This is a genomic window from Natrinema sp. LJW11 (assembly GCF_056135975.1).
Genome location: NZ_JBWBDM010000003.1, coordinates 1 through 56,768 on the forward strand (window position 1 = coordinate 1; position 56,768 = coordinate 56,768).

The 56,768-nt window shown below is 64.8% G+C and carries 51 protein-coding genes and 2 pseudogenes (1 of these 53 running past the window's edge); 31 read left to right on the forward strand and 22 right to left on the reverse strand.

Annotation, left to right across the window (positions count from 1 at the left end; translation table 11 throughout):
• Window positions 1-863: surface glycoprotein (locus AC0QDI_RS08930; RefSeq protein ID WP_474667336.1), on the reverse strand; the 863-nt coding region annotated here is incomplete at its 3' end.
• A gap of 487 nt (window positions 864-1,350) precedes the next feature.
• Between AC0QDI_RS08930 and AC0QDI_RS08935 the strand changes: the two genes are divergently transcribed.
• Window positions 1,351-2,031 (forward strand): carbonic anhydrase, encoded by a 681-nt coding sequence (locus AC0QDI_RS08935; protein WP_474667338.1) that lies wholly within the window; start codon window positions 1,351-1,353, stop codon window positions 2,029-2,031.
• A gap of 235 nt (window positions 2,032-2,266) precedes the next feature.
• Here the strand turns inward: AC0QDI_RS08935 and AC0QDI_RS08940 are convergent.
• Window positions 2,267-2,681 (reverse strand): annotated as a pseudogene (locus AC0QDI_RS08940) (PIN domain-containing protein).
• Window positions 2,682-2,690: 9 nt separating this feature from the next.
• Entirely contained in the window at window positions 2,691-2,921 is a 231-nt protein-coding gene (locus tag AC0QDI_RS08945) for a hypothetical protein (protein WP_474667340.1), read from the reverse strand.
• Between the two features lie 417 nt (window positions 2,922-3,338).
• Here AC0QDI_RS08945 and AC0QDI_RS08950 point away from each other — a divergent pair, with 417 nt between their 5' ends.
• Both AC0QDI_RS08950 and AC0QDI_RS08955 read left to right on the forward strand, forming a co-directional pair.
• Complete coding sequence (locus tag AC0QDI_RS08950) at window positions 3,339-3,599, forward strand: antitoxin VapB family protein (protein WP_474667342.1); 261 nt, start codon at window positions 3,339-3,341, stop codon at window positions 3,597-3,599.
• A complete protein-coding gene (locus AC0QDI_RS08955; protein WP_474667344.1) occupies window positions 3,596-3,988 on the forward strand; it encodes a PIN domain-containing protein in 393 nt (130 codons plus the stop codon). Before AC0QDI_RS08950 ends, AC0QDI_RS08955 begins: the two co-directional genes overlap by 4 nt.
• A 16-nt stretch (window positions 3,989-4,004) precedes the next feature.
• Here AC0QDI_RS08955 and AC0QDI_RS08960 read toward each other — a convergent pair whose 3' ends face one another.
• Entirely contained in the window at window positions 4,005-4,340 is a 336-nt protein-coding gene (locus tag AC0QDI_RS08960) for a chorismate mutase (protein WP_474667346.1), read from the reverse strand.
• 80 nt (window positions 4,341-4,420) lie between these two features.
• Window positions 4,421-4,591: pseudogene (locus tag AC0QDI_RS08965) on the reverse strand (shikimate kinase); the annotation flags it as partial.
• A 200-nt stretch (window positions 4,592-4,791) separates the two neighbouring features.
• Between AC0QDI_RS08965 and AC0QDI_RS08970 the strand changes: the two are divergent.
• Both AC0QDI_RS08970 and AC0QDI_RS08975 read left to right on the forward strand, forming a co-directional pair.
• On the forward strand, window positions 4,792-5,250 hold the full coding sequence (locus AC0QDI_RS08970; protein ID WP_474667348.1) for a DUF5796 family protein: 459 nt from the start codon (window positions 4,792-4,794) through the stop codon (window positions 5,248-5,250).
• Window positions 5,250-5,495 (forward strand): DUF7508 domain-containing protein, encoded by a 246-nt coding sequence (locus AC0QDI_RS08975; protein ID WP_474667350.1) that lies wholly within the window; start codon window positions 5,250-5,252, stop codon window positions 5,493-5,495. Before AC0QDI_RS08970 ends, AC0QDI_RS08975 begins: the two co-directional genes overlap by 1 nt.
• A gap of 21 nt (window positions 5,496-5,516) precedes the next feature.
• Here the strand turns inward: AC0QDI_RS08975 and AC0QDI_RS08980 are convergent, their stop codons facing one another.
• Both AC0QDI_RS08980 and AC0QDI_RS08985 read right to left on the reverse strand, forming a co-directional pair.
• On the reverse strand, window positions 5,517-5,651 hold the full coding sequence (locus AC0QDI_RS08980; protein WP_474667352.1) for a DUF7128 family protein: 135 nt from the start codon (window positions 5,649-5,651) through the stop codon (window positions 5,517-5,519).
• Between the two features lie 90 nt (window positions 5,652-5,741).
• On the reverse strand, window positions 5,742-6,641 hold the full coding sequence (locus tag AC0QDI_RS08985; RefSeq protein ID WP_474667354.1) for a ribonucleotide-diphosphate reductase subunit beta: 900 nt from the start codon (window positions 6,639-6,641) through the stop codon (window positions 5,742-5,744).
• Window positions 6,642-6,728: 87 nt separating this feature from the next.
• Here AC0QDI_RS08985 and AC0QDI_RS08990 point away from each other — a divergent pair, with 87 nt between their 5' ends.
• Both AC0QDI_RS08990 and AC0QDI_RS08995 read left to right on the forward strand, forming a co-directional pair.
• Window positions 6,729-7,364: a helix-turn-helix domain-containing protein gene (locus AC0QDI_RS08990; RefSeq protein WP_474667356.1), complete on the forward strand. Its 636-nt coding sequence runs from the start codon at window positions 6,729-6,731 to the stop codon at window positions 7,362-7,364.
• Between the two features lie 93 nt (window positions 7,365-7,457).
• Complete coding sequence (locus AC0QDI_RS08995) at window positions 7,458-9,692, forward strand: AAA family ATPase (RefSeq protein ID WP_474667358.1); 2,235 nt, start codon at window positions 7,458-7,460, stop codon at window positions 9,690-9,692.
• 42 nt (window positions 9,693-9,734) lie between these two features.
• Here the strand turns inward: AC0QDI_RS08995 and AC0QDI_RS09000 are convergent, their stop codons facing one another.
• From AC0QDI_RS09000 to AC0QDI_RS09010, 3 genes are read right to left on the reverse strand one after another with little or no spacing between them, the layout of a single operon-like run.
• A complete protein-coding gene (locus AC0QDI_RS09000) occupies window positions 9,735-10,895 on the reverse strand; it encodes a TrkA C-terminal domain-containing protein (protein WP_474667360.1) in 1,161 nt (386 codons plus the stop codon).
• Complete coding sequence (locus tag AC0QDI_RS09005; protein WP_474667362.1) at window positions 10,892-12,280, reverse strand: DUF8167 domain-containing protein; 1,389 nt, start codon at window positions 12,278-12,280, stop codon at window positions 10,892-10,894. The genes AC0QDI_RS09000 and AC0QDI_RS09005 overlap by 4 nt, the downstream gene beginning before the upstream one ends.
• 34 nt (window positions 12,281-12,314) lie before the next feature.
• Window positions 12,315-12,830: a DUF7382 domain-containing protein gene (locus tag AC0QDI_RS09010; protein ID WP_474667364.1), complete on the reverse strand. Its 516-nt coding sequence runs from the start codon at window positions 12,828-12,830 to the stop codon at window positions 12,315-12,317.
• Between the two features lie 74 nt (window positions 12,831-12,904).
• Between AC0QDI_RS09010 and AC0QDI_RS09015 the strand changes: the two genes are divergently transcribed.
• A complete protein-coding gene (locus AC0QDI_RS09015; protein WP_474667366.1) occupies window positions 12,905-13,981 on the forward strand; it encodes an ATP-binding protein in 1,077 nt (358 codons plus the stop codon).
• Between the two features lie 64 nt (window positions 13,982-14,045).
• Here AC0QDI_RS09015 and AC0QDI_RS09020 read toward each other — a convergent pair whose 3' ends face one another.
• Window positions 14,046-16,274: a CDC48 family AAA ATPase gene (locus AC0QDI_RS09020; protein WP_474667368.1), complete on the reverse strand. Its 2,229-nt coding sequence runs from the start codon at window positions 16,272-16,274 to the stop codon at window positions 14,046-14,048.
• Between the two features lie 209 nt (window positions 16,275-16,483).
• Between AC0QDI_RS09020 and larC the strand changes: the two genes are divergently transcribed.
• On the forward strand, window positions 16,484-17,785 hold the full coding sequence (gene larC, locus AC0QDI_RS09025) for a nickel pincer cofactor biosynthesis protein LarC (RefSeq protein WP_474667370.1): 1,302 nt from the start codon (window positions 16,484-16,486) through the stop codon (window positions 17,783-17,785).
• 166 nt (window positions 17,786-17,951) lie between these two features.
• Here the strand turns inward: larC and AC0QDI_RS09030 are convergent, their stop codons facing one another.
• Window positions 17,952-18,392: a hypothetical protein gene (locus AC0QDI_RS09030; RefSeq protein WP_474667372.1), complete on the reverse strand. Its 441-nt coding sequence runs from the start codon at window positions 18,390-18,392 to the stop codon at window positions 17,952-17,954.
• 744 nt (window positions 18,393-19,136) lie between these two features.
• On the opposite strand from AC0QDI_RS09030, the gene AC0QDI_RS09035 reads away from it, so the two are divergent.
• From AC0QDI_RS09035 to AC0QDI_RS09080, 10 genes are all read left to right on the forward strand, one after another.
• Window positions 19,137-20,639 carry a hypothetical protein gene (locus tag AC0QDI_RS09035; protein WP_474667374.1) on the forward strand — a complete coding sequence of 501 codons (1,503 nt, stop codon included), beginning with the start codon at window positions 19,137-19,139 and terminating at the stop codon, window positions 20,637-20,639.
• A 552-nt stretch (window positions 20,640-21,191) separates the two neighbouring features.
• Window positions 21,192-21,767 (forward strand): acyltransferase, encoded by a 576-nt coding sequence (locus tag AC0QDI_RS09040; protein WP_474667376.1) that lies wholly within the window; start codon window positions 21,192-21,194, stop codon window positions 21,765-21,767.
• Window positions 21,764-22,837 carry a DegT/DnrJ/EryC1/StrS family aminotransferase gene (locus AC0QDI_RS09045; RefSeq protein WP_474667378.1) on the forward strand — a complete coding sequence of 358 codons (1,074 nt, stop codon included), beginning with the start codon at window positions 21,764-21,766 and terminating at the stop codon, window positions 22,835-22,837. The genes AC0QDI_RS09040 and AC0QDI_RS09045 overlap by 4 nt, the downstream gene beginning before the upstream one ends.
• The gene (locus AC0QDI_RS09050; protein ID WP_474667380.1) at window positions 22,827-23,816 is read left to right on the forward strand and encodes a Gfo/Idh/MocA family oxidoreductase; all 990 of its coding nucleotides are present in this window, start codon (window positions 22,827-22,829) and stop codon (window positions 23,814-23,816) included. Before AC0QDI_RS09045 ends, AC0QDI_RS09050 begins: the two co-directional genes overlap by 11 nt.
• Entirely contained in the window at window positions 23,809-25,221 is a 1,413-nt protein-coding gene (locus tag AC0QDI_RS09055) for a nucleotide sugar dehydrogenase (protein WP_474667382.1), read from the forward strand. Before AC0QDI_RS09050 ends, AC0QDI_RS09055 begins: the two co-directional genes overlap by 8 nt.
• Window positions 25,214-26,533 (forward strand): nucleotide sugar dehydrogenase, encoded by a 1,320-nt coding sequence (locus AC0QDI_RS09060; protein ID WP_474667384.1) that lies wholly within the window; start codon window positions 25,214-25,216, stop codon window positions 26,531-26,533. Before AC0QDI_RS09055 ends, AC0QDI_RS09060 begins: the two co-directional genes overlap by 8 nt.
• Window positions 26,533-27,645, forward strand: a complete 1,113-nt coding sequence (locus AC0QDI_RS09065) for a glycosyltransferase family 2 protein (protein WP_474667386.1) — start codon at window positions 26,533-26,535, stop codon at window positions 27,643-27,645. Before AC0QDI_RS09060 ends, AC0QDI_RS09065 begins: the two co-directional genes overlap by 1 nt.
• A complete protein-coding gene (locus AC0QDI_RS09070) occupies window positions 27,638-28,681 on the forward strand; it encodes a DUF354 domain-containing protein (RefSeq protein WP_474667388.1) in 1,044 nt (347 codons plus the stop codon). The genes AC0QDI_RS09065 and AC0QDI_RS09070 overlap by 8 nt, the downstream gene beginning before the upstream one ends.
• Complete coding sequence (locus AC0QDI_RS09075; RefSeq protein WP_474667390.1) at window positions 28,678-29,562, forward strand: polysaccharide deacetylase family protein; 885 nt, start codon at window positions 28,678-28,680, stop codon at window positions 29,560-29,562. The genes AC0QDI_RS09070 and AC0QDI_RS09075 overlap by 4 nt, the downstream gene beginning before the upstream one ends.
• Window positions 29,559-30,569 (forward strand): GNAT family N-acetyltransferase, encoded by a 1,011-nt coding sequence (locus tag AC0QDI_RS09080; protein ID WP_474667392.1) that lies wholly within the window; start codon window positions 29,559-29,561, stop codon window positions 30,567-30,569. Before AC0QDI_RS09075 ends, AC0QDI_RS09080 begins: the two co-directional genes overlap by 4 nt.
• Window positions 30,570-30,765: 196 nt before the next feature.
• Here AC0QDI_RS09080 and AC0QDI_RS09085 read toward each other — a convergent pair whose 3' ends face one another.
• The gene (locus AC0QDI_RS09085; protein ID WP_474667394.1) at window positions 30,766-32,613 is read right to left on the reverse strand and encodes a hypothetical protein; all 1,848 of its coding nucleotides are present in this window, start codon (window positions 32,611-32,613) and stop codon (window positions 30,766-30,768) included.
• 386 nt (window positions 32,614-32,999) lie between these two features.
• Window positions 33,000-33,965: a hypothetical protein gene (locus AC0QDI_RS09090; protein ID WP_474667396.1), complete on the reverse strand. Its 966-nt coding sequence runs from the start codon at window positions 33,963-33,965 to the stop codon at window positions 33,000-33,002.
• Window positions 33,966-34,428: 463 nt separating this feature from the next.
• On the opposite strand from AC0QDI_RS09090, the gene AC0QDI_RS09095 reads away from it, so the two are divergent.
• Complete coding sequence (locus AC0QDI_RS09095; RefSeq protein WP_474667398.1) at window positions 34,429-35,598, forward strand: GNAT family N-acetyltransferase; 1,170 nt, start codon at window positions 34,429-34,431, stop codon at window positions 35,596-35,598.
• Between the two features lie 37 nt (window positions 35,599-35,635).
• Here the strand turns inward: AC0QDI_RS09095 and AC0QDI_RS09100 are convergent, their stop codons facing one another.
• On the reverse strand, window positions 35,636-36,913 hold the full coding sequence (locus tag AC0QDI_RS09100; protein ID WP_474667400.1) for a heparin lyase I family protein: 1,278 nt from the start codon (window positions 36,911-36,913) through the stop codon (window positions 35,636-35,638).
• A gap of 93 nt (window positions 36,914-37,006) precedes the next feature.
• On the opposite strand from AC0QDI_RS09100, the gene AC0QDI_RS09105 reads away from it, so the two are divergent.
• Both AC0QDI_RS09105 and AC0QDI_RS09110 read left to right on the forward strand, forming a co-directional pair.
• A complete protein-coding gene (locus AC0QDI_RS09105) occupies window positions 37,007-37,228 on the forward strand; it encodes a hypothetical protein (RefSeq protein WP_474667402.1) in 222 nt (73 codons plus the stop codon).
• A gap of 131 nt (window positions 37,229-37,359) precedes the next feature.
• Complete coding sequence (locus AC0QDI_RS09110) at window positions 37,360-39,180, forward strand: hypothetical protein (RefSeq protein WP_474667404.1); 1,821 nt, start codon at window positions 37,360-37,362, stop codon at window positions 39,178-39,180.
• Between the two features lie 15 nt (window positions 39,181-39,195).
• Here the strand turns inward: AC0QDI_RS09110 and AC0QDI_RS09115 are convergent, their stop codons facing one another.
• Window positions 39,196-40,656 carry a lipopolysaccharide biosynthesis protein gene (locus AC0QDI_RS09115; protein WP_474667406.1) on the reverse strand — a complete coding sequence of 487 codons (1,461 nt, stop codon included), beginning with the start codon at window positions 40,654-40,656 and terminating at the stop codon, window positions 39,196-39,198.
• A gap of 542 nt (window positions 40,657-41,198) precedes the next feature.
• On the opposite strand from AC0QDI_RS09115, the gene AC0QDI_RS09120 reads away from it, so the two are divergent.
• Complete coding sequence (locus AC0QDI_RS09120) at window positions 41,199-41,477, forward strand: DUF8044 family membrane protein (protein ID WP_474667408.1); 279 nt, start codon at window positions 41,199-41,201, stop codon at window positions 41,475-41,477.
• An 18-nt stretch (window positions 41,478-41,495) separates the two neighbouring features.
• On the opposite strand, the gene AC0QDI_RS09125 is transcribed toward AC0QDI_RS09120, so the two are convergent.
• Window positions 41,496-42,341, reverse strand: coding sequence for a DUF7982 domain-containing protein (locus tag AC0QDI_RS09125; RefSeq protein ID WP_474667410.1), 846 nt, complete (start codon window positions 42,339-42,341; stop codon window positions 41,496-41,498).
• 301 nt (window positions 42,342-42,642) lie between these two features.
• The gene (locus AC0QDI_RS09130) at window positions 42,643-43,656 is read right to left on the reverse strand and encodes a lipid II:glycine glycyltransferase FemX (protein WP_474667412.1); all 1,014 of its coding nucleotides are present in this window, start codon (window positions 43,654-43,656) and stop codon (window positions 42,643-42,645) included.
• A 417-nt stretch (window positions 43,657-44,073) separates the two neighbouring features.
• On the opposite strand from AC0QDI_RS09130, the gene AC0QDI_RS09135 reads away from it, so the two are divergent.
• The 3 genes from AC0QDI_RS09135 to glmS all read left to right on the forward strand — a co-directional run bounded on the left by AC0QDI_RS09135 (window position 44,074) and on the right by glmS (window position 48,273).
• A complete protein-coding gene (locus AC0QDI_RS09135) occupies window positions 44,074-45,177 on the forward strand; it encodes a DUF1616 domain-containing protein (RefSeq protein WP_474667414.1) in 1,104 nt (367 codons plus the stop codon).
• A gap of 115 nt (window positions 45,178-45,292) precedes the next feature.
• Window positions 45,293-46,477, forward strand: coding sequence for a sugar phosphate nucleotidyltransferase (locus AC0QDI_RS09140; protein WP_474667416.1), 1,185 nt, complete (start codon window positions 45,293-45,295; stop codon window positions 46,475-46,477).
• Window positions 46,477-48,273: a glutamine--fructose-6-phosphate transaminase (isomerizing) gene (gene glmS / locus AC0QDI_RS09145; protein WP_474667418.1), complete on the forward strand. Its 1,797-nt coding sequence runs from the start codon at window positions 46,477-46,479 to the stop codon at window positions 48,271-48,273. The genes AC0QDI_RS09140 and glmS overlap by 1 nt, the downstream gene beginning before the upstream one ends.
• Before the next feature lie 15 nt (window positions 48,274-48,288).
• Here glmS and AC0QDI_RS09150 read toward each other — a convergent pair whose 3' ends face one another.
• Entirely contained in the window at window positions 48,289-49,047 is a 759-nt protein-coding gene (locus tag AC0QDI_RS09150) for a hypothetical protein (protein ID WP_474667420.1), read from the reverse strand.
• 180 nt (window positions 49,048-49,227) lie between these two features.
• Window positions 49,228-50,862: a sensor histidine kinase gene (locus tag AC0QDI_RS09155; RefSeq protein WP_474667422.1), complete on the reverse strand. Its 1,635-nt coding sequence runs from the start codon at window positions 50,860-50,862 to the stop codon at window positions 49,228-49,230.
• Between the two features lie 115 nt (window positions 50,863-50,977).
• Between AC0QDI_RS09155 and radB the strand changes: the two genes are divergently transcribed.
• Window positions 50,978-51,733, forward strand: coding sequence for a DNA repair and recombination protein RadB (gene radB / locus AC0QDI_RS09160; RefSeq protein WP_474668333.1), 756 nt, complete (start codon window positions 50,978-50,980; stop codon window positions 51,731-51,733).
• Window positions 51,734-51,863: 130 nt separating this feature from the next.
• Here radB and AC0QDI_RS09165 read toward each other — a convergent pair whose 3' ends face one another.
• Window positions 51,864-53,021, reverse strand: a complete 1,158-nt coding sequence (locus tag AC0QDI_RS09165) for a CBS domain-containing protein (RefSeq protein WP_474667424.1) — start codon at window positions 53,019-53,021, stop codon at window positions 51,864-51,866.
• Between the two features lie 107 nt (window positions 53,022-53,128).
• On the opposite strand from AC0QDI_RS09165, the gene AC0QDI_RS09170 reads away from it, so the two are divergent.
• From AC0QDI_RS09170 to AC0QDI_RS09185, 4 genes are all read left to right on the forward strand, one after another.
• Window positions 53,129-53,470 (forward strand): lycopene cyclase domain-containing protein, encoded by a 342-nt coding sequence (locus tag AC0QDI_RS09170; RefSeq protein WP_474667426.1) that lies wholly within the window; start codon window positions 53,129-53,131, stop codon window positions 53,468-53,470.
• A 63-nt stretch (window positions 53,471-53,533) separates the two neighbouring features.
• Entirely contained in the window at window positions 53,534-54,286 is a 753-nt protein-coding gene (locus tag AC0QDI_RS09175) for a CAP domain-containing protein (protein WP_474667428.1), read from the forward strand.
• Between the two features lie 152 nt (window positions 54,287-54,438).
• On the forward strand, window positions 54,439-55,221 hold the full coding sequence (locus tag AC0QDI_RS09180) for a YihY/virulence factor BrkB family protein (protein ID WP_474668335.1): 783 nt from the start codon (window positions 54,439-54,441) through the stop codon (window positions 55,219-55,221).
• A gap of 86 nt (window positions 55,222-55,307) precedes the next feature.
• Window positions 55,308-56,036, forward strand: a complete 729-nt coding sequence (locus AC0QDI_RS09185; RefSeq protein ID WP_474667430.1) for a hypothetical protein — start codon at window positions 55,308-55,310, stop codon at window positions 56,034-56,036.
• Window positions 56,037-56,109: 73 nt separating this feature from the next.
• Here the strand turns inward: AC0QDI_RS09185 and AC0QDI_RS09190 are convergent, their stop codons facing one another.
• A protein-coding gene (locus AC0QDI_RS09190) for an AEC family transporter (protein WP_474667432.1) crosses the window boundary here: on the reverse strand, window positions 56,110-56,768 show its 3' portion. It continues 250 nt past the right edge of the window; the window shows 659 of its 909 coding nt (coding positions 251-909); its start codon lies beyond the right edge, outside the window; it ends in the stop codon at window positions 56,110-56,112.

A 56,768-nucleotide genomic window follows, 5' to 3' on the forward strand; every position in this document is an offset into this window, starting at 1 on the left:
CCTGTGAGCGTAATGTTACCGACGTCGGTACCCTCGTGCGAGAGCTCGAGGTACGCACTAGAGGTCGAGGAGAGTTCGAGATCGATCTCAACCTCGTCACCGGTGACGCCTTGGTAGGTCGTGTCAGCGAAATTGACACTTTTATCTCCAGGCTGTTGGACGGTGATACTGGCAGTGTCCTCGGCCGTCGTGTCAGTCACGTCGAACGTGAAGCTGTAGTTACCGAGGCTTTGGTCGCTACTGAAGGTAGCGTTTGTATCCGTGTCAAGCTCGGTGAGCAGAACAGCGCCGTCGTCGGTCTCTTCACCGCTCCCAGCGGTAGTGAAGATCTCACTGATTTCGCTCTCAGTGAGCGCTTCACCGTCGTATTCGCCAGTCACGGAGATGTTGACGTTACTGTCCGTACGAGCAATATCGCTCACGTCTTCGTACGTGAGTGTAGCGTTGTTTCCTTGGGCCACAGAAGCACTGGAGAACTCAGTGCTGATTTGGTGCTCGTTCACCCAGAAGGTTCCCGTGTCAGTGTTATTGGAACCGTGCTGAATGTAGTACCGACCTTCGCTAAGGTCGCTCGTGTCTAATACAGCAGTATTATTGTTTGTATCGACACGAAGGTTCTCAACAACGTCACCGTCCTGCATCAGGTCCGCAGGGGAGTTGACATTATTGATCTTTACCTGCTGTCCGATCCAGGTGTTATTTCCGTCGATACTGCCAACGGTAAGTTCTGCGTCTACCTCGTCATTTGTTGCTGCCGCTGCCGCTCCGGTAAAGGAAACGGTCATGGCAACAACAGACAGGACCATAAGCGCAGCCAGGACGACTGCACGTCCCTTTTTGCGATAGTCTGTTTCGCTTGTCATTTATTATGTTGTTATCGTGTTTGCGTTAGTTAGCGCGCGATTCACCTGGAGAGCGAGTCTACCCCAGCACCGTCGGACCGGGCTGTTTGGTCGACTCACACCGGGTAGGGGTAATCAGTTCTTTAGACAACTCCGTAATAAGCTTTCTGTCTCACATATTACGAGGTCGACATGTGTAAAAGAGGTATTACCGCCCGACGGCGACGGGACAGTATCGAAATAATAAGAACGCTTTGGCCGATCGAAAGAGTTCATCTCCGGTGAAAGTCGCTCGAGCGATGCGCTCTACCGAGACGGTAATTCGATACTACCCCGGTAGTCACGTCTCCCAGCTGGGGCGCGGGCCGACTCGCGTGCGGTGCAATATAAGGGATCGTGTTTGTCAGGTCTGCGAGACACGAGCAGTGACCACGAGTAGGATATCGGAGACCCCGCCAGTATCACAGGAAAACTAGGAATTATAGTCCGGACCGCCCTTCGTCTACGCATGCACCGCGAATTCATCGAGTTGCTCGAGGCGAACGCCGAGCACGCCGAAACGCACAACTCGCAGTTCGACGACATCCAGGACTCTCAGGAACCGGACGTCGTCACCGTCTGTTGTTCCGACTCGAGGGTCCTCCAGGACCACATGTGGGGCAACGACGAACCGGGACGGATCTTCACGTGTGGCAACATCGGCAACCGCGTCGTCCAACGCACGGACGCGGGCGAGGTCGTCTCCGGCGACGTCCTCTATCCGGTCGCACACACCGGCACGGAGACCGTCGTCGTCGTGGGGCACACGGGCTGCGGTGCCGTGACGGCGACGTACGACGAGCTGACCGACGGCGTGGACGAACCCGACGGAATCACGCACTGCCTCGAACTTCTGAAGCCCCACCTCGAGCCGGGCGTCGAACTCCTCCCCGACGATGTCGACCGAACGGCTGCCATCAATCGGCTCGTCGAGTACAACGTCGACCGACAAGTCGAGTTCCTCACGGAAAGCGACGACATCCCGGCGACCGTCGACGTCGTCGGCGTCGTCTACGACTTTCAGGACGTCTACTCCGGTAATCGCGGCGAGGTTCACGTCATCAACGTCGGCGGCGAAACCGACATCGACGCGCTCCGGGAGGAGTATCCGGACCTCGAGTCGCGGATCGAACGCCGCTGGGACTACTGAGACGGCCTCCTATCAGTGCGGTCGCCGATGCGAATCGAACTCGACGAAAACGGATTACCTCGACGAGACTCCGTTTCTTATCCTTGTTCAGGTGGCTGAAATCCATGACGGAATCTCGTGGAAATCGGCACTTGACTCGCTCCCAGAACAGCGAATACGGGCGTAACAGGCTCCCTATTGCTTCCGCATATAAAAGAAAGTGCTCCCGAATTCTACAGGCCACTGTTTAGAACGGCTAGTGCGTGTCGAACGAGTTGATCACGTTGCTCGTCGTGTAGGCCTCAACGACATCCTGTTCCTCGAAATCGGAGTCATCGCTCCAAATATCGGCGTCGCTGGCGAGAGCACACGCGACGTACAACATGTCGTCCGGGTCGGTGTTGCCGATCGCCGCATCGGCCTGCTCGATATACGGATAGAACTCGCTGGCGGGAACGGCTTCGATTACTGGAAGAGGAGATCAATAGACTGTGCGACTCGATCCGGAGTCATCCCTGACTTCTCGACGATCAACCCGTATAGTTCTCGAGTTCGTCGTGGACGAACTCGGGTGTCACGAGATCCGGTTCGAGCGTGACGATGAGTTCGCGGGTTTTTGAGTCGGCGATGAGCGCAGAGATGACGACATTGGCGTCGATAACCAGCCTCATTCGTTGGGACTACTCCGACTCTTCTTCGACGCGGTCGCGTGCGCTCTCGTTGATCTTGTCGGCTATTTCCGCGACGTCGCTCTCTGTGAGTTGGCTTCCGGACGTGAGTTCGGCCATCACGTCGAGCGTCTCGATCTTTTCTTGGATAGCCTGGCGGGTGACCTCGCTCCAGTTGATCTCCGGATGTTGCTCCATTCTGTCTTTGAGGTCGTCGTCGACATTGACGGTGATACTGGGCATACAGAAGACTATGCAGACACAGAATATTGTGCCTTTGGGTGGGAACACAGCAGCAAGAGCTGACCGCTACCTTCGTGATATTCTTTTTATCGAGACTGAGCGCGGTACTCGTGTGGTGGTGTTGGAACGTATTTGACGCGGACAAATATCCGGTCTTCCGGCTGCTCACCGGCTCCGACTGAACGCGAACGGTCGCTCAGGGATGAATTTTAAATTACTACTTGGGAGATAGAGTGCCTAAGATGTGATTTTTGAGGGTTACCGACTCTCCCGTTGCTCCACCTTGTTCAGGTCTATAACTCACGTGACACTGTTTCGTGTACTTTCCGGTTTCTCGGTACGTGAACCCATCTTTCCACCGATCGAATAGGCTTCCCGCTAGCATTTTTAAGTGTGCATGTAGTACTGTGTACTACGATGGCGACGAAAACGATTTCACTCGACGAGGAAGCCTATGAGCGGCTGAAAGCCCGAAAAAAGGAGGGAGAAAGCTTCAGTGAAACCGTCAAGCGCCTTGCAGGAGAACGGTCGTGGAACGAGGTCACAGGAATTCTCTCCGAGGACGAGGCGGCAGACCTTGAGGCCGCTATCGAGGAAGGACGAACGAAGTCCAGAGAACGGAGTGATCGCCTCACAGCAGCGTTAAACGAAGCCGTAGACGACGAGACGAGGGAATGATTCAGGACACATCGTTCATTATCGACTTACTTCGGGGCGACGAAAACGCAAAACGACTGCTCGATATCGTCGAAAAAGAAGCGCGACCACAAAAAATGTCCTCGGTGACGGTTTTGGAACTCTACGAGGGCGTTGCTCGGTCTCAAACACCGGAGTCGAAGCGAGAGCGAATTCTCGAGATACTGGAAACAAAGCACGTCGTGAGTGCCGACCATACCGTGATGCGAAAAGCCGGAAAACTCTCCGGTGAGCTAATTAATGACGGCGAACGGATTGACCGAGAAGACTGCATTATCGCTGCGACTGCGCTTCTCACCGACGAACCGGTCATCACGAGAAACACGAAGCACTTCGGACGTATCGACGGCCTCGAAGTACGGTCTTACTAAATCCTCGAGTGAAGTGCTACCGACTCTCCCGCTGTTCGACCTTGTTCAGTTCGATCAGTAGCCGGAAGATAGCCTTCACCAGGTTCGCATCGACGTCGAACTGCTCGGCGTTGTCACCCGCCCGCTCCATGACCTGCTGTTCCTGTTTCTCGTCGGTCGTCGGTAATCCCTGTTCGTCCTTGACCGCAGCGATCGTGTCCGCGACGTAGGTTCGCTGAGCGATCAGTTCGACGATCTCCTGATCGATCATCTGGATCTCCTCGCGCAGTTCGTCGAGGTCCATCTCTTCTGGCGTGCGGTCCTCCTCGTCGATTCCGCCGTCCGTCACCGTGTCAGTGTGCTCTCGAGTCATGTCGTTCGTATTCCGTCCGTTCGCGTCCGCAGTAATCGTGTCGTTCCGTCCCGCTCGGCCCACTCCTCTCGGAGCGCCTCGAGCGTCCTGTCGCCTTCGGGTCGCCCGTCGACCGTCCCGACGATGTCGCTGTCACTGGCGAGTTCGACGGTCGCCGTCGTCTCGAGGTCGATGGCGAACGCCGAGCTGGTTCCCGTCGCGAGCGCGTTGAGCACCGTTCCGGCTGCCGGAGCGACGGCGCGGCCGTCCATACCTGCACAGTCTCAGCAGGTGTACTTACGGCTGACGATCCGTTGGAGGCGAAAGCCGACGCTCGCCGTCTCGAGGGCGTCGCCGGGACTATACCGCGTCGAGAAAGCCGAGCGTCTCGCTGTCGAGAAGACGAGCGTGATCCGATCGGACGGACGAGAGAGCGCACTCTTTTTCCCCGATCCGGCCGAAACTCGAGAATATGAGCGCACGGAACAACGTCGCCCCCAGTACGATCGGCGTCGATCTCGTCGACGGTGGCGTCGTCGTCGAGTACCACGACGGTCGAGAGGTGTTCTACCACGGCCCGCCGAAACCCGTCGACGGATCGCTGACGACGCCGCCGGGGAAGGAGGTCCACGTTCTCGTCACCGACCCCGACGGAGTCGAGGGCGTCATGACGTACGTCAACGACCGCAACACGCACGACGACATCCTCGAGACGACCGGCGTCGGCCGCGTGATGCTCGAGCGCGACGACGAGGAGGCACTGTTCCCGGGCGTCACCGTCGCGACGGAGGCCTACTCGGTGCGCGTCGAAGCCGACCTCTCGGTCGTCGACGGTCGCGTCTTCGTCTTCGCCGAGGACGAGATGAGCGAACACGCCTACGAACTCGTCGAGGGGGACGGAAACGACGCCGACGGGGGCGACGAGGACTGATGCCGCTGCAGAAATCCTGGCGCGACCTCGAGCGGGAGACGGTCGCCGCCGCGCCGGACCGGCCCGGCGTCTACGAACTCGGCGACGACTCGGGAACGGTGCTCGCGGTCGACCACGGCGTCCTCCGGGACGAACTCAAGAGCGTGCTGGCCTACGGCGACGGCGAGCGCGTCCGGTGGACCGAAACCCATACGCTCGAGCAGGCCCGCGAACTCGCCGACGAGCACCGCGAACGCCTCGAGTGAACGAGTCAGATCGCAACCGGATCACTGGATGTAGGACGGGTCGCTGTCCTCACATCGCGACTCGTGTTCCGTCGCGTCCGACTTGTCGTCGAAGAGGAGTCCGCAGGTCTCGCACTCGTACCAGGTAGTGTCGTCGCGTTCGGTCTGGACTACCATGCTAGACGATGGACCACGAACGGCAAAAGGCGTTTCTCCGGTGATTGCAGCGAGACCGAACGGTGGCAGCCCCCTCCCGAACCGCCGTCGTCAGGCGTCGAGTTCGGTCAGTTCCTCGACGTCCGGGATCTGCTCGCTCGCGGTGGTGATCTGGCGCATTCGCTGTTCGTGTTTCGTGTACGCGTAGTCGGCGAGGTCGGAGGGGCTCGGGCCGGGACCTCCCTCGGAGCTGGCCCCGTCGTCGCTCGTCAGGCTCTCCTGGACGAGCGGCACCAGTTCGTCGACCGTCTCGCGGAGGAGGTCGGGATCGACGTCCCCCTCGCTCACGAGCTCCTTGAGTTTCGCCATCCCGAAGCCCACGTGGCGTCCCTCGTCGCTGCGAACCAGTTTGAGTCCCTCGACCAGTCCCGGCAGATCGGGGAGTTCGGGTTCGTTCTCGCCGTACGCGAGGGTGAGTCCGTAGTAGCCGGTCTGGGCCAGTATTCCCTCGATCGTCAGGTGGTAGTGGCAGTGAGCCTTCGCGCGATTTTCCGGCGTGTCCTCCTCGAGGAGGAGCGCCATCGCCCGCTCGTTGCGTTCGAACAGTTCGTCGTAGGGCTCGTTGAACCACTTCTCGTCGGTCGGCGACGAGAGCTCCTGTCCGCGGCGTTCCTCTTCGGTGTGAATCACTTCGCGCCAGTAGCGATCGAAGAAGTCGGTGTGTTTGGACTCCTCGTAGAGCTGCGTCGTGATGAACATCTGGTCGTTGATATCCTCCAGGACGACCGCCAGCGGCCCGAGATCCTCCGTCACCGATTCCTCTCCCGCGCCGAACAGCGCGAGCGACTGCTTGAGCCCCGTAAAGGCCGGCTCGGGGAGCTCGGCCACTCCCTCCACGTCCGCCGCGAGGTCGATATCGTGGGGGTCCCAGTGTTTCTCGACCGCGTTTCGGTAGTAGTTGTGCGATCGGGTTCCCGTCTCGAGTTGCATCGCCGGCTCGTTAGTGGCCATTCTCACTCGAACAGATGCACTGGCGACCGATGGGCTTGTATCTCATCAGTTAGGGTGTTTAAATAGAACGGGGGTCGAAGGGGACGTATGGGACTCATCGTCGAGTATCAGCTCAAATCCCCCGACCTGCCGCTGACGGATGCGGTGGCGGCCGTCCCGGAGATCACGGTCTACATCGATCGCATTCTAGTCGACGACCCCGATCGACCGGTCGTGCTCTGCCGGGCGGTCGGCGACGCCGACCGCGAGTTCGGGGCCGCGCTCGAGGACGACCCGACCGTCGAGACGCAGACACCGATCGACGGTGCGGACGGCGGGTCGACGTACCGAATCAGATTGCGCGACCCGCCGCTACCGATCTACCGGAAGTTCGTCGAACTCGGAACGACGCCGTTGGGTGGAATCGTGACCGTGGACGGCTGGTGGGGGCGGGCCCGGTTTCCCGACCGAGAGGCGCTCGCGGAGTATCGGTCGTTCGTTACCGACCGGGGCGGCACGTTCAAACTCGAGCGGCTCACTCGAGAATCGTCGAGCGACGATCCGCCGTTCGGACTCACCGCCGAACAGTACGAGGCCCTCGTCGCGGCCCGCGATGCGGGCTATTTCGACGTCCCGCGAGAGGCGTCGACGGAGGAGATCGGCGATCGACTGGGGATTTCGGCACCGTCGGCCTCCGAGCGGCTCCGTCGCGGAATCGACCGGTTGCTGGAAAACGCGCTGTAGCCGCGAACCACCGATGACATCACCTCATTCCGCGCGTATGCAGCGGCGTCCGATGGGACAATTCTCAAGGCGACCGGCCCGAAAGGAACGAGTATGAGTTCGTCGGAATCGGACGGCGTCACGCTGTCGGTTCGCGCTGCCGAAAAGGGAGACGCCGGCCGGGGCGTCGCGCGAATTCCCGAACCGGTGCGGCGACAGCTCGGCATTCTCAGCGGCGACGCCGTCGTGATCGACGGCGACGAGTCGACGGTTGCCAAGATGTGGCCCGCGGATCCGTCGGTCCCCGACGACGCCATCCAGATCGACGGCGATACCCGCGCGAACGCCGGCGTTCACGTCGGTGACACGGTCACCGTCCGGGCGAAAGACAAGTCGACCATCGCCGACGCCGATCGGGTGACGCTCGTCGCGCCGCCGGGACTCGCCGAGAGTCAGCGACGGGCCGCCGAGAACGGCGCGGCGGAGAAACTCCGCAATCGACCGGTCCGTGCCGGGGAACAGGTCCGGATCGAGGGAATCGATCAGCAGCCGTTCCGGGTCACCGACACGGATCCAGACGGTGACGTTCGAATCACGAGCGCGACGACGGTTCGGCTCGCCGATCTCGAGTCGGGACCGGACGCCGCTCCGAATTCGAGCACGACGGGATCCACCGACCGCGGCCGACAGTCGGACGGCTCCGCCGGAGCGACGGCCGGGACCGACCACAGTCTCGAGGCCGAAACGGCCGAACTCGAGGCGGGCTCCGGCGTCACCTACGAGGACATCGGCGGCCTGGACGAGGAGCTCGAGCAGGTCCGCGAGATGATCGAGCTCCCGCTGTCGGAGCCGGAACTGTTCAGACGCCTCGGCGTCGAACCGCCGTCCGGCGTCTTGCTGTACGGCCCGCCGGGCACCGGGAAGACGCTGATCGCACGCGCCGTCGCCAACGAGGTCGACGCCGCGTTCGAGACGATCTCGGGGCCCGAGATCATGTCGAAGTACAAAGGGGAGTCGGAAGAACAGCTCCGGGAGACGTTCGAGAAAGCGCGCGAGGAAGCACCCACGATCATCTTCTTCGACGAGATCGATTCGATCGCCGGGACGCGCGACGACGACGGGGACGCCGAAAACCGGATCGTCGGCCAGCTACTGACGCTGATGGACGGCCTCGACGGCCGCGGCGAGGTGATCGTCATCGGCGCGACCAACCGCGTCGACGCGATCGATCCGGCGCTCCGACGCGGCGGCCGCTTCGACCGTGAGATTCAGATCGGCGTCCCCGACGAGACGGGTCGCCGAGAAATCCTCGAGGTCCACACCCGCGGGATGCCCCTGGCCGACGACGTGGATATCGACGCGATCGCACGCCGGACCCACGGCTTCGTCGGCGCGGATCTCGACGCCGTGGCGAGCGAAGCGGCGATGGCAGCCATCCGCGATCGGCCGACCGAGACCGACGAGCGCCGCGAGTGGAACCGAGATCCGACCGTCCGAAAGCGCCACTTCGACGCCGCGCTCGCCGCTGTCGAACCGTCGGCGATGCGCGAGTACGTCGCCGAGTCACCGACGACCGACTTCTCGGACGTCGGCGGCCTCGACGAGGCGAAGCAAACGCTCCGGGAGTCGGTCGAGTGGCCGCTGACCTACGACCGACTGTTCGAGGAGACCAACACCGATCCGCCCTCCGGCGTTCTGCTGTACGGTCCGCCCGGCACCGGGAAGACGCTGCTCGCGCGCGCACTGGCGGGCGAAACCGACGTCAACTTCGTCCGGGTCGACGGCCCCGAGATCATCGATCGCTACGTCGGCGAGTCTGAGAAAGCGATCCGCGAGGTGTTCGAACGCGCCCGCCAGTCCGCCCCGTCGATCGTCTTCTTCGACGAACTCGACGCCATCGCGGCCGCTCGAGGCGACGGCCACGAGGTCACCGAACGCGTCGTCTCGCAGCTCCTGACCGAACTCGACGGGATGCGCGAGAACCCCAATCTCGTCGTCCTGGCCGCGACCAACCGCAAGGACCAGATCGATCCGGCGCTGCTCCGGCCCGGTCGGCTCGACACCCACGTCTTCGTCGGCGAGCCCGATCTGGACGCCCGCGAGAAGATCCTCGAGGTTCACACGCAGGGGAAACCCCTCGGCGCCGACGTCGATATCGTCGAACTCGCGGCCGAACTCGAGGGAGACACCGGCGCGGATCTCGAGGCGCTGGTCAGAGACGCCTCGATGCGGGCGATTCGAGAGGTGGCCGCGGAGTCAGACCCCGAAGCGGCCAACGAGCGGGCCGACGAGGTCCGAATCGAACGACGACACTTCGAGGCCGCGCGGGAGTCTACCGACCGAACGTGACCCGAATCGAACGCTATCGGGCCGCTACTCACGGCCGGACTGTCAGTGCGTTCTACTCGCTTCGTTCGGCGGAAGGGAGGCCAGTTCACCGGCCGTCCCGAGCACGGAGAGCTCGTCGCCGTCCCGTAGCGTCTCGTTGTCGGCCGGGAACGGAATCACCTCGTCGTCGCGGACGACGACGAGAACGGTCCCCGAAAGCCAGCCGACGAACACGTTGTCGAGGGTACCGCCGTCTTCGACGGTAACGGATCGCACCGTCTCGTCGGCGGCTCGGAGCGCGGAACACAGCGCGTCGCCGTCGTTCGGCGGTGCCGATCGCGTCGTCAGTCGATAGCTCGAGCCGGGATCGAACGCGAGCCGATCGGCAGCGTCGGCGTCCACGGCGATCGTCGCCAGATCCCCAGCAGTGGCGCGTACCGTTCCGGTCGCCGCGAGTCGGCTCGAGTCCCCCTCGGTCGCCCAGACCTCGATCGGATCGCCGACGCTCGCGGCCGGTGGCGGATCGGTGCGGATCGGCATCGCGACGGTTCCCGTCGGCAGGCTTGCCCCGATTCGAGAGCGAGTGCCGCCGACCGCGAGTCGCTCGATCGTCCCGTCGGCTCCCATCGTGATCGACGCGTGACCGAGACCGTAATCGCGCTCGAGGCGGGTCGCGAGCCGAGAGCGAAGTGTCGATTCGTCGCTGATCTGTGGGAGCGACACCGTTCTGCCGGCGAGGTCGCGTTTAACCGACGAGTCGATCGGCGGATAGCCCGCTGCATCGTCTATCCGTTCCGGTAACTGGACCGCTATCGAGCGCCGCGCCGATCGGACGAGCGAGGCGATCTCGCCGGTGGCCGCCAGCCGGTCGATATCGAAGACGTCACGCGCGATCCCGTCACCGATTCGCCGGCCGATCTCGGCGGCGACCGCACTGACGACGACCGCGCCGAGGACGTACGTCGCGGTCGCGTGGTGGACGAGCGCCGTTTCGTCGATGATCGTCGCCCGCTCGAGACCGGCGGCGTTCAGCCACCCCGCGACGACGGCGAGTCCGGCGAACGCGCCGACGCCGACCGGAGCCGCTCGCGTACTCGCGGCCCGATACCCGAACGAAACTGCGGTCGCGACGATGCCGGCAATCAGCGCGAACCCGAGTATATTGAGCAGTGCCGTCTCGGTCCACTCGGTGACGGCCGTCTGCAAGACGATGACTCCGGTCACGAGTCACCCTCCGAGGCCGGGATCACGGATGAACGCGGCGTCGGTTCGCGATCACCGTCGATCCGCCGCTGTAACGCGATTCGGTCCCCGACGACGAACACGTCGTCCCGGTCGTCGAGCGTCGCCACGTCGGGATCGAGACACCACGTCTCCCGGTCGGCGACCGGATCGACGCTCGTCGGCCCCGTGGCGTCGACGCCGGCGTTGGGGCGGCTCGCCGCGAGGACGCGGATCGTATTGTCAGTCGCTTCGCCACCCGTATCGACGGATTCCCTCACCGCACCGAACGACACGCGCCGAACCGAGTAGTCCGCTCGCTCGAGCCGGAACAGGGCCTGACGGTCGGCGTCCGGTCCGCTAGCGGGGACGGCGATTCGGGCGCGATCAGCAGTGAGTAGCGGGTCGGCGTCAGCGGACGGAACGGCGACGGTAACGCGACCCTCGCCACCGACGGTTTCGGCGGTCGGGCGCGAGATCGCGTTCGTCGCCCCGACGGGTGGACGACACCCGTTCTCGATTGGATCTCCCTCGCCGAACCGGACTCTGGAATCGGTGGCAGACCCCGATATCGGGGGAGCGTCCGAGAGCGAAGCGCCGGCTCGTACGTGCCCGGACTCATCGCGTCGACTGGCGCTCAGAACGGTCGCCGTCACCGACTCACCTCGAACGTAGACGGCGACGTCGTCACCCGGTCGCAGTCCGGTCGGGAGGAGCGCCGAAATCGCAACGGCGCGCCAACCGTCGGGCACTGCCGTCGCGATATCGCCGGATTCCGGTGCGGCGGCGACGGTGGCCCGACCGCGCCCGTCGATCGACGCGTCGACGGCGGCCAGTTCGTACTCGGTTCGGAGTCGCGCCTCGAGCCGCGTCTCGAGCGCGGACAACGGGAGATCCGCGGGGAATCGCCACGCGTCCGCCTCGAGTACCCGCCGAACGTCGGGCGACAGCGACGGATAGCCGTCGATCTCACCAATTCGACCGGTCGTGCGGATCGTTACCTGTCCCATCGCGTCGACCGAGTCGATAGCCGCGGCGGCGAGCGATCGGTTCCGCTGAGTCGGTCGCCCCGCTCCGAACGGGAGTTCCGACGCGACGCGCTCGCCCTGACTGGTCGCGTACACCGCCAGGATGGCGACGACGAGCGTTCCGGTCGCGAGGCGGGGAAGCTGCGTTCGAACGACGCGTGGCTCGAACTCGAGCACGCCGACGAAATAGCCGTTGAGAGCGGCGAGTGCCACGCCGAGCGCGACGCTCGCTGGCAACGGCAGCCTCGAGCCGCGGTCGCTGAAGACGGCACCGATGGATCCGACGGCGATCGCGGGGCCGATCCCGACGACCAGCCCGAACGCGATACCGATGATGAGCTCGGTCGTCGTTTCGATCATCGGTCGTCTCGGTCAGCGTTCGCCTCGATCATCGCTATCGAGAGACGACCCGGATGCTCGGGTTCGGCTGTTCGTCGATGTAGTTACTGTCGGACGGCGGGATCACCTCGAGCTGGATCGTTCCCATGTCCTGATCCGCTCGAAGGCTCTGTGAGCCGTCGAAATCTAACTCCGCGTGGTTATCGCCGCCGGTCGATTTGTCGAGCACGCCGTCGAGCTGTGCGGAGTCGGCGGTCGCGACGATGGTCGCGTCCGAGACGTTGTTCCCGTTTTCGTCCATCGCGTAGACGTCCACTTTCGCATCGTTTCCGGTCGCATCCGCGTCGATCACCTGATCGTCGTCGGCGATTTTCACGGTCACCTCCGTATCGCCCACGCTGCCGATTCCGCCGAGCATGTTGAGCATGATCGCCAGTGCCGCGACGCCGACGACCAGCGCGATCACCAGCCGAATCGGGAGCCCCTCGATCGCGCGATCGTCTCGAGCGAACGACGAGCGCGGTCGGTTCGTCCCATCCGTCGAATCCGAGTCGGTCCGTTTCGAAGTCACGCCTCGCTTGGCCGCGGCATCGCACTTAAACGGTGGCTCGAGGGTTCAAATACGATGCCGCGGCAGTTCCTCCCGTGAGTTTCGTACTGGGTCGCGACGGCGATCGCGAGGCTGGCCCCGTCGGTCGCCTCGGCTCCTACCGCGCGCTCGACGGCAGCGACGGCGCACCCCTCCACCTCGATCTCGACGGACCGCATGCGATGTTGCTCGTCGGCAAGCGCGGCTACGGAAAGTCCTACACGATGGGCGTCATCGCGGAAAACCTGGCGCGGTCACGCGGCGTCGCGCCCGTTCTCGTCGATCCGATGGGCGCGTTCGACACGCTGGCGGAACCGGTCGACGGCGAGGCGGTGCCGGCCAGCGTCGTCGACGAGCCGACCGTCACGGCCGCCTCCCTCGATCCCAGATCGTGGTGTGAACTGCTCGGCCTCTCGCCGGAACGCGGCGCTGGCAGCCTGCTCTGGCGGGCCGCCCAAGACGAGTCGACGATCGAGGACATGCGGGCGCACGTCGCGTCCGCCGACGCCTCGAGGGTTGCAGTGCGCGCCGCGACCAACCACTTGCGCCTCGCCGACTCGTGGGGCGTCTTCGACCCCGAGGGACTCGATGCGACCGCCCTCGGCGGACCGGAGATATCGGTCGTCGACGTCTCGGGGCTCGCGGCCGCACCGATGAACGCCGTCTGCCGCGGCGTCGCGGAGGCGCTGTACCGAGCGCGGGTCCGCGAATCGATCGATCGGCTCCCCTGGCTCTTGCTCGACGAGGCCCACGCGTTCTTCGACGGCGTGGCCGAGCCCGCTCTCGAGACGATCCTCACGCGCGGCCGTGCGCCCGGCGTCAGTCTGGTCGCCGCGACCCAGCGACCGAGCGCCGTCCCCGAGGTCGGCATCTCTCAGTCGGATATCCTCTGTGCACACCGGCTGACCGCCCGAGACGATCTGTCGGCGCTCGAGCACGCACAACCGACGTACGTGAGCGACTCGCTGGCCGATGCGGAGCGGTTACCGGACGCGCCCGGGGAGGTCGTCGTCATCGACGACGCGACGGAGACGGTTCACGCTGCGCGAGTTCGTTCTCGAGACACCCCCCACGGGGGAACGAGTCCGACTGCGAGCGACGTGATAACCGACGGAGTCACGCGAATCGAGTAGCACTGGTCCTCGAATACGACGCGGAGAACGAAATCCGATCGATGGAAAAACGGGAAGAACGTGACTACTGGAAGCCGATGCGGCTGCCGCGGCGACCCGTCGGATCGGGACCGCTCGTGCCGCCCTGGAACTCCTCTTCGATCTGCTCGTAGTAGTCGAGGATGTCGTCGGTGATCGTCGGCCGGACGTTCTCCATGGCCTGTCGGAAGTGGCGCATCTCGACGATGTCGGCCTCCTCGTCCTCGCGGAGGGCCTCGATGGCCGCCTCGCGGGCGATCGACTCGAGGTCGCTGCCGACGTAGCCGTCCGTGATCTCGGCGATCTCGCGCAGCGTGACGTCGGCGGCGAGCGGCGTGTCTTCGGTGTGGATCTCGAGGATCCGTTCGCGGCCGTCGACGTCGGGTTCGCCGATCATGACGAGCCGGTCGAACCGACCCGAGCGCAGGAGTGCGGGGTCGATCATGTCCGGCCGGTTGGTCGCGCCGATGACCATCACGTTCTCCATCTCCTCGAGCCCGTCGAGTTCGGTCAGGAGCTGGTTGACGACCCGCTCGGAGACGTTCGAGCCGACCTCACCGCCCCGGCCCGGCGCGAGCGCGTCGAGCTCGTCGAAGAAGATGACCGTCGGGGAGACCTGCCGCGCCTTGCGGAAGGTCTGTCGGATGGCCTTCTCCGACTCGCCGACCCACTTCGAGAGGAGCTGCGGGCCGCGCACGGAGATGAAGTTCGCGTTGGTCTCGTTGGCGACGGCCTTCGCCATCAGCGTCTTCCCGGTGCCCGGCGGGCCGTACAGCAAGACGCCGGCGGGCGGGTCGACGCCCAGCCGATCGAACCGCTCGGGGTTGGAGAGCGGCCACTCGACGGACTCCTGAACCTGGTCTTTGGCGTTTTGCAGGCCGCCGACGTCGTCCCAGGAAATTTTCGGCAGTTCCACGAGGACCTCCCGCATCGCCGAGGGTTCGACCTCGTTGAGCGCCCCGCGGAAGTCCGTCCGCTTGACGATCATCCGATCGATCAGGCTCGGCGGGATGTCCTCCTCGTCGAGATCGATCTCGGGGAGGTAGCGCCGGAGCGCCTTCATCGCGGCTTCCTTGGTCAGGCTCTCGATGTCGGCGCCGACGAAGCCGTGGGTCTCGTCGGCGAGGTGGCCGAGGCTGACGTCGTCGGAAAGCGGCATCCCGCGGGTGTGGATCTGCAGGATCTCCTCGCGGCCCGTCTCGTCGGGAACGCCGATCTCGATCTCGCGGTCGAACCGGCCCGGACGCCGAAGCGCGGGATCGACCGAGTCGACGCGGTTGGTCGCCGCGATGACGATGACCTGGCCTCGCGACTCGAGGCCGTCCATCATCGTCAGCAGCTGGGCGACGACGCGGCGTTCGACCTCGCCCGTGACGTCCTCGCGCTTGGGTGCGATGGAGTCGAGTTCGTCGATGAAGATGATCGACGGCGACTCCTCGGTGGCGTCCTCGAAGATCTCCCTGAGTTGCTGTTCGGACTCGCCGTAGTACTTCGAGATGATCTCCGGGCCGGCGATAGAGAAGAAACTGGCGGAGGTCTCGTTGGCGACGGCCTTGGCGAGCAGGGTCTTCCCGGTGCCCGGCGGACCGTGCAGGAGCACGCCCTGTGGCGGCTCGATACCGAGTTTCTTGAAGATCTGCGGATGCTTCATCGGGAGTTCCACCATTTCCCTGACCCGCTGGATCTCGTTTTGGAGGCCGCCGATGTCCTCGTAAGTGATCCCGCCTCCGGTCTTCTCGAAGCCCGAAATCGGCTCCTCGCGGAGTTCGACGTCGGTGTCCTCGGTGATGAGGACCACGCCCTCCGGTTCGGTCTCGACGGCTATGAGTGGGATCGCCTGGCCCGGCGACCGCATGAACGGATGATTCGTCGAGCTCATCACGGGGACGATATCGCGGCCGACGACCGGACGCTTGAGGATCTGCCGTTTCACCATGCCGGCGGCGTCGGAGCCGAACTGGACCGACGCCTCCTCCGGCGGCGCGAGGGTGAGCTTGTCGGCTTTCGTCGCTTCGGCCTTTCGGATCGTCACCCGTTCGCCGATTCCCACGTCGGCGTTCTGACGGGTGAAGCCGTCGATGCGGACGGTGTCCGTGTTCCAGTCCTGCCGGTCCGCACGCCAGACCTTCGCGGCAGTCGTGTCTGCACCCTCGATTTCGATGATGTCGCCCGGACTCAGCTTCAGATGCAACAGCGTGTCCGGGTCGAGTCGGGCGATACCACGACCCGAATCGTTCGGGTACGCTTTCGCGACCTCCAGTTGGACTTCGTTCATAGTTTAGGGATGGACGGCGTTGTCTTTCACTCCGGTTCGTGAGCGGATAGGTTTTGTGTTAGCCCACATCTCTATGCTAGTCACTATCATAGAAAGATGCGACCGGACGCTACAAAGATGTACCGGACCCGGTCGGTTTTGGCCGTATCGACAGCCCGTCGAAAACCGGGACAGGTGGCTTTTTGCGTCTCCCCCTCCGGAACGTAGGCATGCGAATTCTCGCCTTCGACGGTCGCATGGGCGCGAGCGGCGACATGATCCTCGCCGCGCTCCTCGGCGCCGGTGCCGACCCCGCCGTCCTCGAGCCCGTGACCGACGCCCTCGAGGTGGAGTATCGGATCGACGAGACGACGAAGCGCGGTATCGCCGCGACGACGGTCGACGTGTTTCTGACGGATGAGGAGAACGACGGAAACGGTCACGATCACGACACCGATCCTCACCACGGTCAGGACGATTCGAACCACGAGCACGACCACGACGGCACTCGCGCCGAGGGTCACGGACCTCGCCGCAGTTATCTCGAGGTCCGCGAGATCGTCGCCGACATGGGCCTCGAGCCGGCGGTCGAACGCGACGCGCTCGCGATCTTCGAACTGCTCGGCGAGGCGGAGGCGAGCGTCCACGGCGAGGATCTCGAGGAGATCCACTTCCACGAGGTCGGGGCCGACGACGCGATCGCGGACGTGGTCGGGGCCGCGGCCTTACTTCGCGACCTCGAGCCCGAGCGGGTCGTCACCACCCCGCTCGCGACCGGCGGCGGGACGGTTTCGATGAGTCACGGCGAGTACCCCGTGCCGACGCCGGCGGTGGTCGAGATCGCCGAGCGGGCCGACTGGTCGCTGCGCGGCGGGCCGGTCGACGCCGAGTTGCTCACGCCCACCGGCGCGGCGATCCTCGGCCACGTCGCCGACGGGATCGACGCGCTGCCCGCGCTCTCGCTCGAGGCGTCGGGCTACGGCGCGGGCGGCTACGACCTCGATCCGCATCCGAACGTCCTCCGGGTGCTGGTCGGCTCCGGCGAGGGGCGGGGCGAACTCACCAAGGACGATATCGCGGTCCTCGAGACCAATCTCGACGACGCGACGCCCGAAGTGCTGGGCGGGCTGCAGGAGACCCTCGCGGACGCGGGCGCGAGAGACGTCTCGATCCTCCCCGCGACGATGAAGAAATCCCGTCCCGGCCACCTCGTGAAGGTCATCTGCAAGCCCGCGGATCGGGAACGCGTCGCTCGAGCGCTGGCCGAAGAGACGGGAACGCTCGGCGTCCGTGACGCGGGCGTCACGCATCGGTGGATCGCGAACCGAGAGTTCGAGACGGCGACGCTCGAGATCGACGGCGACGAGTACGACGTTACCGTGAAAATCGCGAGCGATGCCGATGGTGAGGTCTACGACGTGAGTGCTGAGTACGACGATGCGATGGCGATTGCTCGAGAGACGGGAGTATCGGTCCAAAACGTGCTCCACAGGGCCGAACGAGCAGCCGATTCGTCAGTCGACAGGACCTGATTCCGAATCGCGGTCGATCTCGTTTGACACGGCCAATAGTGGGCTGGTTCCTTTTACGGACAGTATCGGCTACTTTGCCCGATGGCTCGGAGTGGCGGTTTTTTCAACTCTCTCGGTGGTCAACTGGGCGCGACGCAAAAAAAGAAAAGCGTCGTAATCAAACGGATTACGCGGCGAAGAGGTTTCCGAAGAGGCTGTCGATGATATTACTGATATCATCGCCGAGGAGACCTTCGTCGTCGTCACTGGCCTCGGCTTCGGATTCGGCTTCGGACTCGGCGTCGATTTCGTTCGAGGAGATCGTGGTGGTGTCCTCGACGTTGGCGTTGTTAGTCTGGTCGACGTCTTGCTGCTGGGCCGCGTTCGTTTCAGCGTAGCTCTTGTCCGAGCTGCTGTACGAGGACGCGACCTGCGTCTGCTCGTTCTCGTTCTCTTGGTCGACGTCGATGTTAGTCTCCGCGGACGATGTCTGGTTCACGTCTTCGACTTCAACCTCGGATTCAGCTTCGGAGTCGGCCTCCTGTGCCGCTGCTGTTCCCGCGGCCGCTGTAAACATTAGTCCGCCGATCAGTGCTACCGTTAGTGCGAGTGTGATTGCGCGTTTCATTGATTCGGTCACCGTATTCGTCATCGGGCAGCACGCGTGTGGACCACAACGGAGGCAGCTATCACGTGTGACGGCGCTGTCGCTCGCCTCGCGTAGCGCCGACACCTCCCGGTTCTCCCGCTGTGGCGCGTTGCCCAGTCGCTACTGTTTACAGACACCCATTTGAACCCGGCAAACGGTTTCGCAGCGAATCCGCGCGTTGGGACCTGTGTTGTCTTTCCCTATTACAGTGTGATGGTTTTTATCCGAGTTTTGGAGGAATTTGACCTCGTTACAACGACACTACACTTCCGGTTTCCGGCCGTTTCAGGGACGGTCTGTGAGACCACCGTCCCCGAAATGTCGATCGAATCAGAGGTGCGTCTGGGAATGTCAGTCGGTAATAGAATCATGTCCTCGGAGAAACGGTTCACGGCGGCGGGACGAGTCGCCCAGTGTTGACCGCCCGAATCACCGTCCGGTCTCCCGATCGAACCCTGGAACCGAACCGCGACCGCGTCGAGCCCGCTTCGGTACACCGTTGCTCGGTCGAAGTCACTGATTACCGGTTGTAAGGTATCATCTTCCCAATTATATCCCGACGCAACCGAGCTCCAACCTATCGATAACAAAGGTGGTCATCACGGAATGGTGGTTTGCGTCGTAGAGACTCAGAAACGAAAGACACTCACGAAGCAAATCAAACGATCAATGACAAACGACACGACGAGACGATCACAAGCTACGACATTCCTTCTGGCCTGTATGGTCGCACTGTCCATGATAGCGGCCGGCGTTCCGGCGGCCACGGCGGGCGGTGACGGCGACCTCGAGAATGGAACCGTCCACGCGCTCGAGGACGGGGAGGAGCTCTACCTGGTCTTCGGTGCCGACCTCGGCGAGCAGTCGCTCGAGGAGTACGTCGACCAGCACGCGAGCGGCTCGGCCGACACCGCGGCCGAGGTCATCCAGTATCAGGACGTCGATCAGGTCAACATCAACGAGCAAGGCTCCGCGGTGTCGATCGCGATCGACGGCGGCGAAGCGACCGCCGTCCAGGAAGCGAACCAGTACAACGACAACGAACAGCGCGGGTCCGCGACCGCCGAGGACCGCCTCCAGAGCGCGGAAACGCAGTTCGAGAACGTCGGTGATGTCAACATCATCATCGGTGACGGTGGCGACCAGCAGTTCGACGGTTGGGGCGTCAAAGACAAGAAAGGTGACGACGAGACGATCACCCAGGAGGCCCTCGCCGCTGTGACGCAGTCACAGGAGGTCGGACAGGTTAACTACAACAACCAGAGCACCGCGTTCGCGCTGGCGGTTAACGACAGCGACGCGACCGCGCTCCAGCAGTCCTACCAGCGCAACGAGAACCTGCAGGAAGGCGTCGCTAACGCGTCGAACGTCTACCTCGGTGACGGTGACTTCGGTCACAAGAAGGACAAGAGCGGCGATCACGGTCCGAGCGCCGACCAGAGCGCCGACGCGCTGCTCACGCAACAACAGGACGTCGAACAGGCGAACGTGAACGAACAGCGCGGTGCCGTCGCCATCGCCGTCGGCGAGGGCAGTACCGCGACTGCGATCCAGTTCACCGATCAGAGCAACCTCAACACCCAACTCGGCAGCGCCGACGCCTCGAACCTGTTGGCGTCGTCAGTCGGGATGAACGTCGCGACCGCCGGCGACGTCGGCAGCGACATCCTCTCGACCGAAACCGACGCGAAAAAGCCCGATAAGAAAGGCAGCGACGACGGTGCCGAGCAGACGGCGACCGCCGGCGTGGCCCAGGAGCAGGGCGTCGAACAGCGTAACATCAACCTGCAGAACAGCGCCATGGCCATCGCGCAGAACGGCAGCGAGGCCGTTGCCATCCAGATGGCGTACCAGCAGAACTACAACGCGCAGATCGGCTACGCCGATGCGCTCAACGTCTACGCGAGTCCGGGCTACGTCTCCGACGAGGTCGCCCGCACCTCGAGTACGACGGTCACCGTCGACGGCAACTCCGGCTCCGCCAACCCCGGCATGTCGTACGATTACGCCGCCAACGCGACGCAGACGAACGACGTCGATCAAACGGCGAGCGCGGCGATCGAACAGCACCAGTTCGTCACGCAGGAGAACCTGAACGAGCAACACACCTCCGTCGCACTCGCCGAAGACGGTGGCAGTGCCGGCAGCTCGCAGATCACCATGCAGGAGAACGAAAACATCCAGCTCACGTCCGTCGCGGCGACGAACACGTGGGTCGAAGCGTAACTGGCGTCCGTCACACGGTCGGTTTTCGACCGACGTGACCGCAGTTCCCGTTTCTTTTGCGTTTCCGATTGCGATACCACACGGCGCCGTGATGGGCGCTCCGATGGCCGATGGCTCGTCGGTCGATGCTATAACTGGACTCGTTCGCTTCTCCCGTCCGTCGGCTCCGGCTGCAAAGAGAGACGGTCGCCAGTCGCCGGAAGGAGTCTCGAAGCGCAGTGGTACACTCATTTACCCGTTGCGGAGACAACGTAATATCGACTAGACATCATACAAGTAGATCTTTCGGCGGTGAGCGACGGTTGTGAGAGAGATGCGCCCGCCACCGCGGCGTCCGCACGAACGCGTTGCGCCACCGATCTGCGTTTCGTCCCGGAAACACGAGATTGCATCCAGTAGTCTCCTTGTTTTCTGATAGTAATAGCTAACGGATGCTTCCAATACTCCGTCTGTGAGCGATTCGTCCGACGTGGCGGCTCGTGGGTTCTATATCTGTTTACCACTGAAACGATCTCTCTTCCTTTTGAAATCGGCCATGCCACGACCGAGAGCATGAGCACAGGGGACCCGGACATGACTGTAGCAGGGTCGAAAGCCATCGGATACGAATACGACGAGGAGAGTCGAGACCCCGTTATCGGGGAGGATCCGACGATTAGACCGGGAACGATTATCTACAACGACGTGGTCATCGGTGACCGATTTACGACCGGCCACTTCGGGCTCGTACGCGAGCGAACCGAGATCGGTGACGACGTCGTCGTCGGAACGAACGTGACCATCGACGGGACCACGACCGTCGGCTCGAACGCGAGTTTCCAGACGGGCGCGTACGTTCCCGCGAAGAGTACGATCGGCGATCACGTCTTTCTCGGACCGCAGGCCGTCCTGACGAACGATCCGTATCCGCTCCGCCGGGACGTCGAACTCGAGGGGCCGGTCCTCGAGGATCACGTTTCGGTCGGCGCGAACGCGACGATCCTCCCGGGGGTGACCGTCGGGCGGGGATCGTTCGTCGCCGCCGGCGCCGTGGTGACGAGAGACGTTCCGGAACGGACCTTGGCGGTGGGGTCGCCGGCGAGCCACGAGCCGCTTCCGGAGTCGCTTCGCGGGGGGAACGGCGAGTGATCCCGATCGCGAACCCCGAACTCGGCGAGCCGGAGACCGAACGGCTCTCGGCCGTCATCGAGAGCGGGATGCTCGCCGACGGGGACGAGGTCCGCGAGTTCGAGCGGGAGTTCGCCGAGTACTGCGGCGTCGAGTACGGCGTCGCCACGTCGAACGGAACGACGGCGCTCCACGCCGCGCTCGAAGCGCTCGAGGTCGGCGACGGCGACCGCGTTCTCACGACGCCGTTCTCGTTCGTCGCGACGGCGAACGCGATCAGACACGCCGGTGCGGAGCCGGTGTTCGGCGACGTCGACCCGGCCACGTACAATCTCGATCCGGCCGTCGCCCGCGAGACCGCGCGGACCGAAGGCGTCGACGCGATACTCGTCGTCCACCTGTACGGCTGTCCGGCCGAGATGGACGCCTTCGCCGATCTGGCGTCCGACCTCGGAGTTCCGCTCGTCGAAGACTGCGCGCAGGCCCACGGGGCGGCCTACCGCGGCGATCGCGTCGGCTCGTTCGGCGACGCCGCCTGCTTCTCGTTCTACCCGACGAAGAACATGACGACCGGCGAAGGCGGCATCGTCCTGACCGATCGCCGCGACGTCGCAGCGGGCGTCGAGCAGTTCGCCGATCACGGCCGAACGGACGACGGCACCCACGCGATCGTCGGCCACAACTTCCGGATGACGAACCTCGCGGCCGCGATCGGCCGCGCCCAACTCGAGCGCCTGCCGGCCTTTCTCGAGCGGCGCCGAGAGAACGCGGCTCGACTGACCGACGGGCTCTCCGGAACGGAGCCGTCGCTGCCGACCGAGCCGGCGCACGCGCGCCACGCGTTTCACCAGTATACCGTTCGAACCGCCGATCGCCGAGGGCTGCGGGACCACCTCGCGGCCCACGACATCGGGACGGGCGTCTACTACCCCGACTGTATCCACGAGGAACCGGCGTACGACGACGTCGCCCACGACGCGCCCGAAGCCGAGCGAGCGGCCGCCGAGGTGCTGTCGCTCCCGGTCCACCCGAACGTCTCCACCGACGATATCGACCGCATCACGGAGGTGATCGTCGACTATGCAGCCTGAACGGCGACTCGACGTGGGCGTCGTCGGCGTCGGATCGATGGGGAAGAACCACGCCCGCGTCTACGGCGGACTCCCCGCCGCGAACCTCGCGGGCGTCTTCGACGTCGACGAGGACCGGGCGACGGACGTCGCGAACGAGTACGGCGCGTCCCCGATGGGGCTCGAGGACCTGCTCGCGTCGGTCGACGCCGTCTCGGTCGCCGTCCCCACCGCTCACCATTACGACGTGGCGACGACGTGTCTCGAGGCCGGAGTCGCGACGCTCATCGAGAAGCCCGTCGTCGACGATCTCGAGACGGGGCGGAAACTCCAGTCGGCGGCGAAGGCGGCGGACGTTCCCGTACAGGTCGGCCACATCGAACGGTTCAATCCCGCCGTGGAGACGCTCGCCGAACTGATCGGCGACCTGTCGGTCATCGGTATCGCGACCGAACGGGTCGGGCCACCGGTGGGTCGCGCGATCGAGGACAGCGCCGTGCTCGATCTGATGATCCACGACATCGACGTCGTGCTCTCGCTCCTGGGGGACGCGCCGACCGCGATACAGAGCACCGGCGTCGACGACAACCGGCACGCGACGGCGCTGCTCGAGTTCGATTCCGGGACGATGGCCTCGCTGACGGCGAGTCGGTTGACCCAGCGGAAAGTCCGGACCCTCCGGGTGACCGCCGAGGAGTGTCTCGTCGAACTCGATTACATCGACCAGTCGATCGAAATTCACCGCCGTTCGGTCCCCGAGTACGTCGAAGAGAACGGCGACGTCCGGTTCAGACACGAGAGTCTCGTCGAGCGCCCGCGCGTCGCGAACGAGGAACCGCTGCGCAACGAACTCGCGACGTTCCTCGAGGCGGTCGCGTCGAACGAACCGCCGCGCGTGACGATCGACGACGGGCTCGCCGCGCTCGAGATCGCAAAGCGGATCGAAGCGCAGGGGACGCGCGATCGAACCGCCGTGGACCCGGAGACTGCACATGACTGAACAGCGACACCGGCCCGATCACGACGGCGACGGTCCGTACGGCGCCGAGGAATCGACGGCCCGGCAGCGAGACGCGTTCGCGAGCGGCTCGGTCCCGGTCGCCGTCTACGGGCTCGGAAAGATGGGGTTACCCCTGGCGGCGGTATTCGCTGAGACGACGGGGAACGTCATCGGTGCCGACGTCGATCCCGACGTCGTCGCGGCGATCAACGACGGGGGCTGTCACGTGAAACGGGAACCGGGCCTCCCGTCGCTCGTCGCGGAGACCGTCGCGGACGACGCGCTGGCCGCGACGACGAACCCGCGCGACGCGGCCGAGCGCGCATCGGTGCACGTCGTCATCGTCCCGACGCCGATCACGGCCGAGAACGAACCCGACCTCGCGATACTCGACGCCGTCGTCGAGGAGATCGGGGCCGGACTGGACGCGGGGGACCTCGTCCTCGTCGAGTCCACCGTCCCGCCGCGGACGACGGCCGAGCGAGTGCTGCCCGCGCTCGAGGACGCGTCGGGGCGCTCCCGCGGCGAGTTCGGAGTGGCGTTCTGTCCGGAGCGGACCTCGAGCGGCCGCGCGCTCGAGGACATCCGCGGTGCCTACCCCAAAGTCGTCGGCGGCGTCGACGACGAGAGCACCCGCGCGGCGACGCTGGTGTACGAGGCGATCAACGACGAGGGCGCCATCACCGTTTCGGACGCGACGACGGCGGAGGCCGTCAAGGTCTTCGAGGGGCTGTACAGGGACGTCAACATCGCGCTCGCGAACGAACTGGCGACGTTCACCGACGAGTTCGGCATCGACGTCAGGGAAGCGATCGAGGTCGCCAACACGCAACCGTACTGCGACATCCACGACCCCGGTCCGGGGGTCGGGGGTCACTGTATCCCCTTCTATCCCTACTTCGTGATCGATCCCTTCGAGACGGACGCACCGCTGTTGCGCACCGCTCGGGAAGTCAACGACTCGATGCCGTCGTACGCAGTCGACAAACTCCGCGAGGAGTTCGCGGCGGAGCGGACGGAACTGGCCGGCGCGTCGGTCCTGTTGCTCGGGCTGACCTACCGTCCCGGCGTCGACGAGATCCGGGCGTCGCCGTCGCTCGCGATCGCCGAGGAGCTCTCGTCGGCCGGCGCGGACGTCTACGGCGTCGATCCGGTCCTCGAGTCGTTCGAGTCGTTCGAGGAGCGGGGGATGACTCCCGTCTCGCTCGACGAGCTGTACGAGCTGTCCCTCGACGGCGTGATCCTCGTCACTCCCCACCGAGAGTTCGATTCGATTCGGTGGCCGGCGCTCGATCGCGAGGACGGCCAACTCCTCGTCGTGGACGGCCGGGCGGCGCTCGATCGCGAGGTCCTCGCAGAGACGAATCATCGTCTCTACACGATCGGAGGTGGAACCGATGAGTGACTCGCGGTACGCATCCCCCGATCCAGCCGCGACGGAGGCGCGTATCTGCATCGTCGGACTCGGCTACGTCGGCCTGCCGTTGGCCTACGCGTTCGACGCCGCGGGACACGACGTGTGGGGCTTCGACGTCGATCAGGACAAAGTCGAGACGCTCGAGTCCGGGACGGACCCGACCGACGACATCGGCGATCGCGAGATCGAAACCAGTTCGATCGAGTTCACGACCGATGCGAGCGTGATCGCCGAGGTCGAGCACGTCATCGTGACGGTTCCCACGCCCGTCGACAGCTTCCAGAAGCCCGACCTCTCGTTCGTCGCCGACGCGGGGCGTATCGTGGGCCGGCACATCCGGCCGGGAACGATCGCGACGCTCGAGTCGACCGTCTATCCGGGCGGGACGCGGTCGGTGTTCGCGCCGGCCATCGAGGAGCGCTCCGGACTGACCGCCGGCGAGGAGTTCGGCGTCGGGTACGCTCCGGAGCGGGTCGTGCCGGGAAATCGGCAACGCACCATCCGAAACGTCGCAAAGCTCGTCAGCGGGGTGACCGACGAGACGCGAGCCGAACTCGCCGCGCTGTTCGAAACGATCGTCGACGCGGAAGTTCACGAAACGCCGACGATAGAGACCGCGGAGACGGCCAAGTGCATCGAGAACACCCAGCGCGACCTCAACATCGCCCTCGTCAACGAGCTGGCGATCGCGTGCAGCCACCTGGGACTGGACACGAGCGCCGTGCTCGAGGCGGCGGGAACGAAGTGGAACTTCCACGAGTACGAACCGGGACTCGTCGGCGGCCACTGCATTCCGGTCGATCCGTTCTACCTGATCTACGAGACGGAGCGGAACGGCTTCTCGCCGGAACTCATCCGGAAGGGACGGGAGGTCAACAGCTACGTGCCGACATACATCGGAAAAATGATAATTAAGGGACTGAACGACGGCGGACACGTCCTCCGAGACAGCACCGTGTTGATACTCGGGTTGGCGTACAAACCCGACGTCGGGGACATCAGGACGTCCGCGATCGACGGCGTGATCGAAACGATACGAGAGTACGGGGTGTCGGTCGCCGGCTTCGATCCGGTCGCCGACGACGACGCCGTCCGCGACGAGTTCGGGATCGACGTTCAGGAGACGATCTCACCCGACGGCATCGAGGGGCTCGTAATCGGCACGCCACACAGCGCGTTCGACGATCTCGATTTCGGGGCGCTCACTTCGGGCATGAACGAGAATCCGATCGCGATCGACATCGGCGGAACGTTCAGAGATCGGCTTTCCCCCCTCGTCTCCAGCTACAGGAGGCTATAATGTACCGGGACCACAGCATCAGCGTCGTCGTTCCGGCGTACAACGAAGCGGGATTCGTCGGCGACGTCGTCCGCGGAATTCCGGCGTTCGTCGACCGAATCTACGTCGTCGACGACCGCTCGACGGACGGCACGTGGAGCGAAATCCTCGCGAGCGCGCGGACGGATGCGCGCACCGCAGATCGAAGCGGGCCGAACTACGGCGACGGTAGCGTGGCAGCCACCGACGGCGGCGCGATCAACGACTCCGCGGGAGACGGCGCCCTGAACGACACCCGCAGCGCTCTCGAACAGCGCGCGACGGTCCACGAGCCGATCGGGCGCGTCGTCCCGATTCGGCACCGATCGAACCGGGGAGCCGGCGGGGCGATCCTGACGGGCTACCTGGCCGCGCTGAACGACGAGATCGAGGTCACCGTGACCGTCGACGGCGACGGCCAGATGGACCTCGCGCAGATGCCGAAACTCATCGATCCGGTCGTCGAGGGCGCCGATTACGCGAAGGGAAACAGACTGCTCTCCGCGGAGTATCGAAACGACATGCCGACGTTCCGGTTCGTCGGGAACTCGCTCCTGTCGCTGCTGACCAAAATCGCCAGCGGCTACTGGAAGGTGAGCGATCCCCAGAACGGCTACACCGCGATCTCGTTGGGCGCGCTCGAGCGAATCGACGTCGAGGAGCTGTACGAGTACTACGGCTACTGCAACGACCTGCTGGTGAAGTTGAACGCCGAACGGCTGCGCGTCGCCGACGTCGCGATCCCGTCGGTCTACGGCGAGGAGGAATCCGGCATCGCGTATCGGACCTACGTTCCGAAGGTCTCGGGCATGCTGCTTCGAGGCTTCCTCTGGCGGATGAAGTCGCGATACCTCGTCCTGGACTTCCACCCGCTCGTCCTGTTCTACCTCTTCGGCGTCACGTCGGCGCTCGGCGGGATCCTGTCCGGGCTCTGGTCGCTCGTCGCGTCCGGCGGGGAAGCGCGCTCGAGCGGGCGGCTCCTCGAAGCCGTGACGAGCGGCGCACTCGTGCTCGTCGGCTGCCTCTCGGTGGCGTTCGCGATGTTGCTGGACCTCGGCGAGAACGAGGGCCTGGAGGAACGACGCTATGAGTGACGACACCGAGCGCGTGGTGAGCACGATCCAGCACCCCGCCCACGTCCACTTCTTCAGAAACGCGATCGCCGAACTCGAGGAGCGCGGGTACGACGTCCGCGTGTTCGCTCGAGAGAAGGATATCGTCTGCGACCTGCTCGACGCGTACGGCATCGAGTACCGAACGCTCGCGGGCGAACCGGGGAGTCTGTACGAACTGGCCAAGGTACAGGCGAGATACGAGTACGAGGTGATCAAACGCACCCGCGAGCTGAACCCGGCGGCGCTGCTGGCCATCGCGGAGCCGTCGATCACGCACGCGTCGACGGTTAGCGACGGAACGAGCGTGCTATTCACCGACACCGAGCACGCGACGCTGCAGAACCTCCTCGCTTTCCCGTTCTCCGACGTCATCTGCACGCCCGACTCGTTTCGGGACGATCTCGGCTCGAAGCACGTTCGGTACGCGGGCTACCACGAACTTGCGTACCTCCACCCGAACCGGTTCGGTCCGGATCCGGCGGTACTGGACCGGATCGGCGCCCGCGAGGACGAGACGCTGGTCGTGTTGCGGCTGGTCTCGTGGGCGGCCGCACACGACGTCGGGAGGCGAGGGATGGAAGACGTCGAAACGCTCATCGAGGCGCTCGAGGCGGCCGAGTGCCGGGTGCTGATCACCGCCGAGACGGACCTCCCGCCGTCGCTCGCGGACAGACGGGTCGACATCCCGCCCGAGCAGATGCACGACCTGCTGTCCTACGCCGACTTGCTGCTCGGCGAGAGCGGAACGATGACCATCGAGAGCGCGCTCCTCGGGACGCCCGCGATATTCGTCTCGCCGTTCTCCGCCGGCGTTCTGACGGAACTCGAGGAGCGGTACGGACTCGTGTTCTCTCGCGCCGAAACGGAGCCGGCTGCGGAGATCGCCGCGCTCGCCACTGCGATCGTCGCGGCGGATCCGGCGATCTGGGAGCGGCGGCGGCGAGCGCTCCTCGACGAGAAGATCGACACGACCGAGTTCATCGTCCATACCGTCGAGCGGGTGATCGACGCGTGACGTCGGTGCCGGACGACCACGAGTTCGCACTCTGCCTGACACACGACGTCGACAGACCCTACAAGACCTATCAAGCGCCGTATTACGCGCTCACGGAGCGCGATCCGTCCCAGTTGCGCTCGATGGTGACGGCGGATCGGCCCTACTGGCAGTTCGACGCGATACTGGAACTCGAGGCGGAGCTCGGCGTTCGGTCGTCGTTTTACTTCCTGAACGAGAAACGCCTCTTCCGAGACAAGCCACCGCGCGAGTGGCTGCGCCCCCGCAGCTGGCAGATTTACGCCGGCAGGTACGACATCACCGACGACGACATCGTCGACGTCATCCGGACCCTCGACCGTCGCGGCTGGGAGGTCGGGATGCACGGTTCCTACGACTCGTACGACGACCGCGACCGGCTCGCCGACGAGAAGGCGACCCTCGAGGCGATCCTGGGACACGAGGTCGTCGGCGGTCGACAGCACTACCTCAACCTGGATCGCCCGCGGACGTGGCGGCATCACCGCGAGATCGGATTGCGGTACGACGCGAGCCTCGGTTCGAGCACGGAGTACGGGTTCGACGGCCGCTACGACGTCGTTCGGCCGTTCGACGACGAGTTCGTCGTGTTTCCGCTGACGATCATGGAGACCGCGCTCCTGGACGACGCACCCTCGATCGACCGCGCGTGGTCGGAGTGTCGGCGACTCCTGACGGAAGCGCGGGAGCACGACGCCGTGATGACCGTCCTGTGGCACCCCCGCTACATGAACGAGGCGGAGTTCCCGGGGTACCGACGGCTCTACGGGCGACTGATCGAGGAAGCGCTGGCGATGGACGCCTGGGTCGGCTCCTGTGGCGCCTACTACGAACGACTCGAAACGGTGGAGATCGACGCATGAGCATCGACATCACGCAATTTGACGCCGACGAGCGCATCGATCGCGAACAGTGGGACGACTACGTCCGCCGGTCCCGCGGCGGAACGCTCTTCCACACGTTCGAGATGCTCGAGCTTATCGAGCGCCACGCGTCGGCCGACCTGTACCCCTTCATCGGATACAAGGGACAGGAACCGGTCGGCGTGTTCCCGATATTCGAACTCCGGAAGGGTGGGATCTCCACCGCCTTCTCCCCGCCGCCGCGGATGGGGATCCCGACCATGGGGCCGGTGGTGCTCAACGACGGGCACTTGAAACGACGGAAGGCCGAGCGACGGATGCGGCGCTTCGTCGACGGCTGTCTCGAGGCGATCGACGAGCGGATCGGGCCCCGGTACAGTCATGTCGCCACCTCGGTCGGCGTCGACGACCCGCGCCCGTTCGCGTGGAACGAGTTCGACGTCTCCCCCCGGCACACGTACCTTCTCGACATCGATCGCGACCTCGACGACCTCAAGCAGTCGTTCTCCAAGTCGCTCCGTCGTTACCTCGATCCCGACGACGAGCGGTTCCTGATCGAGGAGCGCGGCGCGGAGGCGATCGAATTCATCCACGAGCAGGTCGCCGCGAGATACGAGGCCCAGGATCGGACGTACACCGTCCCCCTCGAGTTCCTCCTCGAGGCCTACGAGACGCTCCCGGAGGGACGGCTCCGACCGTACGTCGGCGAGGTCGACGGCGACGTCGCGAGCGGGATCCTCGCCTTCGAGGGGCCGTCGACCGTCTATTACTCCGAAGGGGGCGGAAAACCCGACGTCGACTATCCGATAAACGACCTGCTGCACTGGCGGATTATTCGCGACGCGCGAGAGCGGGGGATCGAACGGTACGATCTCTGTGGCGCGAACACGAAACGCATCTGCACGTACAAGTCGAAGTTCAACCCCGAACTCGCGACCTACTACGAGGCGGAACGGGGAACGCCCGTCATGAACGCCGTCTCGAGTCTCTACAAGCGGCTTCGGTGACCGCAAGGCCGGGTCCGCTCCCGGATCGGGCTCGGACTGCGTGACGTCAACCGGGCCGCTGGTGGATCCGCACGCGCAGTGTCGATCCGTTCGACCGACCGTCGTTTCGCCCACTCAGCGTCCGATTCGGACCGAGGTGGACGTTCGATCGATCAGCGCCAAAAAAGAGACGGGGCGGAGAGCGACTCCCGGCGTCCTAGTAGATGCGTTCGTCGTCGAGGTACGTGTGCGTCCGTCCGTTGGTGTACGTGAAGTCGACGAGTTCGCCGACGATCTGGAACCGGTGGATGTCGCGCTCGATCGTCCCTTCCAGAGCGTTCTCCGAAATCATCGTCACGTCCCCGCGGGTCGCGTCGTCGGGCTCGATGCGCTCGCCGACGGTGACCTCGTAGGTCGACTCTTTGCCGTTGCCGACGACGGTCAACGTCCGCGACTCGTCGCCGTACTCCGAGGGATCGATTCGCTCATCGTTGAGGTATACGTTGGCCGATCCGTCGACGGTTATCTCCGTGAGGCTACCGCTGAAAGCGAACGCGTCGCGCCAGCTACCCACGGACCCCGTCACGGTCCCACCGTCGATGACGTCGTCATCGTTGATCGACGCGCCCTTGTACGTCGACTGTTTCACCGCGCCGCTGACGGTTACCTCGTAATCGGTGCCGCCGGAGGTACCGACGCCGTTGATGAGCAGCGTGTTGTCGAGCGGTTCGTCGGTTTCGTCTTCGGGTGGAGATTCCGGGTAGTCGTCGAAATTCACGACGTCGTCGCCGGAGCCGTCGGCCGGCCCGCGCCAGGCCCGCTCCGGGGCCGGCTCAAACGTCATCGCGACGATATCCCCGTCGAAGTAGAACCCGTCGTACGTCCCGGGACCCGCCGTCGCCTCGACGACCGCGTACTCGCCCTCGGTGCGGACGGAGACGGTCTCGTTGTAGCTCGCTCGTCCCCAGTCGGACTGGACGATCTCGCCGTCGCAGTAGATCGCGTACTCGGAGCTGGCGTCGCCGTTCCGGAAGGAGAAGCGCTCCTCGTAGTTCTCGCCCTCGCTCGGGGGAACGACGTTGTCGTGCTCGTCGTAATCGAACCCGCTTCCGCCTGTGGCGCCGTCGCCGCCTGCATCGCGGTCGTCCGGAAGGCCGCCGACCGCCAGCCGGTGGGTATCGTAGTAGATGTTCGTGTCTCTCGGGGCGACTTCGGACCCGCCGTATCGCATGACGGGGCCGAGTAGCTGGTGGGCCTGCTGCGGTTCGGTCGTCCAGCGGAAGTCGTCGCGGTGATAGACTTCTTCGCCGTCCACCCAGACGCGGACGAGGCCGTCCGCGTTCGCTCGACCGTTCGAAATCGTGTTCATCTCGACGTAGGTCTCGACCCTGTGCCACTCGCCGGGTCGGAAGATGTCGGACTGAACGACGTCGGACTCGCCCGACGACGCGTTACGGTCCATGTGGTAGCTGTAGACGTTCAGGCCGAACGGCCCGCTCGAGTTCCCGTCGTGATCGTAGACGTAGAGCCGAACGGACCAGCCGTCGTCTCCCGACGGCGGGCCGTCGCCGCCGGAGTGGGCCTCGCCCCACTGAACGTTGAGGCCGGCGTTGAGAAAGCGGACGTTGTCGCCGGTGGCGTTGAACGTCATCGATTCGTCGGGCTTGACGTCGATGGACTGATAGACCCCCTTCGGGGCGTCGTAGCCGTCCTGGAGGACGTCGTAGGTGACGTTCTGGTTGGTGTTTCGGTCCTGGTCCGTGTGAATGTAGAGGACCTGGCTATCGTCCCTGTCCGAGGACGTGAATCCGTACGACCCGTTTCCGGTCACGTACTGATAGACGTCGTCAGGACGGCTGTACTGATCGTAGTCGAGTTCGATCCAGTCGACGTCGGTCGCAGCGCTCACCGTACCGCTCGCTGCGCTCGCACCGGTTAAGAGTGTCGCAGTCGTTCCGGTCAGTTTCAGATACGACCGACGGTCGATACCGCCGTCAGTCGGTGCTCGTCGGTTCTCGTCAGCGGCGCCGCTATCGCCATCCGTTACCGCTCTGTCGCGTGCCATGCGATCGAGTAATTCAATTATACCACTATAAACTTTTATGGCCTCATGATTGTTAGTACTTCCATATATTCTATTTATCTTTATTGTTTTCATCTGTATTCTTCTCGGCCGCTTACGATATATTATATTACGCCGTGTCGCAGTCCTGTGGTTTCCTTCGTAGTCTCAAACGGCGTGTAAGGCCAAGGGGAAAACAGTCTCGAGTAAAACATGATTAGAGCAGACGAGACGGAATCGAGCGCCGGGGGACGACAGTCGAGCGCCGGGAACGGCGGTCGACGACTCACTCGAGACGACGACGCGATTGACGCACCGACTCCACGAACTGAAAACGGACGACGATCACGTCGGAGAAAAGAAATTCCGCTCGTTCGCCGATCGGAGCGTTACGAGTTCCGAGCGGACGGTCCGCGATCCGACGCGGCGGGACCGACGACGATTCGGTGGTCGTCGAAACAGAACGACTGGTCGGTCGGCGCGACCTCGCTGCCGCCGTACCTGACGCGGGGGCCCAGGTACTCGATTCCCTGAGCGTCCGTCGTCGTAAAGCGGAGGTCCTCGCGCTCGTAGGCGAGTTCGCCGTCGAGCCAGTAGCGGATCACGCCGTCGTGGTTCGCCCGACCGTTCTCGTGCGTGTTCATTCCGACGTAGGTCTCGAGTTCGACCCACTCGCCCACCGGAATCGCCGCGTCGGTGACTTCGATCTCGCCCGAGCCGGTGTCGTAGTCCATGTGGTAGGTGTAAGTCGCCAGCCGGTACGTACCGGCGGGGGGATTCTCACGGTTAGCCAGACAGATAGCCGACGACCAGCCGTCGTCGCCCGTCGGCGGGCCGCGCCCGCCCGACCCCGCGTTGCCGGCTTCGATGTTGAACCCGATCGCGGTGAACCGACAAAGGTCGTCCTGAGCCATGCTCCACTCGTCGCTGATGTAGACCTGGTGAGTCTGGTAGGCTTCCGCCGGCTGCCCGTACCCCTGCTCGGACAGCCAGTACATCGCGTTCGTTCCCCAGCTATCGCCGCTCCCGACGCCGATCGAAAGCGCCTGCTCGCCGGAGTGGGTCGGACGCTCCACGAACGACGCGCTCGTTTCGGTTCCGTTGAAGACGCGGTACGCGTCCGACGGGTCGTCGAGCCGATCGTAATCGATGTCGATCGCGTTCGAGGCCTCGCTCGCCGTCGCGTCGCCGGCAGCGCTCGCCGACGCGCTCGAGGCACCGAGCGTGAGTCCGGTCGTGACCGCCGCACCGGCCGCTCGAACGTACGAGCGGCGGGAGAGCGTCCTCCCCGACGCGGACTGATCCGAAGCACTGTTCGTCTCGTCGCCGTCGGGTAATAGCCGATTGGGGACCATTGCAACTCGAGTAATCGACTATTCCGTTATCAACCTTGTTTTCCCATTGAAGTCGCGAAAATATGAATATCACTCGTTGATTACTAAAACGGCGTGTAAGTCGGCAGATCTGACCGTCCGACGGCGGTTCAGTAGGACGATTACACGATATACAGCGGCCGTAATACGATGTTTCCGACGACGAAACGATGTCCGATCGGTCGTCGACTCCGAGCGCGAAACGGGAAAGCGGTTCCGCGCGAGCGAGCAGAAACCGAAAGGGCCGCGGCGGAACGACCGACGATAGTCGTCCGTCGATTCTGCGAGGGGATCTCCCGCATCACCGGTCGTATTTTTCCACATTCGTCTGTATCAATACAAAACGCCACGTAGTTCGGGGACGGACTGATGATATGACCGCGACCGAGACTCGAGCGGCGGTGAATCGGCGATCGACGGATCCGTCTACGCTTCGGTGGGACCGATGCTAGACCAGTCGCTCGCCGAACTCGATCCTCGAGCGATCGCCCGCTCGATCAGAGCGGGTCCCGACGGGGACCGCGAGCGATCGGACGAGCAGCGCGACTCGAGCGAGTCGTCCCTCTCGGTGACGTGCTATCGAAGTATCGAAGGGGCCAACGAGAACCAGTGGAACAACGCGGTCACCCAATCGGACCGCGGGACGCTGTTTCACCGGTACGAGTGGCTCCGCGCGGTCGAGGCCGGGTTCGACTACGAGCCCCGCCACATCGTCGTGGAGAAGAACGGCAACCCGGTCGGGCTCCTGCCGAACTTCGTCACGGAGCTCGCGCTCCCGGACGCCGTCGTCGACGCGCTCCCGGTGACGCCGCCGGTGCGGCAGCTGGTCTCCGCCGATCCGGGATTCGGTGGCCCGGTGGTCACCTCGAGCGAAGGCGAAACGGTCGACCGTCTCTTCGACGCGCTCGGGACCGTGACCGGCCCGCGAATTCTCTCACACCACGTACGTGCGTACGATCTGGAGTACGTTCGATACGGGCGCTACCTCGAGAAGCGGGGATACGAGCCGACGTTCGACTCCTGTCTCTTCGTTCTCGATCTCGGCGACGGGTGGGAGGCCATCCGCAAGAACATGGACAAGGAACGACGCCGGGACCTCCGAAAGGCCCACGAACAGGAGTCTCGCGTAGAGATCGAGCCGCTCGGGGCGGACCTCGAGACCACCCTCCGGTGGTACGCGAAGAACGTCGAACGCGTCGACGGGACCGTCCATCCGCGGGCGTTCCTCGAGTCGCTCGCGGACGGGTTCGAGGATCGGATACGGGTCTTCCGGGCCGTCGTCGACGGGGACGACGTCGGTCGGTACGTCTACCTGCTCGACGAGGAAGGGGGGACGCTCCACCACTGGCTGTCCGCGATTCCGGACTCGGCGAACTACCGGTATCACCCGTCGGAACTCATGCACGAGCGGGCGATCAAGTGGGGGATCGACCGGGGATACGATCGGTACAGCTTCGGACGGACCGGATCCCACTTCTCGAACTCGGTGTTCACGTTCAAACGGAAGTACGGGGGCGAGGCGATCCCCCTGTTCGAGATGGAGAAGGGATTCTCCCGGCTCGGATGGTCGCTCTACCGAATGGGGCGTTCGATGTACCTCGAGCGCGCCGAGTGAGAGAGCGGGCGAGTACGGGGCGGCGAGCGCCCGCCGATCACTCGTCCTCGGGCCGGTCGGGATAGTCGTCGATAGAGACCTCGCTCCCGTCGATCCACAGTTCGGCCGGGTCGGGGTTTGCGGCGACGGCGACGATCTCGCCGTCGTAGACGTAGCCGTCGGCGGTGTCGGGCACGATCGTCGCCTCGACGACCGCGTATTCGTCGTCAGTGATCGAGACTGCGCCGTTGTACGTCGCCCGCTGACCGTCGACGTTGCTCCACGTCGTCTGGACGATCTCGCCGTCGCAGTAGAGCGCGTACTCGGTCCGCTCGTCGCCGCTCGCGAACGTGACCCGGCCCTCGTACTCGTCCCACCGGTTCTGGCCGACGAAATCGTCCGTCTCGTCGACCGACGGAACGGGCGGGATGTCGCCGAGAACGATTCGGTGCTCGTCGTAGTAAATACTCAGGTCCCGCGGCGCGTTCTCGTTGCCGCCGTATCGAACGATCGGACCGCTGTGTTCGACGCCCTGCTCCTCGGTCGTCGTCCACCGGAAGTCCGTCCGCTCGTAGACCAGTTCGCCGTTCACCCAGTACCGAATCTCGCCGTCGGGAACCGCCTCCCCGTCACTGACCGCGTTCATCTGGACGTACGTCTCGAGTTCGAACCACTCCCCGGCCCGAATCGGCGCATCCACGACCTCGAGTTCGCCGGCAGAGTACAGTTGATCCATGTGGTACGTGTAGGCTGCCAGATTGTACTCGTCGCTCTCGTTCGTGCCGCGAGTCGTGACGGCCACGAGGTTCGACCAGCCGTCGTCGCCGGTCGGCGGCCCGTCGCCGCCGGAGCCCGCCGGCCCCGCTTCGTCGTTCAACCCGGTACACCAGAACCGGCAGACGTCTTCGGCTTCCATCTCCCACTCGTCGCTCAGCGCGATCACCGAGCGCTGGTAGACCTCGTCGGGCTGGGTGCCCCTCTTGGCAGGAAACCAGTACGTCGCGTTGCTGCCGTTGTTCTGACCCTCGTCGATGACGCAGCGGAGCGCCCGAGAGCCGCTGTACGTCCGGTTGTCGACGAACGAATAGCTCCCGTTCTCCTCGCCCGTCCAGACGCGGTAGACGTCTTCCGGCCGCTCGTATCGCTCGTAGTCGATGTCGATCACTTCCGCGTCCGCCGATGGCTCCGCGGGCGGATCGATCGAATCGGAGTCGTTGGTCACGTTCCCGTGATCGTTCGGGTCGTCGTTCGAAACGAGAGTCGCGGCACCCGCCGTCACCCCCGCGCCCGCCGCCAGCGCACCGGCCGCCTTCAGATACGACCGTCGGTCGAGCATTCTACGGACTGTACTGGCTCGGACGACAATACAGTTTGTACTGTCAAACGCCGGAATGTCGGATTACACCGCCTATCGTTCCGTTTTACCGATATGATCGAAGCGAGCGACGGACGGCGAACGACGCGGGTGACCGCTTCTACTCGACGGCGGCGGCTCGAGCGCGAGAGCGCCGGGCCGGGCCGCGAGCCGGCAACCGCCGGCACGCTCCGGTCGAGGTGCGGAACCGGCTCGACCGGGCCGGTTCGAGAACGGTCGGTCGAACGCGAATCCGTCGGGAGTAACCTTCGCGAACACGTGAACAACGGGGGATAGCTTTTCCGACCCGGTTGACGTAGCGGGGAGGCAACCGTGACCGCGAAGACAGCACCGTCCGGCCGACCCGACCGCGACGTCGACCGCTCGAGCCACTACCCAGCGATCGCCACTCCGCTCCGGACCTACCGATGAGCCGGAGATTGGTCGACCTCGCCGTCGGATCGACGATCGCCCTGCCGATCGCGGCGGGCATCGGGCTCGTGGTGCCGCTCTGGCTCGGCCTGTCGAACCTCGCCGTTCTGGGCCTGTATTTCGCAGTACCGATGGTCGCCTCGCCGTTCGTCGTCCGCTGGTTTTGGACCGACCGGCCCGCCCGCCGCTCCCGGTTCGGCCCGTTCGAGTCCGTCGACTGGCGGCTCCTCTCGGTAGCGTTTCACGTCCTCGTCAGCGTGCTCGTTCTCGTCGTGGCCGGCTTCGACGTCCGTCCCACGGCGTTCTTCCTCGGAGTCGGCGTCCTCTACGCGATCTGTTTCCTGCTCGTCGTGTCGACCGAGGAGAGCACGAGCCGAGCGGTCGTCCTCTATCACATCGCGGTCGCGCTGTTGCTGGTGATCTTCAGCGTGACGCTCAACTACGACTTCTTCGTCGGCCGGACCGACCTGTCGACGCACATCTCGCTGACGAACGCCGTCGTCGAGACGGGATCGGTCCCGACGCAGGCCGCGGCCTACGAGCCGTTCGTCCTCTGGCACGCCCTCTCGGGGGCCACCTATCACGTGTTCGGCGGGTCGATCGCACCACACGCCACCATGTACCTGCTCTCCGGACTGGCCTTCGCCGCCGGCGTGCCGACGATGTACTCGTTCGCCCGTCGAGTGTATCCGAACGAACGGGTCGGGCTGCTGGCGGCCTTCCTCTTGATCACGGTCCCGATGTACATCTTCTACGGGATGTACTCGATCCCGCGGAGCATCACGTCGGTGCTCTTCCTCGGACTCTTGCTCACCGTCGTGACGCCGCCGTCGCCGAGAACGAGGCTCCTGACCGTCCTCTTCCTCGTCGGAATCGTCGTCTACCACCCCGTCTCGATCCCGTTCGTCACGGTGATACTCGGCGTGCTATTCGTCGCGGAACGGCTCCTCGGACGGCGAGCGCGGATCGTCGACGGCTTCGTGCTCACGTCGGCGTTTCTCGTCACGAGCATCTACTGGCTCTACCGCGCCGAATTCCTCATCAGACGAATCGTCGACGCGATCATCGTGAGCTTCCTCGGGTCATCCGGGGAGTCCGCGCCCTCGAGCGTCCTCACGAGCCCTTGGATCGAACTCGCGAACTACGCTCAGTACGCGTTTCTCCTGGGATTCGTCCTCCTCGGCGTCCTGTTCTGGCTCCGATCGACCCGGACCCACGAGACGACCTTCGTTGCGGTCGGTATCCTGACCGTCCTGCTGATCCCCCTCGTGTTTCCGGGCCCGACGCTCCTGCTTGACTCGCTGGTCGGGGTGAACGTCAGCCGCTTCCAACACTACAGCTACATGTTCGTGGCGATCACCGGCGCCGTGGGTCTCCACCACCTGCTGAAACGGGGCGGGTTCAGGACCGTCGTCGTCTTGCTCCTGATACTCTCCTGTTTCTCCGTCGCGACCGTCTCGAACGACTTCGTCGCCACGGACAATCCGATGGTCGAACGGCCGTTCTACACGTACTACCTCACCGAACAGGAGCGCCACTCGTTCGAAGCGATCGACGAGAACCACGCCGGCGAAATCGGTGCCGATCGGGTCACTTGCCGCTACCTGAACGAGATCCGCTCGTCGGAGTGTACCATAGCGGACGCGACGGACGAGGATCTGTTCGCGGGGTACGACGGCGTCGTCGTCCGCGAGGGGGAACTCGAGCGGCGACCGTTGCAGTTCACCGACTACGTCACCGAATCGGCGTTCCCGCGGAACGACCTGAGCGACCGAAACCGGGTCTACGATTCGGGGTCGGTATCGTTCTACGTCTGACTCGCCGCCTATCGCCTATCCCCTGAGCTGGACGAGCAATCCGCGGAAATCGAGGAGGCCGAAGAGGTGACAGGCGAGCGTCCAGACGACCACGCCGACGCCGACGCCCACCAGCAAGGAGGCGTATCCCGTGAGGGCGTCGGTGAGCCCGTAGACGATGCCGCCCATCACCAGCGAGATCGCCGCCACCTTCGAGAAACCGATGCCGATCTCCCGGTGATCGAACGGGAGTTCCGTGTAGACGATAGCAACCGACAGGACCGCGTAGATCCCGAAGGTGATCACCGTCGCCACGGCGGCCCCGGCCGCGCCGTAGCGCGGGATGAGGAGGAGGTTCAATCCCAGATTTCCGAACGAGGTGACCGACTTGAGAATCGCCCGCGCTCGCGCTCGACCGAGGTAATCCAGCGCGGGACCGGAGATCTGCTCGAGGGCCTCGAACAGGACGAACAGCGCCAGTATACGGACGACGAGCACGCCGTCGGCGTACGCCGCGCCGAAGATCGTCGGGATCGCGACGTCGGCGATGACGAAAATCCCCGTTACCGCGGGAACGTAGAGGATCAGCGTCTTATAGAGGCTCTCCTGATAGACCGCGGTCGCCCGCTCGAGCGTCCCGTTCGCCCGCTCAGATCCGTAGGTCGGCGAGAGCGCGAATCCGATCGAGGCCGCCGGAACTCGCGTGAACTGGCTGATCTGCTTGCCGAGCGTGTAGAAGGCGACCTGCGCGGGACCGGTGAAGAAACCGACCAGGATGGTGTCCAGTTCCTGGTCGACCTCGTCGGAGAGGCGGGTCACGCTCATCGGGACGTTGTACTTGAGGATCCTGGTTCGGACGCGCGATCGACTCGAGTCGGACGCGTCGGTTCCCCTCGTGAGCCGATACACGACGACGAACCCGACGACGGCGGCCCCCGCGTACCCGAACACGTACCCGGCGACGGCCGACAGCGGCGTCGGCTCGGACAGGACGAGTCCGACGACGAAGACGAGCGTGAGCACGCCCTCGAACAGGTGGACTTTCGCGCTGGTGGCGATCGCTTCGAACCCCTGCATGACGAACCGGTGGTGGGTGTGAATCGAATAGAAGAAGACGTAGCCGGCTCCGGCGACGAGCAGCGGCGTGAGCGCTGGTTCGCCGAGTATCCCCGCCAGCGGCTCGGCGAACACGACCAGCGCGATCGAGACGATCGCCGCGGCGACGACGACCAGTTTCCAGGACTCGATGACGGTCCTGGACGCCGTTCCCGGTTCGGTCTCCTTGAACTGCGCGATGTACCGCGCGGCAGAGCGCGGAATGCCGGATTCGCTGAAGAACCGCGCGGTGGTGAATATCGAGATCGCCAGTGCGAGCAGGCCGTACAGGTTCGGGCCCAGCGTCCGGGTCAAGAATATCAACAACACCCCGGTACTGGCGACGTGGACGACTCTCCCGCCGAAATCGGAGAGGATGTTGGAGAGTAATCGGCTCACCATGGCGAGCGATCGCCGCGGGCGGACCGCCGGTTCGGACCGCGACGGAACGATCGGATCGTGACGGCCGAAAAAGTCCGATACTCGAACCCGTTTCCGTTCATCAGCTACACCGCTACCGGTTCGGGCCCGCGCGATCGAGACGGGCGGCCATCGGCCATCGATTTGCGACCGAGCGTCGTTCGACGGCTCATCTATCGACAGTGCTCCGCCGCACACGCACTAATAACTTGGCGGAGGTTTTGGCGGAAGCGTCGGACTACGACCACGGGACCGTCGATCGAGCGCCGCCAGATATTTCGCGGAGACGGCGATTCCCCTGCGACCCCGACGAGACGATCGGCCGAAGCCGCGCTTGGCGCGCGACTGGACGCGTGCCCCTTCTCGAATTCCATCGGGCCGAAAGCCGACGGTCGGTCGCCGGCGTGTCACGCGTCGTCGCCGCGCGGTTGCGGCCCGATAGCCGGACGGAAAGGATCGGTTACCGATCTCGCTCGAGCCGATCGGCGGCTGGGTTTATGATCGTGCTCGTGCCGAACTCACGCATGACGACGCGCCACCGGTTCCGGATCGTTCGGCGACAGATCGCGCTGATGGTCGCGGTGGCCCTCTCGCTGACCGCGCTGGAGTCGCTCTCCTACGGGCTGTTCTTCGCCGTTTCGCTGCTCGGGCTGGTGGTACTTTCGGAGATTTCGACGTCGCGGATCGTCGCCGTCCCGTGGCAGTCCCGGCTCCGCCGGCTCTCGGTGCTCGGCCTGCTCGGCTACGCGGTCGTCGCGGCCTATCGACTCGACGAGATCCTCTCGGTCGTGACGCTCCCGTGACAATGCCGATCGAACGCGTCACTCGTAGGGCGTTTCCCAACGGCACGTGACCAGCCACTTCGTCCCGTCGATTCCCGGGGCGACCTCGAGGTCGATCGGTCGCTCGAGTCCGGTAGCGAAGCCGGTCGCGAGAAACGAGGGGATCGGGTGATCGAATCGATCGATGTCGCCGAGGCTGCTGTCGGAGACCGTGAACGTGACGGAGTCGTCACCGATCGCCGTCGGCTCGACGCGCCCCGCGAGTTCGAACAGGTCGACGAGCCCCGCCGCTAACTGGGCGGCGAGCGGGCGCGGAGTAGTCCCGAGATCGCCCCGCAGCTCGCGTTCGAACTCGCGAACGAGGCGGCCGGACGTCGGCTCGAGCGTCAGTTCGCTCTCGTCGACTCGAGCGAATTCGTTCTCGGTTCGGTTCGTGCCGACCGATCCGTAGAGGCTCAGCCGCGCCGGAACGATACCGTCGCTCGGAACGTAGATCGGATCGCGGTTCCCGTTGACGGCGTCGGCGATCGCGAGCTGATTTGCGGCGGCGGCCGACGAGAGACGGTCGGCGACCGTCACGGTGACGACGTCGTCCGTCGAAAGAGAGGCGGCGAGCAACCCGCCGAACAGCCCCGTTCCGGCGAATGCGAACAGGATCGCACGCGCGTCGGGAACGAGGATCCCACCGACCGCGGCGAGGAGACCGAGGGCGACCGATCCGATCGTCGTTCGCCGATATCGGGACGCGGCCGACCGTCCGCCTCGGAATCGGGGTCGTTCGTCTCGGATCGAACGGCTGTTCCGGACGCCGGTTTCCCGCCCGTTGTCGGGGTCGAACGCTCCTTCCGCCGAGGTGGCGTTCGCATCGGTGTCTTCGGTGTTCATGTGTCAGACTAGTGTACTGTACGTCGCGAATCGAGCGGCGGGAATCGGCGGGTGAGAGGGGCGTGTAGCGCTGACAAAACGCCGGGCGCGTCGAACCGAGCGATCGACGGGCGCGCGGAGCACCGATGGGGAGAACGATCGATCGGCTGTCGGCGAGACCATACTCCCCAAGATGGCAGATGGTAATTTGAAACCAGTGATGGTCCAGGTCGCAAAAGGTTCTATTAACTGGGAAGAAAACCCCGGTTCAACGAGGCGTGCGGTCTGGGGCGTCAGCGGGACGGATCGACGTGAGGATGTGTTACTGCCGGTAGAGCGATCGGCCGACGTTCAGCGCCGGCAACGCCGCCGCCGGATGGCCGCGTTCCCACCAGAGCATCGGCTTCGCCTGCCCGCCGAATCGCTCTTTGAACCGGAAGAGACCGTCTCTGAAATCCGGCTCCGTCCCGCGGAAGTCGTACGTCTCGTAGCCGTTTTCGATCCCCCACTTGATCGCGTGCTCGTGGAGGAGCTCCGACGCGCTGTACTCGAAGTGGTCCTCCGTGATTCCCGAAAACAGGTAGTGAATCGTCGACTGTTCGTCGTCCAGCAGTACCAGAATCATCCCGCGTCTGCTCCCGTCGACGTGAAGGGAAAACACCGTCACCCGTTCGGAGAAATCGCGGAGCGCGAGGAAGAGCGACCGCGGGAACCCGCTGCCCTCGACGCGGCCCATCACCGACGAGAAGTTCTCGTAGAACTCGGACAGCGTGCTCTCGCGGAGTTCCTCGTCGACGACCTCGAACTCCTGATCGTGACCCTGCTTGATCGCTCGCCGCCGCGAACTGTGCATTTCGGAACTGAGCCGGTCCCAGCCGCGGGTGAGATCGAGCGTGAATCGACACCGCTTGAGCTGTAACCGGTAGCCGTTTTCCCGTAGTAAGCCGTGGTACCGAATCGATCCCGGGTATCCCATTCGAAGCTGATCGAAGAGGATCCGTCCGTCGCAGAGGTGCGGAATCGCCTTGAGCAGCCGTTCGAGGGCTTCTTCCTCGTCCGTCATCGCGACCGGCCCGCCCACTCCGGGGGTGACGGACACGAGGCGCTCCACCGGAGTCGATCCGACCCGCCGGACGAAGGTCGGGAGGATCGCGATCGGGTTGTCCTTCTTGGAGACGAGCAGGTGTTTCGGTTCGTACGAGGTGCCGGACTCGATCGCGTGGACCCACTCGTAGCGGTGAAATACGCACCCACAGTCCGACTGCGTCACGACCTGATTCCACTGATTTCGATCGATCGGTTCGATACTGCTGAATTTCCGGACCTCGAGTGACATGTGTGGGGATCACCGGAACTGGTTCCGTATCGACAGCCTACCCGTCCAAAAATGTTCTGAGCGTATCGTTCGTTAACGCCAGCTAAGATGCGTCAGAACGCCTATATCCGTTCGAGACTATCGGAGCCACTGACAGTCACCGCACACCTGCTCGCACGATCGCTGCGTCCCCGCTCGCACGATGGCGTTGCGATCAGTACGTGAATCGTTTCAGTGACGACGGTAGTGTGAGGACGCCCGAACCATCGCTCACGGGCGACCGGGAGTCCGGACGCCGACGGACGGACGCAGCTCCGATCACCGACCCTCAACTCGATGTTTGCGGAACGAGTAATTTCCCCGTATTCGGTCAGTCTATCGAGTGATTCACGCCAACTAACCGGCCGATTTTAGCGGTCGACGGTGATACCACCGACGATGGCCGACGTCCGCTCGCAGATGCGCTCTCGACTTCGGACGATACGAGCGCTGCCCGCGGATCTCGTCGCCGCCGTCGCGGTAACGCTCGTCGCGAACGTGGTCGTGTTCGCACCGGTCGTCCGCGACACACCCCTCAGGATCCCGGTTGGTATCGTGTTCGTCCTCCTCGTGCCGGGTTACGTTCTCGTCGCCGCACTGTTTCCCGAACGGGGCGCGGATCGGACCGAGGCGGCCCTCGAGCGAGAGTCGCCGGACTCCGAAAGCGGGGTCCGATCCGGTGACGACCGACTGGATACTCGCGTCTGGAACGCGCCGTGGCCGGCGCGAATCGACGGCCTCGAGCGCCTGGCGTACGCGGTCGGAACGAGTTTCGTGGTCGCTCCGCTTCTCGCCGTGTCGCTCGATCTGACGCCGTGGGGGATCCGACTGCTCCCGTTCATGACCGCGGTGACCGCGTTCACGCTGTTCACGACGGCCGTCGCCGCGGTGCGTCGGTGGACCGTTCCGGAATCGGAACGGTTTCGGATCCCCTACCGGTCGTGGCTGGCCGCGAGTCGCGCCGCGATACTCGGACCGGATACGCGAGCAGACGCGGCGCTGAACGCGATGCTGATCGCGGCCGTGCTACTCGCGCTCGGAAGCGTCGGCTACGCCGCGACCGTGCTCCCGCAGGACGACGAGTTCTCGGCGATCTACCTCCGCTCGGACGACGGCGGACTCGAGGTCGACGGCTATCCGACCGACCTCGAACCGGGCGAGAGCGCCGAGGTTACCGTCGGAATCGACAATCAGGAGGGGCGGTCGATGAACTACACCGTGGTCGTCGTGGAACAGACGGTCGATTCGAACGGAACCGACGCGGTCGTCGAGGAGCAACGGGAACTCGATCGGGTCGACGTGGCGGTCGACGCCGGCGAACGCGCCGAGTTCGAATACGAACTCGAGCCGACGGCGACCGGCGAGAACGTTCGGATCGCCTGGTTGCTCTATCCGAACGACGGGCCCGACGACCCGTCCGCTTCGAACGCGAACGGCCACGTCTACCTCACGGCGGAGGAGCGCTCGACCGACGAGAACGCGACGGAATCCGTTGCCGGATAAACCACTATTTCTCACGGATCGGTTGCGACTGCGATACCGTTCCACGATATATTTGTTATTGTTCTGGTGGTACCGTCTGCCACTCACAAGGCGGCCCTCCTCGTCGGGCGGACGCATGCCCGACTACTCCGCCATCGTCCTCGCAGCCGGTGAGGGAAACCGACTGCGTCCGCTCACTCAGAACCGGCCGAAACCGATGCTCCCCGCGGCGACGAAACCGATCCTCGAACACGTTTTCGATCGGCTCGTCGACGCCGGAATCGACGAGATCGTCGCGGTCGTCGGATACCGGTGCGATCGCGTCCAGTCTCACTTCGGGCCGACCTATCGAAACGTCCCGATTACGTACGTCTCCCAGGAGAAGCGCCTCGGGACCGGGCACGCCCTGCTCGCGGCCGAGGACGCCGTCGACGGAACCTGCATCGCGATCAACGGCGATCAGATCGTCGACGACCGAATCGTTCGGGAGACAATCACGGGTCACGAGGCCGACGCCGACGCGACGCTCGCGCTGTTGCAGCGCTCGCACATCGAAGAGTACGGCGGCGTCACCGTCGACGACGGGCGCGTGACGAGCATCGTCGAGAACCCGAGTGACGACCGGGGCTACTTCCTCAACGCCGGCGTCTACGTGCTCGAGCCGGTTGTGTTCGACGCCGTTCGAGCGACGGAACCGAGCGACGGCGAGTATCATCTGGTAGACGCCCTGTCGACGCTCGCGGACTCCGGAGAGACCGTCCGCGGAGTGGTATCCGACGGGATCTGGGTCGACGCGACCTACCCGTGGGATCTGCTCGACATCTCGTTCGAGTTGTTCGACGCCGGGATCGTCGACGGCGGTCTCCCGCTGGAGGGACAGCGCGGCTCGTGCGTTCACGAATCGGCGGTGATACGGGAGCCGGTCGTCGTGGATCAGGACTGCGTCATCGGCCCGGAAGCCGTCGTCGGTCCGTACGTCTGTCTCGGCGAGAACGCGACCGTGGGCTCGAACGCGGTCGTCAAGCGGAGCGTCATCGATACCGACACGCGCGTCGGTGCCAACGTGACGGCGATCGATTGCCTCACCGGCACCGGCGTGACGATCGGAGCGGGATCGAATATTCCCGGCGGTCCCGCCGACGTTCGCGTCGAGGATCGCGTCTTCGAGGACGAATCGCTCGGCGCACTGCTGGCGGATCGAGTCCGCGATCGGGGCGGAGCCACGTACGTTCCGGGCGCAATCGTCGGTCCGGACGTGGACGTGCAAGCGGGAACGACCGTTCGCGGAACGGTTCCCGAGGGGACGGAGGTGCGTTCCTGATGTGTGGCATCATCGGGTACACGCCCGCGAACTCGGATCAGGACGTCCTCGACGTGTTACTGGACGGGCTGTCGGACCTCGAGTACCGCGGGTACGATTCGGCGGGCGTCGCGATCGCCAACTCGTCGATGTCGGTGTACAAACGAAACGGTGAGCTGTCGGAACTCGAGGCGACGGTTCCGGACGGGTCGGTCCGCGGTGACGCCGGGATCGGACACACCCGGTGGAGCACCCACGGACCGCCCTCGGACGAGAACGCGCACCCCCACACCGACTGCGACGGGTCCGTCGCGGTCGTTCACAACGGGATTATCGAAAACTATCGTGACCTCCGCGACGAACTCGAGGACGCGGGCCACGAGTTCGACAGCGAGACCGACACCGAGGTCATCCCGCACCTGATCGAGACGTCGCTCGAACAGGGGGCCGACGCCGAGCTGGCGTTTCGACGCGCGATCGATCGGTTACGAGGCAGTTTCGCCGTGGCAGCGCTCTTCTCGGGATCCGAATCGGTGTACGCGACGCGCAGCCAGTCGCCGCTCGTGCTCGGGATCGGTGACGACGGCTACCACCTGGCGAGCGACGTCCCGGCGTTTCTCGAGTACACGGATCAGGTCGTCTACCTCCAGGACGGGCAGTTCGCGACGATCTCCCCGTCGGGCGTCGAGATCACCGACGAGCGCGGGACGGTCGTGGACATGCCGGTGAAGACGGTGGCGTGGGATCCGGAGGAGGCGGGCAAGAGCGGCTACGACCACTACATGCGCAAGGAGATCAACGAGCAGCCGCGCGCGATCCGTAACTGCATCCGCGGCCGAACCGACGAGATCGCAGGCGCCGTCTCGATCGGCGAACTCGACGAACTCGAGCGCCCGGAACGCATCCACCTCGTCGCCTGCGGGACGTCCTACCACGCCGCGCTGTACGCCGCCCGGTTGTTCCGCGGCGGCGGCGTTCCGACGACGCCCTTCTACGCGAGCGAGTACGACGCCGACTCGGTTCCGATCGACGAGGAGACGCTCGTCGTCGGCGTTACCCAGAGCGGCGAGACGGCCGATACGCTGGGTGCGCTCCGGGACGCGAACCGAAGGGGGTCCCAGACGCTCGCGGTGACGAACGTCGTCGGGAGTTCGGCCTCGCGCGAGACCGACCACGTGATGTACATTCGGGCCGGCCCGGAGATCAGCGTCGCCGCGACGAAGACGTTCGCCTCTCAGCAGGCCGCGCTGGCGATGCTCTCGAGCGCGCTCACGGACGAGTGTTCTCGAGCGTTCGTCGAGGCGCTTCGGGCCCTCCCGGATCAGATACAGTCCGTCCTGGACGGCTCCCGCGCGAAGGAGGTCGCCGACGCCTACGTGGACGCGGACGCGTACTTCTTCATCGGTCGCGGCCACGGCGCGTCGGTGGCGCTCGAGGGGGCGCTGAAAATGAAGGAGATTACGTACAAACACGCCGAGGGCTTCCCCGCCGGCGAGTTGAAACACGGACCGCTGGCGCTGGTGTCCGAACGGACGCCGATCGTCGCGATAGCGAACGGCGAATCGGAGACCGAGAAGCTGATCGGCAACATCAAGGAAGTCGAAGCCCGCGGAGCGCCGGTGATCGCGGTCGCGGATTCGCCCGATGCGGTCGACTCCCACGTCGATCACGTCCTGCGCGTGCCCGAGACGCGGCCGCGGTTCGCACCGATACTGGCGAACGTACAGCTCCAGCTACTGTCGTACTGGGTCGCGAACCGACTGGGTCGATCGATCGACAAGCCCAGAAACCTCGCGAAGAGCGTTACGGTCGAGTGACGGAGACGGCCGTACTCACCCGTCCCGCTCCCCGTTCTCGTCGCTGGATTCGTTCCGGTGTTCGGAAAGCGCTTCCCCGATCGTCAACTCGCCCGCAGCGACCCGGCGAGCGAGCACCTCGTCGATCGCCCGATTGCGCTCGCTCTGTTCGCGCGAACGGTCCTTGATGACCTGAATCTCTCCCTCCGTCGGCTCGATCTCGCGAGCGTCGACGACCTCCCCCTCGAGCCGGGCGATGTTCACCGCGGCGAGCACGTCACCCATTCCTCGTGCGCCCGTGCCGAGGTAGGGGGTCGTCCCCGTCTCGTCGACGAGTTCGACGCGAACGTCGTCGAGATCGGTGACCAGTTTCGCGCTCTCGAGTCGGGAGCCGTCGCCGATGCGGACGACCGGGGAGGGTGCCTCGGCGGCCTCGCGTTGAATCAGGTCGACGGCGTCGCCCAGCGGCACCTGGAAGGCGGCGACGACCGTTTCGCCGGCGAGGACGGCGATCCCGGGCTTGCGGCCCGGGTCGACGCCGATGATCGTCCGGCCGCCGCCGCCGCGAACCGCGGCCAGCGCCTGGTCGATCGCCCGCCTCGGGTCGTCGGCATCGGCGACGATCGTCGTCACGTCGGCGAAGTCGTCGGCGTGATCGGTCCCGGTGACGACCACGTCGGCGTGGTCCGGCAGCTCGGCGTCGGGTTCGACGGTGGTAAACGTCGTCCCGCGCTCGCGGAGCTCGTTGACGACGCCGTGGTACACCTCGAAGTCCGTCGTGGCGACGACGATCACGACTCGGCCTTCGGTCCCGTGACGAATAAACGTACGCGAACGGTCCGTCGCGTTCGCGGCGTCGACGAGAGGCGGATAGCGGCGATGGGAACGCCGACGGGAGCCGACGGCTCTCCGGGGCGACGAGACGATCGAGCCCGTTCCGAACCTCTCGCGAGCCGAACGCTGAACACTACGGCTTTATTCGGCGGAGCCGCTATTCCGGTCGCGATTCGCCGGGTGATTCATCAGCGCGGTTTCCGATCGCGCCTCGGCCGGAATCGTGAAGTAAAACGTCGCCCCATCGCCGGGGACGGACTCGGCCCAGATCTCGCCGCCGACAGACTCGCTCCGCGAGCCTGCCGAGCTCGAACTCGCTTCGCTCGCTCGAACGCCGTGGCGTTCGACGATCCGTTCGCAGAGCGCGAGTCCGATTCCCGTTCCGTCGTGCTCGTCGGGCGGATGGAGGCGTTCGAACACCTCGAAGATGCGGTCGAGTTCGTCCGCGTCGATGCCGATCCCGTCGTCGCGGACGGCGATCCGCCACTCGTCTCCGTCTCGCTCGGCCGAGATATCCACTCGAGGCACCCCTTCACCGCTGTATTCGATCGCGTTGTCCAGCAAGTTCCGGAACACGTGACGGAGTTGTTCCTCGTCACCGATGACTCGCGGGAGCGAATCGACCGTGATCTCCGCGTCGCTCTCGTCGATTCGGAACGCGAGGTCCGCGCGGACGTCGGCGAGGACGACGTCGAGATCGACGGGTTCGAAGGAACCCTCGTCCCTGTCGACCCGCGAGTACTCGAGGAGGGCCTGGATCATCTCGCGCATCCGGTCGGCGCCGTCCACCGCGAACTCGACGAATTCGCGGCCCTCCGCGTCGAGGTCGTCGGCGTACCGACTCTCCAGCAACCGGAGGTAGCTCGAGATCATCCGCAGGGGCTCCTGGAGGTCGTGCGAGGCGGCGTAGGCGAACTGCTCGAGGCGGTCGTTCGATCGTCGAAGGTCCCGTTCGTACTCGATCTGTTCGGTAATGTCCGTGAGGGTGAGCACGGCGTTTCGCTGCTCGTCGCCCGGCAACGGGTTCCCGCTGATCAGGAGCCAGACGCGCCGACCGTCGGCGTTTCTGAGTCCGATCGGGCCGTCGTGCACCGTCTCTCCTCGTTCCACGACTCGATACGTCGGGGACTCCTCCGGAGCGAGCGGTGTCCCGTCCAACCGGATCAGGTCGAATTCGTCGATACGGTCCTCGTAGTCACCGACGCCCTCCGGTGCGTCCCCGAATATCTCTTCGGCCTGCTCGTTGCGGTAGTCGAACGTCCCGTCGCGGTCGAGCGTCGCGATCCCGATCGGAGCCGTTCGGACGAGTTGCTCGACGAAGTTTCGCTCCTTCCGCAGCGCGCGTTCGCTCCGTTCGGCTTCGGCCGCTCGAGTGAGCGCTCGCGCCTCCATCACGCCGACCCCCAGACCGCCGATCGTACCGACTGCGGTCAGGATACCGATCTCCCGCACCGGGTTCCCGAGGGTCGCGTCGGGATTGAGAACGAGCAGGGCGGTGACGCCGAACATCACCGCCAGACCGCCGAGACACCAGCCCGAAACGCGCGGAAACCGAGCGGGTGGAAGGTCGCTCTCGCCGACCCAGTACCCCCCGTAGAGTAGCGTGACGGCCGGCCACGCGAACAGGAGAAGATCGACCGAAATCTCCCCAGTTGGGCCGTCAGTCACTATATTTCGGTGTATCTGGATCGCTCCGAGTACGACGAACAGCCCGCCCAGCGCCGAAATAAGGACCTGTCCTCCCACTCTCGAAATAAAACGGCTCCAGGCGGACATTATCTTACATAGTCCCCATCGAGTTGTGAAAGTTTGGATAGTCGCGACGCTGGTTCACACCGGTACCGAATCGGTTCCGCTCCCCGGCCCGTTTCGGGGCCTTTTTGCGCATCCCCTGTCAACTGAAACCGTGACCGAAGAGGCGATTTCAACCGGCTGTGGCCCGGTCGACGAGTTGCTCGGTGGGGGGTTCGAACGCGGGGCCGTCACGCAGTTGTACGGTCCGCCGGCCGCCGGAAAGACGAATCTCGCGCTATCGGCGGCCGTCGAGACCGCGGTCGACGGCGGCACCGTCGTCTACATCGACACCGAAGGCGTCTCCGTCGACCGCTTCCAGCAACTGCTCGAGGCCACCGTCGACACCGAGTCGCCTCGAGACGGGGACGAGGCCGACGCGGACGACGTTGAGGCCGTCGCCTCGCGGATCGTCATCGAGGACGCGCTCGACTTCGAGGAACAGGCCGAGGCCGTCCGCGACGCCGAGGAGTTCGCCGAGCGCGCGGACCTCATCGTCCTCGACAGCGCGACGGGCTTCTATCGGCTCGAGCGCACCGCCGACGGCGACGAGGGCGAGGCGTTGCGCAGCGTCACCCGGCAGGTAACTCATCTGCTCTCGCTGGCCCGGAAACACGATCTCGCCGTCGTCCTGACGAATCAGGTCTTCGCCGACCCCGACTCGGATCGTACCCGGGGGCTGGGCGGGAATACCCTCGAGCACTGGACCGGAACGGTCGTCCGCCTCGAGCGCTTCCGCGGCGGGAAGCGACGTGCAACCCTCGAGAAACACCGCTCGAAACCCGTCGGGGACTCGGCTCAGTTCCGGATCACCGACACCGGGCTCGAGGGCGGCGACGACGACGCCTGGACCTGACCGCGCGGCGTCCGGTCCCCGGAGACGGGGCCGTCCCTCGTTTTATACGTTTGCTCTCGACGGGCGCTCTCCGTCGGATCGTTGCGAGACGAAAAAAGGAGCGCGGAACCCCGGAGTCGGACGACTCCCGCTACAGCTGATTGAGCTTTCGCAACAACTGGCCGCGGTACTCCTCGTCGCTGGTGACGCCCTTGAGTTCCAAGACGTTGCGCTCGAGTTTGTCCTCCGCGACGCGGAAGGCGTTCTCCGAGCCGTAGCCTTCGCCGGTGCCGGCGACCTGTCCCTTATTCGTTCGCAGGCGGATCTGACACTGCACGAGCGGGGTTCCCCGCAGCTTCTCGTTGTGCTCGTGGAAGCGGACGTGAGCGTGCATCACCTGCATGTCGGCGTACTTGTCCGCGACGGACTCGATGCTCTGGACGATCGACTCCCGGGTGATGGTGTCGAGCATCGAGATGTTGGTAATCTGGACGTCCATGTGCTCCTCCTCGGTGAACGTCAGCGCGCGCAGGACGTCCGTCTTGGTGATGACGCCGATGACGACCCGGTCGTTGTCGGCCGGCGTGACCATCAGCCCCGCGTAGTCGTCCTCGAGCATCGCTTCGACGGCCTCCTTGGCCGTCGCGTCCAGCGTCGTCGTCTCCACGGGACTGGTCATGATGTCGTAGACGGGCACGTCGAGCAGGCGATCGGTGTCGCCGACCCGGTCGCCGGTCGTGGTCGTGTGATTCTCGCGGATGACGAAGTCGGCGATGTCGTGGGTGGTCACGACGCCGGAGAGGTAGCCGTTCTCGTTCATCACCGGCAGTCGCGAGATCCCGTGTTCGCGCAGGAGATTGATCGCTTTCCCGATCCCGTCGTCTTCGTCGAGCGTGATCGGATCGTCGGTGTAGATGTTTTCGACGGTGAGCGCGTCGAGGTTCTCCAGTACCGCCTCGAGGATCGCGTCGTCGGTGATGACGCCCCAGAGGTCGCCGTTCTCGAAGACGGGGGCGACCGTGGCGTTGCTCTCGACGAGAACGCGTGCGGTCTCCCGGATGTCCTCCTGGCGGTCGACCTTGGGAGACGGCGTGTTCCGGCTCGGTTTCGTCAGCGCCGCCACCTTGGCGTCGTCCTCGACGTGCGACTGGAGGACCTCCCGCTCGCTGATGACGCCCTCGTATTCGCCGTCATTCATGACGATGATCCCCTTGGGATTGCCGTTCTCGAACATCGAACGGACTTTCCCCATTCGCGTCCCGACGTCGACTTCGATAAACTCCGTGGTGGCGATATCAGCGATATTCATCTGTCCGTCTGAACGTAGTGCCGCGGGGGTATTTAAGATACTGCCCGTTTTAGCCGGGGTGGCTCCGGGCACCGGGATTTTTGTGCGGGCCGTTGAAGCGTTTCGCGATGCGCGACATCACCGTCTTCGGCCGGTACACCTACCTCGTCACCGAAATCGTCTGGGGGCTCGTCGCCGCGCTCCTCTTGCGTCGGGCGAACGCGCTCCGGAAGGCGGCGGTTACCATCCTCGCACTGTACCCGATCGCCTACGTCTGGGACCGCTACACCCTCGCCGTCGGCGTCTTCGATATCAAACTCAGGATCGGCGTCGATATCGCCGGCATCCCGCTCGAGGAACACCTGTTCATGGCGGTGGTCCCCGGGCTCGTCATCGGGATCCACGAGACGATCTTCGGCGACGAATCCGACGACGCGACGACACCTTCGAAGTCATTAGCGCACCGATAGGTACCTCTCACTGACTGTAAGCAACCGCGACTATCTTGTACGCACGGACCGTCAGTCGACTCGATGGATAGTCGTCGGTTCGCGACGGCCAAGGCGAACGAAACGGACGCGAGCGAGAGCGGCGACCGCGCGCTGTTACGGGGACTGGCGAACTTCCTCGTCGCCGTCGCGCTCGTCTGTTCGCTCGCGCTCGGAACCGCCCTCTTCGCACCGCAACTCATCGACGGGCTCGGCCTCGAGGAACGACAGCCGCCCAGTCCCGACGTGAAGCCGGCCGGGGAACGCAACCCCGACGTGACCGATCCCGACGATCCGGGGAACTCGAGTTACGAGACCGACGTCGAGATGGTCAGCTCCGCGACCGTTGAGGACTTCGTCCACGCGGAGGTCAACGAGCGGCGGGCCGAGCGCGGCCTCGACCCGCTCGTATGGGACGGAACGATCGCGTCCGTCGCGCGCGCCCACAGCGAGGACATGGCCGATCGCGACTACTTTTCCCACAGGAACCGCGACGGAGAAGGTCCCTATGATCGGTTTCAGGACGTGAGCAACTACTGTCCGGGATACGGCGAAAATATCGCCAAGACGTGGCTCGATCGACCCGTCGAACGGCCCGGCGGCGACGGGACCGTTCGCCACCGGACCGCCGAGGGGCTCGCGACGGGGCTGGTCAACCAGTGGATGAACTCTACAGCCCATCGGCAGGCCATCCTCGAGGAAGGCGACACGCCCAGTTGGGACCGAGCCGGCGTCGGCGTCTCCATCACCGACGACGGCGAGGTCTACGCGGGACAGAATTTCTGTCGCGAGTGGTGACGGGTCGGGACCGCGCCGCCTCGAGCGGGAACTGATTCACCGGCGGGTTCGCTGAGAGCGTTGACATGCACGACGAAAACCGCGAGACGGATCGGTTCACAGGAATTGCGAACGACTTACAGGTACAGGGACCGAAAGAACGGACGTTCACTATGGAGGTTCCGGAGACGCTCACCGCTATCTATCGAACGGCGAGCGACCGCGACTTGACCTTTCTCGCGGCCGGGTTCGCCTACTACGCGTTCGTCTCGCTGATTCCGCTGATCTTGCTCGCGCTCGTCGTCGGCTCGCTGGTCGGCGGCGAGCAAGCGGCCCAACGGCTGATCACCGTCGCCGGCGACTTCCTCCCGGCGGCGGGCGAAGAGCTGGTCACCGAAGCGCTCACGACCGAATCCGGGCGCGCGGAGGCGACCGTCGTCGCGCTCGCCGTCGCCACGTGGGGTGCGCTCAAGGTCTTCCGCGGACTGAGCCTGGCGTTCGACAAGGTTTACGACGAAGTGGCCGAGGACTCGCTCGTCGACCAGATCAGGGACGGCCTCACCGTGATCGTCGCCGGCGCGGGCGCGATCGCCCTCATGATCGGGATCGGCGCGATGCTTCAGATCGTCGCCGACTCCGTTCCCTTCGCCGGCCTGCTCGGTTGGATCGTCCTGCTGGGCGGGCTCGTCCTCGTCTTCCTCCCGATCTACTACGTGCTGCCGCCGGTCCCCGTCGAACTGGCCGAAGTCCTCCCCGGCGTGGTCTTCGCCGCCGTCGGCTGGACGGCCCTCCAGATCGGATTCCAGCTCTACGCGTCGAACGCCGGCCAGTACGAGGCGTACGGTGCCGTCGGTGCGGTCCTCCTGTTCGTCACCTGGCTCTACTTCGCCGGCATCATCATCCTCGTCGGTGCCGTTCTCAACGTCGTCCGATCGCGCCCCGTAATCGCGGAATAGCGGCCGGGAGAAGCGTCACCGCTCCCGTTTTCTGTATCGTCCGTACAGGGGAAAGATTATGCCCCCGGCAGCGACAGACCACGACCATGAGCGACGAGCGATCACCCTCCACCGCCGCGACCGACGACCCCGGCGCGGCCGACGACGTCGAGGCCGATGATGGCTCGAGCGAGGCCCTCGAGCCGAGCGGCGGCCCCCGGCGCGTCGTCTCCGAGCAGAGCGTCGACGACATTCTCGACTCGCTCGACGCGACGAAAGCCGAGTCGACGGGCTCGAGCGACGAACCGAGCGCGACGAACGGACCGACTGACACCGTTACGACCGCGGTCGGCGAGGACGACGTTTCGACGGCCGACGAGGAAGTCACTACCACGACCGATGGAACGACGGCGGACGGAACGACCGCCGACGGAATCACCGACCACGACACCGCGTCCCGGTCCGACGCGGAGTCGAACTCGACCGACGCGGAGTCGATCGAGACGGCCGCATCGTCGCTTCCAGACGACGCCTCGCTCGAGGAACTCGCGAGCCGCGTCGACGACGGCACCGTCACGGGCGCGGACGTCCGGGCGGCCGAGGCCGGCGACGGCCGCGAGTCGACCCCCGAGATCGACGATATCGACCTCTCGATGGACGACCTCGAGACGACGGGAACGGGGGCCAGCGACGCCGGTAACGGTACCGACTTGCGCGACGACGCCGGCCCGCTCGCCGGGTCGGTCGAGCGCGACGTAGACGCCGGGACGAGTGACGAGTCCGCAGACGACGAGCCCGGTTTGTTCGGTCGACTCAAGCAGTTCTTCTCGCGATAGCGGACGGCTTCGGTGGCCCGGCTCGGGTTCAGCATCGCTCGGGAATCGGCGATTCGAGGGCGACCCCTGCCCGCTAGCTGACCAGCGTGATCAGGACGAACAGCGTCGCGACCGAGGCCAGCGTCGTGACGAACACGTTCAGCGACGCGAACTCCCGGTCGCCGCCGAGTTCGTTCGCGAAGACGAACGTCGAGACGGCGCTCGGCGTCCCGAGCATCACGACGCTGGCGGTAAACGTCGCCGGGTCGACGGCGAGCGCGGAGAAGACGGCCCACGCGAGGGCGGGCATCAGGCAGATCTTGAGCGCGACGACGGCGGCGATCGCTCCGGCGTCGATCGAGGGCGCGTCGACCTGCAGGGACGCCCCGACGCAGAGCAACGCGACGGGCAAGGCGAGCGAACCGATCGCATCGAGGCCGGTCGCGGCGGGCGACGGGATCGAGATTCCGAGGGAGCCGACCGCGAGGCCGGCGATCAGTGTCGCCAGGATGGGGTTCGTCGCGAGTCCGCGGAGTTCGCGCGCGATCGAGGCGTCGGCTCCGTTGAGCGTCGAGAGGACGAGGATCGTCAGCGGCAACTGGGTCAGCGTCACGACGCCCAGCACGACGCTCGCGATCGCCGTCACCGACGCGTCGAACGTCGCGGCGACCAGCGGCAGTCCGAGATAGCCCAGATTCGAGTGATACGACTGGACGATCGCGACGCTCCGGCGGGCGCTCGAGCCCCGATTTC

Bases quoted from the DNA above. Each gene is read 5' to 3' on its own strand.
- AC0QDI_RS08935 (WP_474667338.1), top strand. From the start codon at position 1,351: ATGCACCGCGAATTCATCGAGTTGCTCGAGGCGAACGCCGAGCACGCC.
- AC0QDI_RS08945 (WP_474667340.1), bottom strand. From the start codon at position 2,921: ATGCCCAGTATCACCGTCAATGTCGACGACGACCTCAAAGACAGAATG.
- AC0QDI_RS08950 (WP_474667342.1), top strand. From the start codon at position 3,339: ATGGCGACGAAAACGATTTCACTCGACGAGGAAGCCTATGAGCGGCTG.
- AC0QDI_RS08955 (WP_474667344.1), top strand. From the start codon at position 3,596: ATGATTCAGGACACATCGTTCATTATCGACTTACTTCGGGGCGACGAA.
- AC0QDI_RS08960 (WP_474667346.1), bottom strand. From the start codon at position 4,340: ATGACTCGAGAGCACACTGACACGGTGACGGACGGCGGAATCGACGAG.
- AC0QDI_RS08970 (WP_474667348.1), top strand. From the start codon at position 4,792: ATGAGCGCACGGAACAACGTCGCCCCCAGTACGATCGGCGTCGATCTC.
- AC0QDI_RS08975 (WP_474667350.1), top strand. From the start codon at position 5,250: ATGCCGCTGCAGAAATCCTGGCGCGACCTCGAGCGGGAGACGGTCGCC.
- AC0QDI_RS08980 (WP_474667352.1), bottom strand. From the start codon at position 5,651: ATGGTAGTCCAGACCGAACGCGACGACACTACCTGGTACGAGTGCGAG.
- AC0QDI_RS08985 (WP_474667354.1), bottom strand. From the start codon at position 6,641: ATGGCCACTAACGAGCCGGCGATGCAACTCGAGACGGGAACCCGATCG.
- AC0QDI_RS08990 (WP_474667356.1), top strand. From the start codon at position 6,729: ATGGGACTCATCGTCGAGTATCAGCTCAAATCCCCCGACCTGCCGCTG.
- AC0QDI_RS08995 (WP_474667358.1), top strand. From the start codon at position 7,458: ATGAGTTCGTCGGAATCGGACGGCGTCACGCTGTCGGTTCGCGCTGCC.
- AC0QDI_RS09005 (WP_474667362.1), bottom strand. From the start codon at position 12,280: ATGATCGAAACGACGACCGAGCTCATCATCGGTATCGCGTTCGGGCTG.
- AC0QDI_RS09020 (WP_474667368.1), bottom strand. From the start codon at position 16,274: ATGAACGAAGTCCAACTGGAGGTCGCGAAAGCGTACCCGAACGATTCG.
- larC (WP_474667370.1), top strand. From the start codon at position 16,484: ATGCGAATTCTCGCCTTCGACGGTCGCATGGGCGCGAGCGGCGACATG.
- AC0QDI_RS09030 (WP_474667372.1), bottom strand. From the start codon at position 18,392: ATGAAACGCGCAATCACACTCGCACTAACGGTAGCACTGATCGGCGGA.
- AC0QDI_RS09035 (WP_474667374.1), top strand. From the start codon at position 19,137: ATGGTCGCACTGTCCATGATAGCGGCCGGCGTTCCGGCGGCCACGGCG.
- AC0QDI_RS09040 (WP_474667376.1), top strand. From the start codon at position 21,192: ATGAGCACAGGGGACCCGGACATGACTGTAGCAGGGTCGAAAGCCATC.
- AC0QDI_RS09050 (WP_474667380.1), top strand. From the start codon at position 22,827: ATGCAGCCTGAACGGCGACTCGACGTGGGCGTCGTCGGCGTCGGATCG.
- AC0QDI_RS09055 (WP_474667382.1), top strand. From the start codon at position 23,809: ATGACTGAACAGCGACACCGGCCCGATCACGACGGCGACGGTCCGTAC.
- AC0QDI_RS09060 (WP_474667384.1), top strand. From the start codon at position 25,214: ATGAGTGACTCGCGGTACGCATCCCCCGATCCAGCCGCGACGGAGGCG.
- AC0QDI_RS09065 (WP_474667386.1), top strand. From the start codon at position 26,533: ATGTACCGGGACCACAGCATCAGCGTCGTCGTTCCGGCGTACAACGAA.
- AC0QDI_RS09070 (WP_474667388.1), top strand. From the start codon at position 27,638: ATGAGTGACGACACCGAGCGCGTGGTGAGCACGATCCAGCACCCCGCC.
- AC0QDI_RS09080 (WP_474667392.1), top strand. From the start codon at position 29,559: ATGAGCATCGACATCACGCAATTTGACGCCGACGAGCGCATCGATCGC.
- AC0QDI_RS09085 (WP_474667394.1), bottom strand. From the start codon at position 32,613: ATGGCACGCGACAGAGCGGTAACGGATGGCGATAGCGGCGCCGCTGAC.
- AC0QDI_RS09090 (WP_474667396.1), bottom strand. From the start codon at position 33,965: ATGGTCCCCAATCGGCTATTACCCGACGGCGACGAGACGAACAGTGCT.
- AC0QDI_RS09095 (WP_474667398.1), top strand. From the start codon at position 34,429: ATGCTAGACCAGTCGCTCGCCGAACTCGATCCTCGAGCGATCGCCCGC.
- AC0QDI_RS09100 (WP_474667400.1), bottom strand. From the start codon at position 36,913: ATGCTCGACCGACGGTCGTATCTGAAGGCGGCCGGTGCGCTGGCGGCG.
- AC0QDI_RS09105 (WP_474667402.1), top strand. From the start codon at position 37,007: ATGATCGAAGCGAGCGACGGACGGCGAACGACGCGGGTGACCGCTTCT.
- AC0QDI_RS09110 (WP_474667404.1), top strand. From the start codon at position 37,360: ATGAGCCGGAGATTGGTCGACCTCGCCGTCGGATCGACGATCGCCCTG.
- AC0QDI_RS09115 (WP_474667406.1), bottom strand. From the start codon at position 40,656: ATGGTGAGCCGATTACTCTCCAACATCCTCTCCGATTTCGGCGGGAGA.
- AC0QDI_RS09120 (WP_474667408.1), top strand. From the start codon at position 41,199: ATGACGACGCGCCACCGGTTCCGGATCGTTCGGCGACAGATCGCGCTG.
- AC0QDI_RS09125 (WP_474667410.1), bottom strand. From the start codon at position 42,341: ATGAACACCGAAGACACCGATGCGAACGCCACCTCGGCGGAAGGAGCG.
- AC0QDI_RS09130 (WP_474667412.1), bottom strand. From the start codon at position 43,656: ATGTCACTCGAGGTCCGGAAATTCAGCAGTATCGAACCGATCGATCGA.
- AC0QDI_RS09135 (WP_474667414.1), top strand. From the start codon at position 44,074: ATGGCCGACGTCCGCTCGCAGATGCGCTCTCGACTTCGGACGATACGA.
- AC0QDI_RS09140 (WP_474667416.1), top strand. From the start codon at position 45,293: ATGCCCGACTACTCCGCCATCGTCCTCGCAGCCGGTGAGGGAAACCGA.
- glmS (WP_474667418.1), top strand. From the start codon at position 46,477: ATGTGTGGCATCATCGGGTACACGCCCGCGAACTCGGATCAGGACGTC.
- AC0QDI_RS09155 (WP_474667422.1), bottom strand. From the start codon at position 50,862: ATGTCCGCCTGGAGCCGTTTTATTTCGAGAGTGGGAGGACAGGTCCTT.
- AC0QDI_RS09165 (WP_474667424.1), bottom strand. From the start codon at position 53,021: ATGAATATCGCTGATATCGCCACCACGGAGTTTATCGAAGTCGACGTC.
- AC0QDI_RS09170 (WP_474667426.1), top strand. From the start codon at position 53,129: ATGCGCGACATCACCGTCTTCGGCCGGTACACCTACCTCGTCACCGAA.
- AC0QDI_RS09175 (WP_474667428.1), top strand. From the start codon at position 53,534: ATGGATAGTCGTCGGTTCGCGACGGCCAAGGCGAACGAAACGGACGCG.
- AC0QDI_RS09180 (WP_474668335.1), top strand. From the start codon at position 54,439: ATGGAGGTTCCGGAGACGCTCACCGCTATCTATCGAACGGCGAGCGAC.
- AC0QDI_RS09185 (WP_474667430.1), top strand. From the start codon at position 55,308: ATGAGCGACGAGCGATCACCCTCCACCGCCGCGACCGACGACCCCGGC.